Annotated in this window: 50 protein-coding genes, 1 tRNA gene and 1 pseudogene (2 of these 52 running past the window's edge); 21 read left to right on the forward strand and 31 right to left on the reverse strand. The window is 58.9% G+C overall.

The features are described from left to right. Window positions 1-545 carry the 5' portion of a tripartite tricarboxylate transporter substrate binding protein gene (locus ACNA0I_RS18015; protein WP_415807389.1) on the reverse strand. 430 nt of this gene lie to the left of the window's left edge, so the window shows 545 of its 975 coding nt (coding positions 1-545); it begins with the start codon at window positions 543-545; its stop codon lies beyond the left edge, outside the window. Window positions 546-728: 183 nt separating this feature from the next. Between ACNA0I_RS18015 and ACNA0I_RS18020 the strand changes: the two genes are divergently transcribed. Further along, complete coding sequence (locus tag ACNA0I_RS18020; protein ID WP_415807390.1) at window positions 729-1,475, forward strand: class II aldolase/adducin family protein; 747 nt, start codon at window positions 729-731, stop codon at window positions 1,473-1,475. A 204-nt stretch (window positions 1,476-1,679) separates the two neighbouring features. Here the strand turns inward: ACNA0I_RS18020 and ACNA0I_RS18025 are convergent, their stop codons facing one another. The 8 genes and pseudogenes from ACNA0I_RS18025 to urtA form a co-directional block, all read right to left on the reverse strand. Beyond that, window positions 1,680-2,012, reverse strand: coding sequence for a zinc ribbon domain-containing protein (locus tag ACNA0I_RS18025; protein ID WP_415807391.1), 333 nt, complete (start codon window positions 2,010-2,012; stop codon window positions 1,680-1,682). 14 nt (window positions 2,013-2,026) lie between these two features. Next, window positions 2,027-3,256 (reverse strand): formamidase, encoded by a 1,230-nt coding sequence (gene fmdA / locus ACNA0I_RS18030; protein WP_415807392.1) that lies wholly within the window; start codon window positions 3,254-3,256, stop codon window positions 2,027-2,029. A 65-nt stretch (window positions 3,257-3,321) separates the two neighbouring features. Continuing rightward, window positions 3,322-3,639 (reverse strand): ATP-binding cassette domain-containing protein (locus ACNA0I_RS18035; RefSeq protein ID WP_415807393.1); only part of this gene is annotated, 318 nt, incomplete at its 5' end. Between the two features lies 1 nt (window position 3,640). Then, a pseudogene (locus ACNA0I_RS18040) lies at window positions 3,641-4,014 on the reverse strand (ATP-binding cassette domain-containing protein); the annotation flags it as partial. 26 nt (window positions 4,015-4,040) lie between these two features. Continuing rightward, entirely contained in the window at window positions 4,041-4,808 is a 768-nt protein-coding gene (gene urtD / locus ACNA0I_RS18045) for an urea ABC transporter ATP-binding protein UrtD (RefSeq protein ID WP_415807472.1), read from the reverse strand. A gap of 2 nt (window positions 4,809-4,810) precedes the next feature. Then, window positions 4,811-5,920 carry an urea ABC transporter permease subunit UrtC gene (urtC, locus tag ACNA0I_RS18050; protein WP_415807394.1) on the reverse strand — a complete coding sequence of 370 codons (1,110 nt, stop codon included), beginning with the start codon at window positions 5,918-5,920 and terminating at the stop codon, window positions 4,811-4,813. Window positions 5,921-5,931: 11 nt separating this feature from the next. Beyond that, window positions 5,932-6,849, reverse strand: a complete 918-nt coding sequence (gene urtB / locus ACNA0I_RS18055) for an urea ABC transporter permease subunit UrtB (RefSeq protein ID WP_415807396.1) — start codon at window positions 6,847-6,849, stop codon at window positions 5,932-5,934. A gap of 81 nt (window positions 6,850-6,930) precedes the next feature. Further along, window positions 6,931-8,127 carry an urea ABC transporter substrate-binding protein gene (urtA, locus tag ACNA0I_RS18060; protein WP_415807474.1) on the reverse strand — a complete coding sequence of 399 codons (1,197 nt, stop codon included), beginning with the start codon at window positions 8,125-8,127 and terminating at the stop codon, window positions 6,931-6,933. Between the two features lie 315 nt (window positions 8,128-8,442). On the opposite strand from urtA, the gene ACNA0I_RS18065 reads away from it, so the two are divergent. Both ACNA0I_RS18065 and ACNA0I_RS18070 read left to right on the forward strand, forming a co-directional pair. After that, on the forward strand, window positions 8,443-11,841 hold the full coding sequence (locus ACNA0I_RS18065; protein ID WP_415807397.1) for an ATP-binding protein: 3,399 nt from the start codon (window positions 8,443-8,445) through the stop codon (window positions 11,839-11,841). Then, entirely contained in the window at window positions 11,835-12,779 is a 945-nt protein-coding gene (locus tag ACNA0I_RS18070) for a response regulator (RefSeq protein ID WP_415807398.1), read from the forward strand. Before ACNA0I_RS18065 ends, ACNA0I_RS18070 begins: the two co-directional genes overlap by 7 nt. A gap of 7 nt (window positions 12,780-12,786) precedes the next feature. On the opposite strand, the gene ACNA0I_RS18075 is transcribed toward ACNA0I_RS18070, so the two are convergent. The 6 genes from ACNA0I_RS18075 to ACNA0I_RS18100 form a co-directional block, all read right to left on the reverse strand. Next, window positions 12,787-13,437, reverse strand: coding sequence for a hypothetical protein (locus tag ACNA0I_RS18075; RefSeq protein ID WP_415807399.1), 651 nt, complete (start codon window positions 13,435-13,437; stop codon window positions 12,787-12,789). A 17-nt stretch (window positions 13,438-13,454) separates the two neighbouring features. Then, a complete protein-coding gene (locus tag ACNA0I_RS18080) occupies window positions 13,455-13,697 on the reverse strand; it encodes a hypothetical protein (protein WP_415807400.1) in 243 nt (80 codons plus the stop codon). Window positions 13,698-13,777: 80 nt separating this feature from the next. Beyond that, window positions 13,778-13,948: a hypothetical protein gene (locus ACNA0I_RS18085; protein ID WP_415807401.1), complete on the reverse strand. Its 171-nt coding sequence runs from the start codon at window positions 13,946-13,948 to the stop codon at window positions 13,778-13,780. 111 nt (window positions 13,949-14,059) lie between these two features. Then, window positions 14,060-15,496: a sulfatase-like hydrolase/transferase gene (locus ACNA0I_RS18090; protein WP_415807402.1), complete on the reverse strand. Its 1,437-nt coding sequence runs from the start codon at window positions 15,494-15,496 to the stop codon at window positions 14,060-14,062. A gap of 33 nt (window positions 15,497-15,529) precedes the next feature. Next, entirely contained in the window at window positions 15,530-16,501 is a 972-nt protein-coding gene (locus ACNA0I_RS18095) for a tripartite tricarboxylate transporter substrate-binding protein (protein ID WP_415807403.1), read from the reverse strand. Window positions 16,502-16,680: 179 nt separating this feature from the next. Then, entirely contained in the window at window positions 16,681-17,628 is a 948-nt protein-coding gene (locus tag ACNA0I_RS18100) for a LysR family transcriptional regulator (protein WP_415807404.1), read from the reverse strand. 216 nt (window positions 17,629-17,844) lie between these two features. Here ACNA0I_RS18100 and ACNA0I_RS18105 point away from each other — a divergent pair, with 216 nt between their 5' ends. The 4 genes from ACNA0I_RS18105 to ACNA0I_RS18120 all read left to right on the forward strand — a co-directional run bounded on the left by ACNA0I_RS18105 (window position 17,845) and on the right by ACNA0I_RS18120 (window position 23,649). Beyond that, a complete protein-coding gene (locus ACNA0I_RS18105) occupies window positions 17,845-19,485 on the forward strand; it encodes a BCCT family transporter (protein ID WP_415807405.1) in 1,641 nt (546 codons plus the stop codon). Window positions 19,486-19,567: 82 nt separating this feature from the next. After that, a complete protein-coding gene (locus ACNA0I_RS18110) occupies window positions 19,568-21,445 on the forward strand; it encodes a DUF294 nucleotidyltransferase-like domain-containing protein (RefSeq protein WP_415807406.1) in 1,878 nt (625 codons plus the stop codon). Window positions 21,446-21,447: 2 nt separating this feature from the next. Next, window positions 21,448-22,197 carry a 3'-5' exonuclease gene (locus ACNA0I_RS18115; RefSeq protein WP_415807407.1) on the forward strand — a complete coding sequence of 250 codons (750 nt, stop codon included), beginning with the start codon at window positions 21,448-21,450 and terminating at the stop codon, window positions 22,195-22,197. 180 nt (window positions 22,198-22,377) lie between these two features. After that, window positions 22,378-23,649, forward strand: a complete 1,272-nt coding sequence (locus ACNA0I_RS18120; protein ID WP_415807408.1) for a putative Na+/H+ antiporter — start codon at window positions 22,378-22,380, stop codon at window positions 23,647-23,649. A 53-nt stretch (window positions 23,650-23,702) separates the two neighbouring features. On the opposite strand, the gene ACNA0I_RS18125 is transcribed toward ACNA0I_RS18120, so the two are convergent. Beyond that, window positions 23,703-23,793 (reverse strand) — tRNA-Ser (locus tag ACNA0I_RS18125). 306 nt (window positions 23,794-24,099) lie between these two features. Between ACNA0I_RS18125 and ACNA0I_RS18130 the strand changes: the two genes are divergently transcribed. The 9 genes from ACNA0I_RS18130 (at window position 24,100) to ACNA0I_RS18170 (ending at window position 34,656) form a co-directional block, all read left to right on the forward strand. Then, window positions 24,100-25,437: an NAD(P)/FAD-dependent oxidoreductase gene (locus tag ACNA0I_RS18130; RefSeq protein WP_415807409.1), complete on the forward strand. Its 1,338-nt coding sequence runs from the start codon at window positions 24,100-24,102 to the stop codon at window positions 25,435-25,437. Window positions 25,438-25,495: 58 nt separating this feature from the next. Next, window positions 25,496-27,511, forward strand: a complete 2,016-nt coding sequence (locus ACNA0I_RS18135; protein WP_415807410.1) for a hydantoinase/oxoprolinase family protein — start codon at window positions 25,496-25,498, stop codon at window positions 27,509-27,511. After that, window positions 27,511-29,172 carry a hydantoinase B/oxoprolinase family protein gene (locus ACNA0I_RS18140; RefSeq protein ID WP_415807412.1) on the forward strand — a complete coding sequence of 554 codons (1,662 nt, stop codon included), beginning with the start codon at window positions 27,511-27,513 and terminating at the stop codon, window positions 29,170-29,172. Before ACNA0I_RS18135 ends, ACNA0I_RS18140 begins: the two co-directional genes overlap by 1 nt. 61 nt (window positions 29,173-29,233) lie before the next feature. Next, the gene (locus tag ACNA0I_RS18145; protein ID WP_415807413.1) at window positions 29,234-30,439 is read left to right on the forward strand and encodes an ABC transporter substrate-binding protein; all 1,206 of its coding nucleotides are present in this window, start codon (window positions 29,234-29,236) and stop codon (window positions 30,437-30,439) included. Window positions 30,440-30,482: 43 nt separating this feature from the next. Further along, on the forward strand, window positions 30,483-31,343 hold the full coding sequence (locus ACNA0I_RS18150) for a branched-chain amino acid ABC transporter permease (protein WP_415807414.1): 861 nt from the start codon (window positions 30,483-30,485) through the stop codon (window positions 31,341-31,343). After that, window positions 31,343-32,317 (forward strand): branched-chain amino acid ABC transporter permease, encoded by a 975-nt coding sequence (locus tag ACNA0I_RS18155; RefSeq protein WP_415807415.1) that lies wholly within the window; start codon window positions 31,343-31,345, stop codon window positions 32,315-32,317. Before ACNA0I_RS18150 ends, ACNA0I_RS18155 begins: the two co-directional genes overlap by 1 nt. After that, entirely contained in the window at window positions 32,307-33,086 is a 780-nt protein-coding gene (locus ACNA0I_RS18160; RefSeq protein ID WP_415807416.1) for an ABC transporter ATP-binding protein, read from the forward strand. The genes ACNA0I_RS18155 and ACNA0I_RS18160 overlap by 11 nt, the downstream gene beginning before the upstream one ends. Beyond that, window positions 33,083-33,781, forward strand: coding sequence for an ABC transporter ATP-binding protein (locus ACNA0I_RS18165; protein WP_415807417.1), 699 nt, complete (start codon window positions 33,083-33,085; stop codon window positions 33,779-33,781). The genes ACNA0I_RS18160 and ACNA0I_RS18165 overlap by 4 nt, the downstream gene beginning before the upstream one ends. Window positions 33,782-33,861: 80 nt before the next feature. Further along, entirely contained in the window at window positions 33,862-34,656 is a 795-nt protein-coding gene (locus ACNA0I_RS18170) for an IclR family transcriptional regulator (RefSeq protein WP_415807418.1), read from the forward strand. 14 nt (window positions 34,657-34,670) lie between these two features. Here the strand turns inward: ACNA0I_RS18170 and ACNA0I_RS18175 are convergent, their stop codons facing one another. Beyond that, window positions 34,671-35,585, reverse strand: coding sequence for a LysR substrate-binding domain-containing protein (locus tag ACNA0I_RS18175; RefSeq protein ID WP_415807419.1), 915 nt, complete (start codon window positions 35,583-35,585; stop codon window positions 34,671-34,673). Window positions 35,586-35,783: 198 nt separating this feature from the next. Here ACNA0I_RS18175 and ACNA0I_RS18180 point away from each other — a divergent pair, with 198 nt between their 5' ends. From ACNA0I_RS18180 to ACNA0I_RS18190, 3 genes are read left to right on the forward strand one after another with little or no spacing between them, the layout of a single operon-like run. Continuing rightward, the gene (locus tag ACNA0I_RS18180; protein ID WP_415807420.1) at window positions 35,784-36,455 is read left to right on the forward strand and encodes an orotate phosphoribosyltransferase; all 672 of its coding nucleotides are present in this window, start codon (window positions 35,784-35,786) and stop codon (window positions 36,453-36,455) included. Further along, window positions 36,452-37,747, forward strand: a complete 1,296-nt coding sequence (locus ACNA0I_RS18185; RefSeq protein ID WP_415807421.1) for a hydantoinase/carbamoylase family amidase — start codon at window positions 36,452-36,454, stop codon at window positions 37,745-37,747. Before ACNA0I_RS18180 ends, ACNA0I_RS18185 begins: the two co-directional genes overlap by 4 nt. Before the next feature lie 45 nt (window positions 37,748-37,792). Next, window positions 37,793-38,767 (forward strand): Bug family tripartite tricarboxylate transporter substrate binding protein, encoded by a 975-nt coding sequence (locus ACNA0I_RS18190; RefSeq protein WP_415807422.1) that lies wholly within the window; start codon window positions 37,793-37,795, stop codon window positions 38,765-38,767. Between the two features lie 26 nt (window positions 38,768-38,793). On the opposite strand, the gene ACNA0I_RS18195 is transcribed toward ACNA0I_RS18190, so the two are convergent. From ACNA0I_RS18195 to tyrS, 12 genes are all read right to left on the reverse strand, one after another. Continuing rightward, entirely contained in the window at window positions 38,794-39,738 is a 945-nt protein-coding gene (locus tag ACNA0I_RS18195; protein WP_415807475.1) for a tripartite tricarboxylate transporter substrate binding protein, read from the reverse strand. A gap of 101 nt (window positions 39,739-39,839) precedes the next feature. Beyond that, window positions 39,840-40,703, reverse strand: a complete 864-nt coding sequence (nadC, locus tag ACNA0I_RS18200) for a carboxylating nicotinate-nucleotide diphosphorylase (RefSeq protein ID WP_415807423.1) — start codon at window positions 40,701-40,703, stop codon at window positions 39,840-39,842. A 126-nt stretch (window positions 40,704-40,829) separates the two neighbouring features. Continuing rightward, window positions 40,830-41,792 (reverse strand): NUDIX hydrolase, encoded by a 963-nt coding sequence (locus ACNA0I_RS18205; protein ID WP_415807424.1) that lies wholly within the window; start codon window positions 41,790-41,792, stop codon window positions 40,830-40,832. 252 nt (window positions 41,793-42,044) lie between these two features. Further along, entirely contained in the window at window positions 42,045-43,610 is a 1,566-nt protein-coding gene (locus ACNA0I_RS18210) for a SpoVR family protein (protein ID WP_415807425.1), read from the reverse strand. Continuing rightward, window positions 43,607-44,872, reverse strand: a complete 1,266-nt coding sequence (locus ACNA0I_RS18215) for a YeaH/YhbH family protein (protein ID WP_415807427.1) — start codon at window positions 44,870-44,872, stop codon at window positions 43,607-43,609. Before ACNA0I_RS18215 ends, ACNA0I_RS18210 begins: the two co-directional genes overlap by 4 nt. Before the next feature lie 12 nt (window positions 44,873-44,884). Further along, entirely contained in the window at window positions 44,885-46,801 is a 1,917-nt protein-coding gene (locus ACNA0I_RS18220; protein ID WP_415807476.1) for a PrkA family serine protein kinase, read from the reverse strand. 385 nt (window positions 46,802-47,186) lie between these two features. Continuing rightward, window positions 47,187-47,807, reverse strand: coding sequence for a riboflavin synthase (locus ACNA0I_RS18225; protein WP_415807428.1), 621 nt, complete (start codon window positions 47,805-47,807; stop codon window positions 47,187-47,189). Window positions 47,808-47,873: 66 nt separating this feature from the next. Then, window positions 47,874-49,046 carry a bifunctional diaminohydroxyphosphoribosylaminopyrimidine deaminase/5-amino-6-(5-phosphoribosylamino)uracil reductase RibD gene (ribD, locus tag ACNA0I_RS18230; protein WP_415807429.1) on the reverse strand — a complete coding sequence of 391 codons (1,173 nt, stop codon included), beginning with the start codon at window positions 49,044-49,046 and terminating at the stop codon, window positions 47,874-47,876. A 196-nt stretch (window positions 49,047-49,242) separates the two neighbouring features. Beyond that, entirely contained in the window at window positions 49,243-49,722 is a 480-nt protein-coding gene (gene nrdR, locus ACNA0I_RS18235; protein ID WP_094819793.1) for a transcriptional regulator NrdR, read from the reverse strand. A 196-nt stretch (window positions 49,723-49,918) separates the two neighbouring features. Further along, on the reverse strand, window positions 49,919-51,166 hold the full coding sequence (gene glyA, locus ACNA0I_RS18240; protein WP_415807430.1) for a serine hydroxymethyltransferase: 1,248 nt from the start codon (window positions 51,164-51,166) through the stop codon (window positions 49,919-49,921). A 353-nt stretch (window positions 51,167-51,519) separates the two neighbouring features. Then, window positions 51,520-52,176, reverse strand: a complete 657-nt coding sequence (locus tag ACNA0I_RS18245; RefSeq protein ID WP_415807431.1) for a YbhB/YbcL family Raf kinase inhibitor-like protein — start codon at window positions 52,174-52,176, stop codon at window positions 51,520-51,522. A 30-nt stretch (window positions 52,177-52,206) separates the two neighbouring features. Then, a complete protein-coding gene (gene tyrS, locus ACNA0I_RS18250) occupies window positions 52,207-53,436 on the reverse strand; it encodes a tyrosine--tRNA ligase (protein ID WP_415807432.1) in 1,230 nt (409 codons plus the stop codon). A gap of 309 nt (window positions 53,437-53,745) precedes the next feature. On the opposite strand from tyrS, the gene ACNA0I_RS18255 reads away from it, so the two are divergent. Together ACNA0I_RS18255 and ACNA0I_RS18260 are read left to right on the forward strand one after the other, a co-directional pair. Continuing rightward, the gene (locus tag ACNA0I_RS18255; RefSeq protein WP_415807477.1) at window positions 53,746-55,152 is read left to right on the forward strand and encodes a M23 family metallopeptidase; all 1,407 of its coding nucleotides are present in this window, start codon (window positions 53,746-53,748) and stop codon (window positions 55,150-55,152) included. A 24-nt stretch (window positions 55,153-55,176) separates the two neighbouring features. Next, window positions 55,177-56,385: an anhydro-N-acetylmuramic acid kinase gene (locus ACNA0I_RS18260; RefSeq protein ID WP_415807433.1), complete on the forward strand. Its 1,209-nt coding sequence runs from the start codon at window positions 55,177-55,179 to the stop codon at window positions 56,383-56,385. Between the two features lie 72 nt (window positions 56,386-56,457). Here ACNA0I_RS18260 and erpA read toward each other — a convergent pair whose 3' ends face one another. Next, a complete protein-coding gene (gene erpA, locus ACNA0I_RS18265; protein ID WP_094819788.1) occupies window positions 56,458-56,826 on the reverse strand; it encodes an iron-sulfur cluster insertion protein ErpA in 369 nt (122 codons plus the stop codon). A 97-nt stretch (window positions 56,827-56,923) separates the two neighbouring features. Continuing rightward, window positions 56,924-57,671, reverse strand: the 3' portion of a protein-coding gene (locus tag ACNA0I_RS18270) for a DUF6776 family protein (RefSeq protein ID WP_415807434.1). The gene runs 53 nt beyond the window's last position; 748 of the gene's 801 nt are visible here — the last part of the coding sequence; the start codon falls outside the window, past its right edge; its stop codon occupies window positions 56,924-56,926.

A 57,671-nucleotide genomic window follows, 5' to 3' on the forward strand; every position in this document is an offset into this window, starting at 1 on the left:
AACTTCACGCCGGTCTTGTCCTCGAGCGCCGCCGCAGCCAAATGCCAGATGGAGCCCACTCCCGCATTGCCCAGTTGCATCGTCTCAGGCTTGGCGCGGGCGGCCTCCAGAAACTCTTCGATCGTGTTGTACGGTGAATCGGCCGCTACCGTGATCGCCGACGGATCTGCATTGAGCTGAATGATCGGCGTAAAGCTTTCGTGCGTCGTCTTGGTCAACCCCAAATGCGGAATGATCACCATATCCGCCGTCACCAGGGCCAGCTTGTAGCCGTCCGGGGCGCTCCTGGCGACATCCGTCAGGCCGATTCCGCCTGCCGCGCCCGGCTTGTTCAGTATCACGATAGGCTGGGGAAAATGCTTGCGCGACGCATCGCTCATGGCGCGCGCCAACGCGTCCGTGCCACCGCCTGCGGCAAACGGCACCACCAGTTCCACCGGCCGGCTCGGAAAACTCTGCGCCTGTGCTGCAGGAATGGCGGCAATTGCCGCCATGGCGCCCAACAGCGCAGACACCATGCAGCGATTGAATGCACGACGCTTCATCTATCTCTCTCCATATTAAATTTGACCACATTATGGTCATAGTGTTTATTTTATGGACAGATTATAGGCAGCTTCACCACACTGACGAGATCCGGGCTTACCCTAGCGGGAGTATGTGCAGCAAAAGACACATCGCGCCTATCATGAAAAACGCCGATCCATTTAGCCTGGAGTCACACAGAAATGACGCAAGCCTATAGCGACGCAGAACGCCAGACCCGCATCGATCTCGCCGCCTGTTATCGATTGATGCCGCTGTTCGGGATGAGCGACCTGATCTACAACCACATCACCGTGCGCATCCCGGGCACGGACGACGAAATCCTGATCAACCCCTATGGCTACATGTACGAGGAGATCACCGCGTCGAGCCTGATCAAAATCAATGTTCAAGGTGAGGTCCTAGACAATCCGCACACAGACCTCGGGCTGAATCAGGCAGGCTACGTCATCCACAGCGCAGTCCATGGCGCACGCCACGATGTAGGCTGCGTGATTCACACGCATTCGCGTGCCGGCATGGCCGTCTCATGTATGAAAGAGGGATTACTGCCCCTGACGCAAACGGCGATGCGATTCAAGGACATCGCCTATCACGACTACGAAAGCGTCGCCATCGATCTGGATGAGCGCGCCCGATTGGTCGCCGATCTGGGTAAACAGGACGCCATGATCCTGCGCAATCATGGGCTCTTGGTCGCATCCCCCAGCATCGCCGAGGCATTCAATGCCATGTACTGGCTGGAGATGGCTTGCCGCGCGCAAGTCGACGCCATGTGCTCTGGTGCCGCCCTGACGATGCCGCCACAGGCCGTCATTGATAGAACCCATCATCTTTATCAGCCGACCGTCCGCCGGCCATTCGGCTTGATGGAATGGCCAGCCATGCTGCGCTATCTGGACAGGCGTAATCCGGGTTATCAGGACTGAAGCCGCGTGCGCGGCATGCCATACGCGCTGCGACGCAACGGCAAGACCACGCATATGACAAGCCCCGAACAGCATGCGGCCATGCTCAGAAAACAAGCGCGGCAGTGTGGCATCTCCTTACCCACCCTCGTAACAACCGATCTAGACATGGCCCGCATCAACTACGGCTTGCACCTTCCGTGGCCGATGCGGGGCAATGAACAATCAGTGGCTGATCATCCAGGGTCTCGCCCCCTGGAACGTCTTGCCGCCATCGGCCGTACGCCGGGTTTTGCCGGGACGAGACCGCGTTGCGCAGCATCCGCAGTTCATTCCGTGCCCCGAACGCGTACTGCGCGGCGCATCGGCGCTCTTCTCGTTTATCGCATGCGCGCGGCGTACGGCCTCAGATAGCGTGGACAACGCTGGCGCGTTGCCCACCACTCGTGGCGCGGAACATCCGCATTCCGGGCAGGCAGCGGGCGCCCTGAATTCCGACAGAGGCTTGAGCGCGTCAAACGGCCCGCAGGCCTCGCAACAATACTCATACATAGGCATGGAACGACCTCGACTCAAAGATCGTACGACACAGGCATATCGACATCCCCCTTGATATGCTTGATCGGGCCGTCGGCGCCAGGCTGGATATCAAAATCGAAAATCTCAGTGGGCAGCCACAGGGTCGCGCAGGCATTAGGAATATCGACCACCCCACTGATATGGCCCTGCACCGGCGCTGTCCCTAATATGGAATACGCTTGCGCCCCGGAATAACCAAATTTCTTCAGATATTCAATCGCGTTCAAGCATGCCTGCCGATAAGCGATATGCACATCCAGATAGTGCTGCTTGCCTTGCTCGTCGACCGAGATCCCCTCAAAAATCAGATAATCCTTGTAGTTGGGCACGATCGGGCTGGGTTTGAAGATCGGATTCTTGATGCCGTACTTGGTCATTCCCTGTTTGATCACCGACACCCGCATATGCACCCAGCCGGCCATTTCAATGGCACCGCAGAACGTGATCTCGCCATCTCCTTGTGAAAAATGCAGATCGCCGACCGACAGGCCGCCGCCTTTCACATACACAGGAAAAAAGACCCGCGAACCGCGCGACAGATCCTTGATATCGCAATTGCCGCCGTGCTCGCGCGGCGGCACCGTGCGCGCACCCTCGGCGGCCGCTTTATCCCGCGCCGCGCCCGACAACTTGCCCATATGAGCCGTCTGGGCAAACGGCGGATTGGCCAACGGCGGGACACGCGCCGGCTCGGTATCAATCAAGCTTTGCTCGCGCCGATTCCATTCGTCCAACATCGCCTGATCAGGCAGGCAACCGATCAATCCGGGGTGAATCAGGCCGGCGTAGCGCACACCAGGAATGTGGCGCGACTTCGTGAACATCCCCTCGAAATCCCAGATCGATTTCTGCGCATGGGGAAAATGATCCGTCAGGAATCCGCCGCCATTCTGCTTGCTGAAGAATCCGTTAAAACCCCACAAGCTTTCTTGTTTGGCGCCGATATCGAGCAAATCGACCACCAGCAGATCGCCGGGTTCCGCGCCCTCGACACCGACTGGCCCAGACAGAAAGTGCACGGTGCTCAGATCCACATCACGTACGTCGTCGGCGCTGTCATCGTTCTTGATGGCGCCGCCCGTCCAATCATAGGTCTCCAGCACAAAATCGTCCCCCGGCTTGACCCACACTGCGATCGGAATATCCGGATGCCAGCGATTGTGTACTTGTTCGTTCTCGTAGGGCGATTGGCTCAAATCGACTTTGATCAAAGTTTCTGCCATGGAAGTCTCCTTGGAAAGGCGGGAACAGACGCTGCAGCGACAGCGAAACGGGATCGGGTGAGAAATCAGACGGACAAATATTTGCTGATGCTTTGTTCATCGACCTCGGCGCGCGTGCTTTCCAACACAAAGCGGCCACGATCGATCACGATCAAACGATCGGCAATCTGCAAGGTGAAACTGAGGACTTGCTCGGAAACAATGATCGCCAGATTTTTCATCGATCTGATTTCCAGCAAACTTCGGGCAATGTCCTTGATGATCGACGGCTGGATTCCTTCGGTGGGCTCGTCCAACATCAGGACTTTGGGCTGCGTGACCAAGGCGCGTGCAATCGCCAACTGTTGTTGTTGCCCGCCGGACAGATCGCCGCCGCGGCGGCGNCGCATCTCGTGCAACACCGGAAACAAGGCATAGATCTCGTCGGGGATAGGGTCTGCCAATGCACGGCCGCGCAGCCCGGTGCGAATGTTTTCTTCCACAGTCAGCGTCGGGAAAATCATGCGTCCCTGGGGCACATAGGCGATGCCACGTCGCACGCGTTTGAAACTCTCCAATCCCGAAACACGCTGACCGTCAATGGAAATATCCCCGCCCTGAGCGGGCAACATGCCGACCAGCGTCTTGAACAAAGTCGTCTTGCCCATGCCGTTGCGCCCCATGATGGCCAGGATCTCCCCTTGAGCCACATTCAGATCCACACCATGCACGACACGACTCTGGCCATAACCCGCTTGCAGTCCTTTCACTTCGAACATTGCGAACCCCTCTCGCCGCGCCACACTCAGTGACCCAGATAGACTTCGATGACGCGAGGATCATTCTGCACATGATCCATCGACCCTTCCGCCAGTACCTTTCCCTGATGCAGTACCGTGACCTTGTCGGCGATATGCCGCGCAAACTCCATATCGTGTTCAATGACGATCATCGACCGGTCTTTGCCGATGCGATTCAATAGTTCAGCGGTCTTTTCCCGCTCCGACACACTCATCCCGGCAACAGGTTCATCCAGCATCATGAGTTCGGGTGCCTGCATCAGCAACATGCCGATCTCCAGCCACTGCTTTTGCCCATGCGACAGCAATTCCGCGGGGCGATGCAGATGCGTCGACAGGAATATCTGTTCGGCGACTTCTTCTACGCACGCTACGACATCGGCAGTCAATCTGAATGCCAGGGCGCCCAGCACCGTACGGCCACGAGGAAAGGAAACCTCCAGATTCTCGCGGACCGTGAGCGTTTCATAGATCGAGGGAGTTTGAAACTTCCGGCCGACGCCTGCCCGCACGATCTTGTGCTCGCTCATCGTAGTCAGCTCGATATCCTTGAATCGAATCGATCCCGAGGTCGCCTTCGTTCGCCCGCAGATCAGGTCCAACACGGTCGTCTTGCCGGCACCGTTCGGGCCTATCACCACGCGCGTCTCGCCCTTTTCCACATATAAATTCAAGTCATTGACCGCGACGAAACCATTGAACGCCACGGTCAGCCCCTCTACGTACAGGGCAAACTCATTCTTGCCTTCGGGCAGCGCACCAATCATCGGCATAGTCATAGCGCCTCCCGGACAACACGACCGCGACGCAACGCGAGCCTGGGCCGTACATAGTCTTTGTAAATACCAGCCAGGCCGTTCGGAAATGCCATCACCACCGCGATGAACAATCCGCCCATCAAGAACAACCAGACCTCGGGAAAGGTTTCCGAAAAATAGCTTTTGCCAAAATTCACGATCAAAGTGCCATACACCGCACCCAACAACGACAGGCGTCCTCCCACCGCGGCAAAGATCACCATCTCGATCGAAGGCACAATACCCACAAAAGACGGCGACATGAACCCGACCTGCAAGGTGAACATGGCCCCGCCAATTGCCGAGAAAATCGCCGCCACGACAAAGATGAACACTTTGAAATTCGCCACGTCATAGCCGGAAAACCGTACGCGCTCTTCCTTGTCGCGCATGGCCATCAACAATTTTCCGAGCTTGGAGGACAGCAGGAATTTTCCGAACAGGATGCAGCCGAACAACAGCGCGCCATTGATGAAGTACAGCAACACACGTGCACTGTCGCTACGGATATCCCAACCTAACAAGGTCTTGAGATCGGTAATGCCATTGACTCCGCCGGTGTACCCCTGCTGTCCGATGATCAGCACTGAGAGGATCAACGCCACTGCTTGCGTCACAATGGCAAAGTACACCTCTCCCACACGACGCTTGAACATCGCCGCGCCCAGAACCAGGGCCAGCAAAGCCGGAATCAATGGAATTGCCACCAAGGTAAAGGTAAAGCTTTTGAATGGTTCCCAGAACAGCGGCAAGGCCGTCAACTGGTTCCAATCCATGAAATCCGGAATTCCGGGCGTAGACTGGATCGCCGTAGCCTGTGGCGTAGACGCCTCCAGCTTCAGGAACATGGCCATGCAATAGCCCCCGAGCCCAAAGAACACGCCCTGCCCGAGGCTAAGAATGCCGCCATATCCCCAGCACATGACCAGGCCGATGGCCACAAAGGCATAAGACAGATACTTGCCCACCAGATTCAAGCGAAAGACATCCAGCGCCAACGGAAACACGACAAAGACAAGAGCGGCCAGTATCCCCAAGCCGATCATGCCTTCGCGCGCGCCCAGCACATTCTTGTAGAAACTCGACATCGCCAGGCTCCTTATTTACGCGTTTTGATGGAGAACAGCCCTTGTGGACGCAGCATCAGGATGATGACAATGCCCGTGAGGGTCAGAACCTTGGCCATGGAGCCCGTCATAAAGAACTCTGACACCGACTGCGTCTGAGCAATCAGAAACGCCGAAGCGACCGTTCCCAGCAAACTGGCTGCGCCACCAAAGACCACAGTCAAAAACGTATCGACGATGTACAGCGATCCGCTCGTAGGGCCCGTCGCGCCGATGGTGGTAAACGCAGCGCCCGCGACTCCGGCAATCCCGCATCCCAATGCAAAAGTCACGCGATCGACACGGCGAGTGTCTATGCCCACCGCCCCGCTCATCGCGCGATTCTGCACGGTGGCGCGCACGTGCAGTCCCCACGTGGAACGAAACAAGGCCAAAATCAGACTGGCCGTCATCAGGAACGTCAGCACCATGACAAACAGTCCGTTGATGGGGATGTCCACTCCCTCCATGGGCTGCCAAGAACCCATCAGCCATTCCGGCATCTCCGGGCTGACCTCGCGCGGTCCGAAAATCGAGCGCAGCGACTGCTGCATGATCAAGGACAGCCCCCAGGTCGCCAGCAACGTATCCAACGGCCGTCGATACAAGTGGCGAATCATGGCCCATTCGACCAGCCACCCCAATGCAAACGCCACCACAAAAGCCGCCACCACCGCGAACAGAAAATAATAGGGCGTGAAGGCGGGCGCATAGGTCTGCACCAGCGTGGCCGACAAATAGGTGGTGTACGCCCCCACGGCGAGGAATTCGCCGTGGGCCATATTGATCACGCCCATTTGCCCGAAAATCAGGGCCAGTCCCAACGCCATCAGCAACAACACGCTGAATACAGACAGGCCATTGAATCCCTGCATCAACAGGATGGCGCCAAACTCGGATAAGGATTCCATACCGCAGCCTTCAAAGCGATTTGGGGCAAACCCCGGGGGCTGGCCCGGGGCACTCGGCGTGACAACGTGTCAGGCAACTGCTTATTGATAACCCTTGGGAAAGGGATCGGGCTTGATCAACTCGGGGGTTTCATAGACCACGTCGAACTGCCCATCGCGCCTGATCTTGCCCACACGGGTCTTGCTCCACAGGTGGTGGTTCGGATCGATCTTGACGTAGCCTTCCGGCGCTTCTTTGTATTCCAGGTCAGGCGAGGCAGCCACGACCTTGTCCACATCGAAACTGCCAGCTTTCTCGACCGCCATTTTCCACAGCCAAGGTCCGAGATACGCCGCCTGCGTCACATCCCCGATCACGGCATTCGCGCCGTATTTGGCCTTGAAGGCTTCGACGAATTTCTTGTTGTTCGGATTGTCCAGGCTTTGGAAATACTTCATGCACGAGTAAAAGCCCTCGGCATTCTCGCCACCGATACCCAGCAATTCGTCCTCAGTCACCGAGATGGTCAACAAGGTCTGCTTGGCCGCAGTCACCCCTGCCGCCTTGAGTTGCTTATAGAACGACACGTTGCTGCCGCCGACCACAATGGCATAGATCACATCCGGCTTCTTGAGCTTGATCTTGTTGATCAGCGAGCCGAACTGCGTATGGCCCAACGGATAGTAGTCTTCGCCTACGACCTCGCCCTTGAGCACGTTCTCGATGTGCTTGCGCGCGATCTTGTTGGACGTCCTCGGCCAGATGTAGTCCGAGCCGATCAGGTAGAACGTCTTGGCTTTGGTTTCGCGATTGATCCAATCCAGCCCCGACAAGATCTGTTGCGTTGCCTCTTGTCCTGTGTAGAAGACGTTTTTGGATTGCTCCAACCCTTCGTAGAACGTGGGGTAATAGAGCAGGCCGTTTTCTTTCTCGAACACCGGCAGCACCGCTTTACGCGAGGCCGAGGTCCAGCAGCCAAACACGGTGGCGACCTTGTCGCTGACCAGCAGCTTGCGTGCTTTTTCGGCGAATGTCGGCCAATCGGAGGCGCCGTCTTCCTGAATGACCTTGATCGTGCGTCCGAGCACGCCACCCATTGCATTGATCTGCTCGATGGCCAGACGCTCGGCCTGGATCGACCCCGTCTCGCTGATGGCCATCGTCCCTGTGGCAGAGTGCAGTTGCCCGACGATGACCTCTGTGTCGGTCACGGCCAGGCCCGTCGTGTTGACCGCGGCCGTCGCCGGCCCGGCGGCCCTGGACAGCACCGGCACGCCCATCAACGGCAGGGCAGCCATCGCCAACGCCATGCGTCGGCGGGCCGGGGAGATCAGATCATCGTTTAACTCAGGTTTGCGAGCCATCAATTGCTCCTAGCGGATGAATGCCACCATTGACCGGATACGCCCCAGCAAATGCTGGCGTTTGACCGGGATACGGTGCAATACTAGGCACCAATGCTGCGGCGCAATATACGTTGATTGACGTAGTGGCGATGCGACCGCCTGCAGGTAAAACCGTATCTACGTCATTCGACGCATATCACGTGGCTCACGCGCCCGAGATCCCTGCGTCGCCCACTACATCGGTCGTCCAATCTGGAACAAATTGCCGTGGATCCCAGCGCCTCTCAACGCATCGTCAAGGTTCGACGCGACTACAACACCTGGGTCGCCAACGAAACGCTGGAGGATTACGCCCTGCGGTTCACACCGCATTCGTTTCGCAAGTGGTCCTTGTTCCGGGTGGCAAACACCGCCGGCGGTGCAGCGTCCTTCCTGGCGCTGGAGGCCATTGGCGGCGCGCTGGCGCTGAACTACGGCTTCGTCAATGCCTTCTGGGCGATTGTTGCCGTCTCGCTCATCGTATTTCTGACAGGGTTGCCGATTTCGTACTACGCCGCGCGCCACGGTCTGGACATGGACCTGCTGACACGAGGCGCAGGCTTCGGCTACCTGGGGTCTACCCTGACTTCGCTGGTCTACGCGTCTTTTACCTTCATCTTCTTTGCGCTGGAGGCGGCCATCATGGCGCTGGCCATCGAGTTGGCGACAGGCCTGCCGCTGACGCTGGGTTATCTGCTGTGCGCCCTGGCCATCATTCCCATGGTCACATATGGGATAACCCTGATCAACCGCCTGCAAAACTGGACACAGCCGATCTGGTTGATCCTGTTGATCGTCCCCTACGCCTTTATCCTGTTCAAAGAGCCCCAGGCGCTGGATGGATTGCTGAGCTTCGCAGGCCATCACCGCGACAACGGTCATTTCGATATCCTGCTATTTGGCGCGGGGTCCGCCGTTGCCGCATCGCTGGTCACGCAGATTGGCGAACAAGTCGACTTTCTGCGCTTTCTGCCACAGCAGACACCCGCGAACCGATGGCGTTGGTGGACTGCCCTGCTCTGCGCCGGTCCGGGCTGGATCATTCCCGGCGCGCTCAAGATGCTGGGCGGCGCCTTTTTGGCCTATCTGGCGTTGGGTCACGGCGTCAGCATGGAAAAAGCCGCCGATCCCACGCACATGTATTGGGTCGCCTATCAGTATGTGTTCTCCACCCCGGGTCTGGCGTTGATCGCCATGGCGGTCTTTGTCGTCATCTCACAGGTAAAGATCAACGTGACCAACGCTTATGCGGGGTCGCTGGCATGGTCCAACTTCTTTGCCCGCCTTACCCACAGTCATCCAGGCCGCGTCGTCTGGCTGGTCTTTAATGTCATGATTGCCATTGGCCTCATGGAACTGGGTGTCTTCGACGCCCTGGAACATGTGCTGGCGATCTTTGCCCACGTGGCGCTGGCCTGGATCGGATCGCTGGTGGCCGATCTCGTCATCAACAAGCCCCTGGGCCTGAGCCCAGCCAGCATCGAGTTCCGGCGCGCGCACCTGTATGACATCAATCCTGTCGGCGTGGGCAGCATGATGATCTCGCTCACGATATCGCTGCTGGCCTTCGGCGGGGCCTTTGGTGCGATGGCTCAGGCACTATCGCCATTCATTGCACTGGCGACCACGTTCGTAGCGGCGCCGCTGATTGCATGGAGAACTCGCGGACGCTACAACCTGGCCCGCCAGCCCAACGCAACACACGCGCTCGAGTCGAAATGCGTCATCTGCGCCAATACCTTTGAGCCACCCGACATGGCGCATTGCCCCGCCTACAACGGAGCGATCTGCTCGCTATGCTGCACGCTGGACGCGCGCTGCCATGATCGCTGTAAATCCGAATCGCGCGCTCAAGATCAATTGGGTACTGCGCTACGGCGCATTTTTCCCGGGCCCATGACGCCGCTATTTCACTCGCGCCTGACTCACTACTTGATCATCCTTGGCGTCATGGCGGGGCTGCTGGCCTCAATCATGGCGCTGCTGTATTTTCAAGAGGCCGTGACCTATACCCGCAATGGCGCTGACATCAGTACGCTGAAGGCGGCTTTCATCAAGCTCTTTGCCGCCCTCATTCTGATCGGCGGGGTCGCAGCCTGGTGGCTGGTACTGACCAACGAAAGCCGCCAAGTCGCCCAAGAAGAGTCGGATCGGCAAACGCATCTATTGCTGCGGGAGATCGCAGCGCATGAGCAAACCGATGCACAACTGCAGCGCGCCAAAGAAGCGGCGGAAAGCGCCAACCTGGCCAAGAGCCGTTTTATGAGCGGCATGAGTCATGAGTTGCGTGCGCCGTTGAACAGCATTCTGGGTTACGCGCAAATCATGGCGCGAGATCCCGCTTTACCGGAACAAAGGCGTGAAGCGATCGACGTGATTCACCGCAGCGGCAAGCATCTGATCGGGCTGATCGACGGCCTGCTGGATGTGGCGCGCATTGAAGCCGGCAAACTCAAACTCGAAAACCATGAACTCCGATTGCCTGAGTTCCTGGATCAAGTCGTCATGATGTTCCGGCCCCAGGTCACGCTCAAAGGACTGCAATTCACCTATGAACCCTCGGACAACCTGCCGCGCATCGTCCAGGTCGACGAGAAGCGGCTGCGCCAGATCCTGATCAATCTGCTGAGCAACGCCGTCAAGTTCACTCAACAAGGACATGTCAGTTTTCGCGTGCGCCATGTCTCGGATATCGCTCAGTTCGAAATCGAAGACAGCGGCGCGGGTATTCCCGCGGCGGACTTGGAACGCATCTTTTTGCCATTCGAACGCAGTTGGGCAGGTGAAGAGCAAGCCGACACTGGCAGCGGCCTGGGCCTGACAATCTGCCGCATGCTGACCGGCATCATGGGCGGCGAGCTGACTGTCAAGAGCACGCTCGGGCAAGGCAGTGTCTTTATCCTGAAATTGTTCCTTCCTGCCGTGCGTGCGCCGCGCACCGGCGTCCTGCCACAGGGCCAGATCGTAGGCTACGAGGGCGTGCCTAAACGGGTGCTCACCGTCGATGACCAGGCCTCACAGCGACTCGTCGTCCGCGAAATGCTGGAACCGCTGGGATTTATCGTGCACGAGGCCGCCAACGGCTCCAGCGCACTGGAACTCGTCGAAGCACTGACGCCCGACCTGATATTGATGGACATCTCGATGCCAGATATGCAAGGCTGGGACGTTTGCCGTACGTTGCGTGCACGCGGCGTCCATGTGCCTATCATCATCCTCTCGGCCAAGGCATACGCACGCCCCGGCCCCCACGACACGCAAGACGCGCACGACGACTTTCTGACCAAACCCGTCATCATGGATGAACTGCTCGACAAGATCGGCCGGCACCTGGGACTGTGTTGGCGGGAGCTCGAAAGCTCACCGGCGCCGACGCCGGGCATGGATGAGTTGCATCGCATCGCGCTCGACTCCCAGCACACCGACGCTCTGCTCGAGCTTGGCGCCATGGGTTATGTCAAAGGCATCCTCGCACGGTTGGAGGCAATACGCAGCACCCAACCTGAAGCCGCCGTTCTCATCGACCACCTGATGGACCTCGCACGCAACTTCCAACTCGGCGAATACCAAAGCACGCTCAAGCATCATGTGCAGCATCACGCCACGCTCACGCAGAAACCATGCTGAATATCATGTCCGCCGAACTCAAAGACAAACATCTGGTGCTACTGGTAGATGACGCCCCGGATAACCTGAAAATGCTGTCGAATGCGCTCGACGACGCTGGCTATGATGTGCTGATCGCCACCGATGGCCATGCGGCACTGGAGCGCCTCGATTACGTCACGCCGGACATTGTGCTGCTTGACGCCATGATGCCTGGCATTGATGGCTTCGAAACCTGCCGCCGAATGAAAGCCGATCATCGCGCCGCACACATACCCATTGTCTTCATGACAGGGCTGACGGAAACCCACCATGTGGTGCACGGTTTTCAAGCGGGCGGCATCGACTATGTCACCAAACCGCTGGACACCGATGTGGTGTTGGCTCGCCTGAATGCTCACTTGCGCAGTCATCGGCTGATGAGCGTCGCGCTCGACGCCATCGACGCCGTCCACACCGCGGTGATCGCACTGGACGAAGCCGGTCACCCGATCTGGAAAACGGCGCGCGCACGCCAATGGCTACATACTTATTTTGGCTTGGATACCCAGGCAGCAGGTCTGCCGCAAGCTCTGCAACATTGGATCAGCGAAGCCTTGAGGCACACCGAGATCGATCGGATCGCCCCTTATACCCAGCCCGGGGGCGATCGTCAGTTGGTCATGCATCTGGCCAGACGCCCACAAGGTACGCAGGGTGAGCTCACCCTGCTGATCGAAGAACAACCGCTGCCTATCGACCCACGCCATCGTCTCGCCGAACAGTATCGCCTGACGGCGCGCGAAACCGATGTCCTGCTGTGGCTGGCCAAAGGCAAGACCAATCGGGACATCGGAGAAATACTCGGCATGGCGCCGCGCACGGTAAACAAACACCTGGAACACATCTTCGTGAAACTCGGCGTCGAAACGCGTGCGGCAGCCACGGCATTGACGCTGAAGCACGTGCATCACACGTAGTGCTGATTCAGAGCCGCGTGGACGCCACTGCCGAGGTCCACACCCAGCGTTTGCCGCGCAACTCGAAATCGTAGGTCATCGCATCCGAAGGGGCTTGTCTGAACTGACCGAACCATACGCGCACATGGTTGGGCGATAGCACTTCCCAACGCGATACGGCAGACAACGGACCGTTTGTCGACAAGCCCAGCATGGAGACAGAGGCCTCGCTACGTGGGCTTTTTCCGATGCCGCTATCCGACCAGTCGATGGGCCATTCACCGAGCTCCAGCATCCCGGAATACATCGCCAGCCCCGTCTGGAATGGATCGGCAACATCGTCGCCAAACCGCGACACGGCCAATTTGCCCATCCCGTCGTCAGAACGCGCGCACAGCACTCGCTGAAACAGCGCAAGCAATGCCTCCTCTTGGTCCACCCGCAGTTGCCCGCGCATCGTCTCCACCAAAGACTGTTTGCCATCGAGGCAGTGGCGCGCTTCCAGAAACACGCCCCGGTCCGTACGGTCAATGGAGGTCTGATTTTTCTGGCCCGTCATCATCGCAGCGATGTCCTGCCGCACGGCGTCCTCGGCAGACGTCGCTGCGAGCGCCGCAGACATGATCAAACCACTCGCGGCCAGGCATCCTGATAGCCGCACAAACGAAGCAATACTCATGATCGATACTAAAAAATTTAATCAAACACCTTCAGCCGCGCATCAAGCCCGAGCCGATTTCTTTTGGACAGTGTGCCCCAGAACAGACTCATGACCGCAAAGCCGGCGAGGTACAGACTCAAGGTCTGCTGCACCATGGACTGGCTGGCGCCGGACTCATTGCCTATGTTTAAAAACGGCGGCAGATAAGCGTCAGTCGCAAACGGGTCCAACATGGCCAAACAGGCCAGGTTCACCGTCAGGGTACGGATAGAGGTCATTAATCAACAATCTTAGGCGGGTAATGAATCCGCCAAGGATAGCCGACAAAATTGGAATAATGATAGAGATTGCCCATTAATTACTGCGGACGGCCAGCCTCGATCCATTGCCGCGTCTGCGTCATCGTCAATCGATAGCGCGCGCAGTTATAGAGGTCCAATGCCTGTAATTCCCGCAACAGTATGGGTCGAAACAACAGCATGTCTGGCGCAGGCAAACCGAGCGAAGCCATCGCGGCGTCGACGCTCATGCTGTCGCGCACCACTGCGCCAACGGATTCGAGCCGTATTCTGCGTAAGAGGACCCGTCTACGCCTCATGCAACGAATGCTGTTACCCAACTGGCGCAAGCATATGCCGCCTCAGACCTGGGGAGCAGGCGTCGCTCCGCTCAGGCCCATTGCCCCCGCCACCTCGAGCCCACCTAACCGTTCGATCATCGCGGCTTGGTCGGCTTTGGCCTGCCGATCGACTTGCTCGGGATCGCATATCGCATAGAGTGCAGCCCTCATCTCCGCCAACACCGCCGCGTACTCCGGATCCGCGCACAGATCGTGCAACTCCTCCGGGTCCGTATCCAGATTGAATAGCTCTGGTTCAAAACGAACATAGTGATGATATTTCCATGGCCCTCTGCGCAGCATGAATCCCGCGGTATTGCTGCCGGCGGCGTGATACTCACTCAACACAGCGCGAGTGGCGTCATAGGGCGCTCTGGACACTTCAAATAGCGAGCGTCCTGGACGTGATTCCATCTGCGGGCCCGGATCAACGCCCACTGCCTGCAATATCGTTGGGTATAAATCCAGCAGGTCCACCGGTGTGTTGCACACCGAGGGCTCCACGTCCGGTCCGGCCAGGATCATCGGGATCCCCACACTTTCCTGATAAAGCGTAGATTTCCCCCACAATCCACGGGCGCCCACGTTATCACCATGGTCCGAGGTGTAAACCACATGCGTCGAATCGGCCAGGCCCAACGCATCCAGGCCGTCCACGATCTGCCCCACATTGCTGTCCAGAAAACTACACAAGCCGTAGTACGCCAAGAACGCCCGCACACGTTCGTCTTCGCTCTGAAACGTCTCTTCGCTGCGCTCGAAATCGGCATAGGCCTGCACCCATGGATGACGCGTATAGCCGTCCTTGGGATGGAGCTTCGCCTCGGGAATCTGACGCGCCTCGTACAGACCAAAAAACGCTTGCGGCGCAATCAACGGGAAATGCGGCGCAACCAAGCCTACGTACAAGACAAAAGGCTCTCGGCGGCCTGCGGCATCACTCAACCAATCCAAGGCGCGGCCGGTCACCGATCGATCGTAAGACGTGTACGTAGACTCGCCACTGCCGATGCGATCGCCCAGCATACGTTTGCGCCCCTCGACCGGCAGATAAGGATCGCGAATAGAGGCCCACACCATGCCGTGTCCACCCACGACGTGCATCGGAATATGCTCGGCGTCGAATCCGACTGGGTCCTTCTCATTACGATAATGCAGCTTGCCTATACTTTCGACACGAATGCCCTGCTGTTGCAGGACATGCCCCCAACCGCTGGGGTCACCGACGTAGGGCATCGCGTTATCCCAGTGGCGGGTTTGATGGACCCGATGTCCAGTCGCGAACGCCGCCCGTGCCGGGACACAAATGGGACTCGGCGTATAGGCATTTGCAAAACGCACGCCTCGCGCCGCCAACGCGTCCAAATGAGGCGTCTGGATAAAGGGATGTCCGGAGCAACCCATGAATGCGGGGTTATGCTCATCAGACATGATGACAATGAGGTTCTTACCTTCCATGGTGCATCCTGAAGTCTCGGGCCACTCGGCCCGTCAAATCTCGGGGGTATAGCCGCTGTCCTGAACGATCTGGCGCCAGAACGTGTAGCCCTTGTCGAGCTGCTGTTTCAGGGCTTCGGACGTCGTGGCCTTGGGCAGGAAATACAGTTGCCGCATCGCTTGTTCGAAAACCGGCGAACCCACTGCGTCAATCACCGTTTGGCTCAACGCCTGTGCGGCTTCTCTGGACATGTGCTTATGTCCAAGCAGGGCGAAGTACTCGGTCATGGTCAGATCCGGATATCCAGCAGCCGCAAATGTCGGCACATCGGGCACGCTCGGAGACGAGGCCCTGCCCGTCGTCGCCAGAATGCGAATCTTGCCTGCCTTGTGCATAGGAATCAGGTTGGGCAGCGTCGTGATCAAAGACGGCAACGTTCCACCGACGGTATCACTCAGCGCCAACGATCCCCCTTTATAGGGAACGGCCGTCAGCGGCACATGCGATGCCTTGGCCAGCATCGCCCCAAGGAAACTCATGACCGTGCCCGCCCCTGGCGTGCCATACACCGCCACGCGAGCATCCCGTTGTGCCAACGCCAGAAAATCCTGCAGTGTCTGGGCAGGGCTATCCGCACCCACCGCAAAACCAAAAACAAATTCGCTGGCAGTGCCTAACGGCGTGAAATCATGAGGCGTATAGCCGAGGTTCTTATAGAGATGCGGATACAGCGTCAGATTCGTCGAGGGCGTCAACAGCACCGAATTTCCTTCGCCACCCGCCGCCAACAAGGCGTCCACCGCGATCCGGCCACCAGCCCCCGATTTGTTTTCGACGATGGTGGTGTAACCCTGTGTGCGCATCCCTTCGGCCAGTCCACGCGCCACGAGATCCACGGCTCCCCCGGGAGCGAATCCCACCAACATACGCAACGGAGCACGCGCGTAAAGCTGCCGTATTGGCAGCATGCTACAGCCCAGGGCAGCGCCCAACGCGCCCAGGAACCGCCTGCGTCGTCCTTGCATACTTGTCTCCGTGACTCACGTACTGTCTATTTCTTTAGGCAAGCGTAAGGCGACGCGGACATAAAAGACAAATATTATTTATCTTCATGCAATATAAGATTTTCTGTATAGCATTTCGCTTGTTATGGCTGGAGCTCATCACAGGCGCTTCGGTTACCGGACCAACCGCACAACGCGATTCAAGCAGCAGCGCTCAATACCTGCGCCAGTCTGCCACGCAAGGTTTTTTCTTTGATCAGGCGGCGCAGCACGATACCTATGCTCTCTTCAACCGCCAGCACCGCGCGGCCGGGCTCAGCCTGCGCCATACGGACAATGGACTGGGTGCGGGACAACACCGGGCGCACGATACGCCTCACCCCCATAGCCGGATTGCCACGCATCAACTCCCATCCTGCACTGTCCGGCAAAATGGCGAACGCCATGCCGTCCCTCACCAGCGCAAAGCTCAATACAGGATCGTTGATCTCGTACTTCACATTCAGCGTGCAGCCCAGATCCAATGCTGTGCGTTCGATCAATCTGCGCAAATCATGATCCCGATCGGGCGCCACCAGCGGACGCTGCCCGACGGCAGAAAATGAGATTGTCTTAGCCGGACGATCGAACATTTTCTCGACACCGAATAGCGAAAAGCCCTCTTCATACACCGGTTTACAGTACAAGCCCGGCAATTCGAACGCGTTAGGCATCAGCGCCACATCCAACTGCCGCGACTCCACGGCGGACCGCATCTCGCTAGACAACGCCGACGACATCACCAGGCGAATCTCGGGATAGGTCTGCTCCACATATCGCACGAGCGGTGCCGCAAGCACCTGCGCCAGCGATCTCGCCATACATATACGCACAGGGCCTCTGGGCGTCCCGGTCAGCCCGAGCACGTCTTCTTTTAGCGACTCCAATTGATCGAGAATCGACGCTGCGCGTGATTGCAGCCGCTTGCCCTCAGACGTCAAGGCGACGCCTTTGGCATGACGCTCGAATAAAGCAACACCCAACTCCGATTCGAGCGCCGCCACATGCTGACTCAAGGCGGGCTGCGCAATACGCAACGCCGCAGACGCCAGCGACAGGCTGCCGCTATGGGCGATTTCCAGGAAATAGCGTAATTGGCGTGGGGTCATCGCAATCTACCGGAAACCTTTGTCCTGATCTTGCAGCAGGCCAGTATCATGGAACGCATTCGCGTAATGCTCGGTCAGCAAGGCGATAAATGTAGCAGCTTATCTTGAGCCAGAATGGCCCGCAGGTTGCCGTCAAGCAACAAGTCCTTTATTGTGCGCGTTACATGCCTCGCGGAATGAGTCCGCCCTATTCCAGGTAATTTAAAGGAAATGTGGATGACGGAAGAACGCCCAGAAAAGAAAGATCCCATGATCCCCGATGGAGAAGTCAACCCCATCGACACCGATTATCAGGTCGGCCAGGACAACATCATCGTTAACGTCGGGCCATTCGGCCTCGACATCCACAACCCGGTATTCGGCGTTGCGGGCGGGCTGGTGATTTTGTTCGTTGCGTTGACATTGGGTTTTCACGATCAAGTCGAGTCGATATTCAGCGGCATGAAGGACTGGCTGACATCCAACCTCGACGGATTCTTCCTTGTTGCGGGCAACTTTTTTGTGCTGGTGTGCCTGATTGTCGCCTTCTCTCCGTTAGGCCGGGTGCGGCTGGGCGGGACGGAAGCAAAGCCCGACTATACCTATCTAGGCTGGTTTTCGATGCTGTTTGCCGCCGGCATGGGCATCGGGCTGATGTTCTTCGGCGTCTCAGAGCCCTTGACCCATTTCGGCACTGCGTTCGGCGGCATAGAGATGACCGACGGCATACGGACCGACTGGGCCCCTCTGGGCGCCGCAGCCGGCGACGCGCAAGCCGCCACCCGCCTGGGCATGGCGGCCACGATCTACCATTGGGCGCTACACCCCTGGGCCATCTACGCCGTACTGGCGCTCGGGCTGGCACTGTTCTCGTTCAACAAAGGACTGCCGCTGACAATCCGGTCTGTGTTCTACCCGCTGCTGGGCGAGCGCGTGTGGGGCTGGCCGGGACATGTTATCGACATCCTCGCCGTGCTGGCCACACTGTTCGGCTTGGCCACCTCGCTGGGCTTTGGGGCGTCGCAGGCCAGTTCGGGCCTGCACTTCCTGTTTGGTACTCCCCAGGGCATCAGCGTCCAGATCATACTGGTCATCGTCATCACAGCCATCGCGCTGTTCTCGGTCGTCGCAGGCTTGGATGCGGGGGTCAAGCGCCTGTCCGAGATCAATATGGCGCTGGCATTACTGCTGTTGCTGTTTGTCATCGCCGTGGGGCCAACGCTGGACATCCTCAGCGGATTTTTCTCGAACCTCGGCGCCTATCTTCAGTATCTGCCGGCGCTGTCCAACCCGGTAGGGCGAGAGGACACTAATTTCCTGCAAGGCTGGACCGCCTTTTACTGGGCATGGTGGATCTCTTGGTCACCCTTTGTCGGTATGTTCATCGCACGTGTATCGCGCGGCCGCACGGTTCGTGAGTTCATCATCTCAGTGCTGATTGTGCCTTCGCTGGCGTGCACCCTGTGGATGACTGTGTTCGGCGAAACCGCGATCTCACAAGTCGTGCGCAGCGGCTACGAAGCGGCTCGCGATGCGGAATTGCCGCTGCAGCTGTTCATGATGCTCGATGCACTGCCATTGAAGGAAATCACCTCCTTCATCGCCATCGTACTGGTGGTAGTGTTCTTTGTTACGTCCTCTGACTCCGGCTCTCTCGTCATCGATGTCATCTCGGCTGGCGGCAAGGTCGATGCCCCGGTTCCACAGCGCGTGTTCTGGGCTGTGTTTGAAGGGCTCGTAGCTATCGCGCTGATTCTCAGCGGCGGACTGGTGGCCCTGCAGGCCATGGCCGTATCGACTGGCCTGCCATTTGCCATCGTGTTGCTGGCAGCCACGCTGGCGATCATCAAGGGGCTCATGTCGGAACCACGGCGCTAAGAAAACCCAAGGGCTCGGGTCGCGAAGGCGCCCTTGCCCTCAAGCTACCGGCACTGTTACGCATCACTCCCGCACTGAAAACATGCAGATCGAGCAGCTTGAAATCTTCGATTTTCTCCATTCCCATCCGCCTTTCGATGCCTTGCCTCGCGAGGCGCTGGAACATGCCACGGCGGCCGTCGACGTGCGTTACTACAAGGCGGGCGAACAGATCGTAGAGTTCGGCCAGGCCTCCGAGTACTGGTACGTGGTACGCAGCGGTGCAGTGGAAGTCTTTCGACGCACCGGAACTTTGTATAACCGCCTGACGTCCGGCGGACACTTCGGAGAATTCGGCTTGCTGCGTCACGGCCGGGTTCGTTTTCCTGCGCGTGCGCTGGAAGACTCGCTGATCTACCTGATTCCGCAGTCAATATTTCTCGATTTGTTCGATAACTATGAGGCGTTCGCGGATTACGTCGAGATCGAAGACCGCACCCGGTTACGGCAAGTCATGTCGCGCCGCGAGGATGCCAATGATCTGTTGTCAGCGACCATCGACACCCTCGTCACGCGCGAGGCAGTGACCCTGAGCCGCCAGGCGAGCGCGCGCGAAGCGGCGGAACGCATGACACAAGAAGGCGTGTCCTCGCTATTGATCGTGGATGACAATCCCGACATTCCTGGTCTGCCGTTGCTGTCCGGGATACTTACCGACCGCGACCTGCGTACGCGGCTGCTTGCGCCAGGCTTGGTTCACGACACGCCAGTGGCCGACATCATGACACCCGATGTAGTAACAGTGTCACACAATCAAGTCATATTCGAAGCGATGCTGGCGATGCTGCGTCATAACGTGCATCACCTGCCCGTGATGAAGGACCAGCGCCCGCTCGGTATCATCGCACTGTCAGACATCATCCGTTATGAATCACGCAACAGTCTTTTCGTAGTCGGAAGCATCTTCCGCGCACAGAATACAGATGAACTGGCGGCCCTGGTGCCCGACATGCAGGCCTGTTTCACCCGCATGGTTGCTGAAGAAGCCTGCGCGCACATGGTAGGCAGCGCGATGACTGCGATTGGACGCGCCGTGAAGCAACGCCTGCTGGAACTCGCAGAAGCCGAGCTTGGCCCGCCCCCTGTGCCCTATTGCTTTCTCGCGCTGGGTTCAATGGCTCGCCAGGAACAGCTCATTGTCACCGATCAGGACAACGCCCTCATCGTGGACGACCGCTTTGATCCCGCTCAGCATGACGCCTGGTTCAAGGCGCTCGCCACCTTCGTCAGCGATGGGTTGGCACGCTGCGGCTATTCGTACTGCACAGGCGGCGTCATGGCGACCAACGAAAAATGGCGTCAGCCGTTGAAAACATGGGAACGCCTCTTTACCGATTGGATCGAGCGCCCAACTCCCGAGTCACTGCTTCATGCCGGCATATTTTTTGACCTCGATGGCGTATGGGGCCGCACGGAATGGGCAGCGCATCTGCGCAAGATGATTGCGCGCAAGGCCCAGGGGAACTCTCGATTCCTCGCGTGTATGGCACGCAATGCGTTGCTGCGAACACCGCCATTGGGTTTCTTCAAAGACTTCGTCGTCGAATCCGATGGCCGGCACACGCACGCCATCAACATCAAGCGCCGCGGCACCGGCCCTTTGACGGACCTGATCCGCGTGCATGCATTGGCAATCGGCTCACCGGCACTCAACTCGTTTGATCGCCTGCGCGAAATCATCGACGCCGCCATCTTGCCGCTAGGGCGAGGACAAGATATGTACGACGCCCTGGAGTTCATCACCATGGTGAGGGCGCGAGTCCAGGCTGATGAACTGACTGCAGGCAACGATCCCGATAACAGCGTAGAGCCCGAAAAACTTTCGGACTTCGAACGCAAGAGTCTACGCGATGCGTTCCTGATACTGAGCAACGCGCAGAAGTACCTTAAGTACCGTTATCAGCCGGGACGGTCCAATTAAAAATGCTGCACCTCGGAAACCTGCGAACAGAGCAAGATGCCAGTCGCACCGCGCCTGCACACGACTGGCCGACGCGCTTTTCGATGCTGGCCGAGGCGGCAAACGACCCACGGCTCAAAGCCTTTTACGCGCAGGGCACGCCATCCGGCGACAGCCCCTTGGATGGCACCCCGCTTGTTGCTCTCGACGTGGAGACCACCGGTCTCGACACATCGCAGGACGAGATCGTCAGCATCGGCGTCGTCCCCATGACATTGGCGCGCATTCAGGCAAGCGCCTCCCGGTACTGGGTGGTGCGCCCCAAGGCAGAATTGACGCCAGAATCGATAACCATCCACGCCATCACTCACTCGCAGATCGAAGAGGCGCCCGATTTGGAGGTAATTCTCGATGAGTTGTTGCAAATGCTGGCGGGCCGCATCATTGTCGTCCATTGCCGCGACATCGAGCGCAGTTTTCTGAATACCGCGCTCATGTCTCGTATCGGCGAGGGCATCGAATTTCCAGTCATCGACACCATGGAGCTCGAAGCGAGACTACACCGCAAACCGCCCACCCTGTTTGCCAGGTTGCTAGGCCGGCGAGCACGACCTGTCTCGATCCGGCTTGCGCCCAGCCGCGCACGCTACCGGCTGCCGCGATACCGCGCCCACCATGCGTTGACTGACGCATTGGCCAGCGCCGAACTGTTGCAGGCACAAGTGGCGCACAGATTTTCACCACAAACCCCGCTGCGTGAACTGTGGCGGTGAGAGCATTCATTGCTCCGATGCATAAGCTCGCTCGCTCACCGCGGTCCGATGTGAACGGCGTGCCCTGGCTTTGGTAAAACGCCGTCACTTTGATACACTCCCTTGTTGGGTGTCAGGCAAACTTCCATTGCTGGGCAGGTTAACGCGCAGGTCGGGCCGCCGCGCGGAGTAACTTCGACTATGCACGACACCACTTCCTCTTTTTTTGAAGTCGCAACCGCGATCATTTTTGCGCTGGCGCTGCTCCATACGTTCGCTGCCAAGCAATTTGAACGGCTCTCTCATCGTTTCCCGCGCCACGCCGGCTTATTTCATCTGCTAGGCGAAGTAGAAATCGTCTTTGGATTCTGGGCTGCCATTCTCATCGCATTTATGGCGTTGACAGTGGGAGGCAGCGAAGCATTAGCGTACGCCGAATCGCGTAACTACACCGAACCGTTATTTGTATTCGTCGTCATGGTGGTAGCGGCCTCACGGCCCATACTGCAAACCGTTATAGCCATGATCGATGCCATCGCGCGAATGTTGCCTATCCGTACCTCTGTGGCGACAGCGTGGTTGGGACTGGCCGTCGTGCCGCTAATGGGCTCGCTCATTACCGAACCTGCAGCGATGACGATTGCAGCGCTGCTGCTCGCACCGCAGATTTTCAGGCCAGCAATGCCCAATGGGGCCAAGTACCTCGCGCTTGGCGTTCTCTTTGTCAACGTGTCGATCGGTGGAACGCTGACGTCATATGCCGCGCCGCCTGTCCTCATGGTGGCCAGCACGTGGCAATGGGACTCTGCCTTCATGCTCGCCAACTTCGGATGGAAGTCGGCATTGGCCGTTATTGTGAATGCGACCATCGCGACGCTCGCTGTCCGTACGCACATCGACAACGTAGCCTTGAGCTCCGGCACCACGTCGAATGCCAAGCCCGTGCCGGTGTCTGTGGTCGCGGTACACCTCGCCACGTTGGCGGCTGTTGTCTTGCTTGCTCATCACCCGGTGGCCTTCCTGGGGATTTTTCTCCTTTTCCTTGGGTTTACTCACGCCTATGAGCGCCATCAGAGCGCCCTCATCATCAAAGAAGCCTTATTGGTCGGCTTTTTCCTCGCCGGTCTGGTGGTGCTCGGGGGGATGCAGCAATGGTGGCTGCAACCCATCGTATCGAGCCTCGAACCCATTGCTCTGTTCTTCGGCTCACTAGGCTTGACGGCTATTACGGACAACGCCGCGCTGACTTACCTCGGATCATTGATTGAGGGAATGTCCGACGACGCGAAATACATGCTCATGGCAGGGGCTGTTGCGGGCGGTGGGCTGACCGTTATTGCGAACGCACCGAACCCCGCCGGCGTCGCGCTGCTCAAGCGCGGTTTTTCTGACGAAACCGTCAGTGCAGGCGGCTTGCTGTTGGGGGCACTGGTACCGACAGCGGTAGCGGCGGCGGCCTTGCTGCTGTTGTGAATTTGGAGTGATGTGAAAAAAGCCCTTGAGATGCTCAAGGGCTTTTGTATTTTTGGCGGACAGAGGGGGATTCGAACCCCCGATACGCTTATCACGTATACACGCTTTCCAGGCGTGCGCCTTCAACCACTCGGCCACCTGTCCTGATCCGGGCACGCTTGCAGCCGAGTCGCCTCAAAGAAGCTGGCCACAACGCGAATCCGCGATTCTAGCAGAAATGGAGACAGTGCGTTAAAGCGACGCCCCGCTGGACTCAAGCGGGTGTTAGCTCCGGGACAAGGCCGTTAACCGCTCTACCACATAAATCTAATAACGCCACATTAATATCGATATGCGATATTAAAAATATGTATTGCAATACTATTGGAATGAAATTTAAAGTAGCGTCAATTGCAGTGTTCAGCTTCAGTCGTCCCCCGCCCCATGGGCCAACCAGGACCTACTCGTTGTATGCAGAACCTCACGCTAAATCCCGCCATCACATCAAGCACTACTTCGCAGTTGGTGGAGCACGACACGCGGCATTCACTATGGTTGGCCACCGCAAATGCAACACCTGCTCTTCCGGTGTTAGATGCCAGCCGTCGCGCTGACGTCATCGTGGTTGGCGGCGGTTATTTAGGGTTAGCCTGCGCACTGCAACTGGCCAGCCACGGCGTCGATGTCACAGTGCTCGAAGCCGCCACGCCGGGTTTCGGCGCCTCCGGCCGCAATGGCGGCCAAGTCATCCCCGGACTCAAATACGATCCCGCTGAGCTGACCTCGCTATTCGGCCCGGCACAGGCCGAAAACATCATCGCATTCGCATCCGCAACGGCAGACGCGGTATTTGACACCGTTGCGCGGTACAACATTCAATGTGATGCCATACGTCAGGGCTGGATTCAAGGCGCACACAACGACTCGATGTTGCGCACAACGGAGCAGCGGGCCAGACAATGGATCGCGCGCGGCGCCAATGCGCAATTGCTCGATGGCCCGGCCATTACGCAGATGATCGGCTGCGCGCCGGGTCTCTATCGCGGCGGCTGGATAGACCGGCGGGCCGGTTCAGTGCACCCGTTAAATTATGCATTGGGCCTGGCCAGCGCAGCGATTGAACAGGGCGCGCACGTATTCCAGCAATCCGCGGCAACGCGCATCGAACGCGACGGCCGCGACTGGCGCGTCATCACCCAGCAAGGCGCATCGGTGAGCGCGCCCCAGATCGTCCTGGCCACTAATGCCTATACCGACGAATTATGGCCACGGCTGCGCACCTCGATCGTTCCCGCGGTCAGCTCACAGGTCGCGACAGACCCGCTGCCCACGCAACTGCGCTCGCTCATTTTGCAAGAACAACAGGTCGTGTCCGATGCTCGCCGGCTGCTGCATTATTACCGCGTGGATGCCGCGGGCCGATTGATCATCGGAGGACGCGGCAACCAGCCCTCTCGACAAGGGGTGCAGGATTATCAGCACATCCGCCGCGCGCTGGAAGCCACCTTTCCTCAATTGACAGGCGTCTCCCTGCCCTACCGGTGGTCGGGCAGACTCGCCATGACGCGCGACAGCATGCCGCATCTGCACCAGCCTGCCCCCGGCATCACGATCGCGCTGGGCTGCAATGGGCGTGGTGTGGGTTTGACCACCGCAATAGGGCAGGCCATTGCCGATCACCTGCGCCTTGATAACGGTGCCGCGCTGCCGTTTTCGGTAACGCCAATTCGCCCTATTCCGCTGCACAAGCTGCACCGCCTGTACATCGCGGTTGCCGTGCAGTATTTCAAGATCCGTGATTTGTTCTAAAGCTGGCGCCTAGGCGCCCACCTTGCATCCTTGCCGTTGAATACATGAGGAAAGTGTTATGAGAGTCGGTGTAGAAGTGGGTGGTACGTTCACAGATCTGGTTGCCTTTCATGGCGACTCGGTCACGATCACCAAAGTCCCCAGTACCCCTCACGCGCCAGAACAAGGCGCCTTCAACGCAATCATCGAATCGGGGCTGCCCATTTCGCAGATCGAGGATTTTGCGCACGGCTCCACCGTGGCAACCAACGCGATCCTGGAGCGCAAGGGCGAACGTGTGGCATTCGTCACGACGGCGGGTTTTCGCGATATGTTGCTGCTGCAGCGTCAGGATCGGCGCAACATTTACAACCTGCGTTATGCAAACCCGGCCAGTGTGGTGGGTCGCGAGTCGTGTTTCGAGGTCATCGAGCGCATGTTGGCCGACGGGTCTATCGACACCGGCCTGGATGAAACCGATCTGACCCAGCGCTTGATTCCCGAGCTAAAGCGGGGCGAGTACCGCGCCATTGCGGTCTGCCTATTGAACGCCTTCTCCAATCCTGCACACGAAAAACGCGTCGCAGCGATATTGACCGAATATCTGCCTGAAGCCACGGTGACGATCTCGACCGATGTCGTCAATGAATTCCGCGAGTATGAGCGGTCCAGCACGACCGCACTTTCAGCCTACGTACAACCCGTGATTGCCGGTTATCTGAAACGATTCTCGAGCTGGCTCACAGAGCAGCAATTCAAAGGGAATTTCTCCGTCATGCAGTCCAACGGCGGCCGCCTGCCGGCAGACGCGATGGGTCGCAATGCGGTATCGGCGCTGTTTTCAGGCCCTGCAGCCGGCGTAGTAGGCGCCACGCGCCAGACGGGACGCTCAGGCTTCACGAACCTGATTACCTTTGATATGGGCGGTACCAGCACCGATGTGTCACTGATCGAGAACGGTGAATTTCGCATGAGCACAGAAACCGTGATCGACGGTCTGCCCGTGCGTACCCCTGTGCTGGATATCGCTACCGTCGGTGCAGGCGGCGGCAGCATCGTCTGGATGGATGATGGCGGCATGTTGCGCGTCGGGCCGCGCAGCGCTGGCGCCAACCCTGGTCCGGTCTGCTATGGGAAAGGGGGCACCCAACCGACGGTGACAGATGCGCACGTGGTCTGCGGCACGATCAGAGCCGACATCAAGCTCGGCAACCACATCAGAATCGACCGCGAGGCCGCGCGACAGGCCTTCAAGCCGTTGGCCGACAAACTCTCATTGAGCATCGAAGCCACCGCCGAGGCAGCCATCCACCTGGCCAATGCCAATATCGTACGCGCCATTCAGCTCGTATCGACGGAGCGTGGACGCGATCCTCGTGACTATGCCATCGTCCCGTTCGGCGGCGCAGGCCCCCTGCATGCGTGCCGGGTAGCGGACGACCTCGGCGTGGACAAGGTCGTCATTCCGCCCAATGCCGGTGTGATTTCCGCATACGGCCTGCTTGCCTCGGATTTCGTGAAGTTCGAAAGCCGCACCCACAAAGTGCGATTGACGCCCGAGGCGATCGAGCCGCTGGCATCGAGCATTCAACAGCTCAGCGATACGCTGTCGGCGCAATTTGCCGAGATCGGTCTCGCTGCGCCATATGAATGGAAAGTGAGCGTGGATATGCGTTTCGTCGGCCAGGCCTTTGAGGTCGCCGTAGATCTGAGCCCCGAGGATCTGCAGGCGCTATCCGATGACATGCTGCGTGCACGTTTTCTGGAAGCGCATGAACGTATCTATTTCCATGGCGCCACATCCAATCGGGCGATCGAAGTCATCAGTTTGCGCGTATCGGCCAGAAAGCCATTGGCCAAGATCCCCCACCTCGTGCGGGAGCAGCAAGCATCACATCCGATCCCTGACACCGAGTTGTTTGGCGATGGTGCATGGCACGTTTGCCGCCGGGTCGCCGAGGGCGCCTTGCGTGTGGACGAGCCGCTGAACGGCCCCGCTGTCATAGAAGGGGTGACCACCACGGTCCTGATTCCTGCCGGCTGGTCCAGCACGCTGGATACCAGTGACAACCTGATTCTGACGAGGAAAGCGTGATGAATGTTTCTGCAATCGACTACGCGGTAATCAGCCAGGCGCTTCACGCCGCCGCCAACGAAATGGGCGCAAAACTGATCCGTTCGGCCTATTCAACGGTACTGCGCGAGGCGCGCGACGGTGCGTCGGCGCTGCTGGATGCAGCGGGCAATGTCGTCGCCCAGGCAGATCTGATTCCCATGCAATTGGGCCCCATGAGCATGACGATCAAACCATGCCTGGAACGTCATCCAATCGACACCCTGGAGGAAGGCGATTTCTTTATCAATAACGACCCGTTCGAAGGCGGTCAGCATCTACCCGATGTCTTTATTTTTACGCCCATCTTTGTCGATGGGAAAGTGATCGGTTTTGGCGCCAGCGTGGCGCATCACCTGGATCTAGGTGGCGGCAGCCCAGGCTTGAACAGCAGCGCTACCGACGTATTTCAGGAAGGGCTGCGCATTCCTCCATCAAAGTACAACATGCATCGGGACTGGAACGGCGGGGCGTTCGAACGGCTGGTCGCAGCCAATGTCCGCGTACCGGACTTGACGATTGGCGACTTCAACGCCCAGCACTCGGCCAATGCCATCGGTGCAGACCGCGTACGGGCCCTCTGCCAAAAGTACGGCGTAGATGCCGTGTGCGAGGTGATGACTGAGTTCGTGGCCTATTCCGAACGCCGCATGCGGCACGCAATCTCTCAGATCCCTGATGGCGTCTACTACGGCGAAGACGCCGTCGACGATGACGGTACGAACGACGCCCCATTGACCGTCAAGGTCAAGGTCGAGGTTCGTGGGGATGAGATCTACATCGATTTCACTGGCACCTGCGATCAGGTGATGCGCAATGTGAATTGCCCACTGTCCTCGACGCATTCTGCCGCGCTGAACGTCGTGAAGTCCGTGGCATCCGAGAGCGAGATCCCTTACAACGAGGGCATCAAGCGTCCTATACACATCCATGTCCCACCCGGCACGCTGCTGAATCCCACCCACCCTGCCCCCGTCAGGGCGCGTATGGAGGCCGCATATCGTGCATTCAACGCCATTATGAAAGCGCTGGCCAAGGCCTTGCCAGAGCGCGTGATTGCGTCCGGATTCGACACCACGGCCGTGATTTGCTTCTCTCGCCATGACTCGGCGGGCTATCACATCAGCCTGGAAATCTTCGGTGGCGGATACGGCGCATCCGCACAAGCCGACGGCTGCGACGCCGTGGACTCGCCCCTGTCAAACTGCAGCAACACCCCCATCGAGGCGCTCGATGCGCAGCACGACTTCATCCGGGTCATCGCACACAGACTCGAAGCAGACTCATTCGGCCACGGAGCACAACGCGGCGGTTCTGGATTCTCTCGGCACTACCGGGTACTTCGTGACGATGTGAAGCTGGAGCTGTACGCGGATCGTTTCCGCATCCAGCCGTCCGGCCTCTTTGGCGGTACGCCTGCGCAATTGGGCAGGTGCACAGTACACCGAGGATCGGAGCAATTCGAGGTTTCGTCGAAATCGTCGACATGGCTGAAAAAAGGCGACGTCATCGAGCTGTTCTGCGGTGGTGGCGCCGGCTACGGCGAGCCCTCGCAACGGTCGCGTGACGCGATACATAAAGATCTGGTCACGGGCCTGCTGACGCCAGAGACTGCCCGTGTCGCGTACGGATATACATCCTGATTCTGGTCTCGTTCCTGCTGTTCTTTCATGAAGCAAGCATTATTAGACAAGGGGTATAAACATGGATCGCCGCAACTTCATCAAGATTTCCGGTGGCTTGGCGCTGACGGGACTGCCACTGCAACGCGTACTCGCTGCTGACAGCGGCACTTTCCCAATGGGGTGCGCCACCCCCATGTCGGGGGTATTCGCAGAAATCGGCAAGTACAGTCTCATCGGTGCGCGAGCCGCGGCGCTGGACGTACCGGAAGTTCTCGGCAAGAAAACCCGTGTCGTCTCCATCGACTCGGAGGGCAACCCCGGCGTGGCCGTGCGCAAAGTCCGTGAAGCCGCGCAGCGTGAAGGACTGCGTTATGTGAGTGGCGCATTGCTATCCTCAGAAGCCATCGCCGTCGGCAAGGAGATGAATCGCGAAGGCGGCGTAGCCTTTATCGGGGCCGGCGCGGATGAAGTCACTGGCGCGGACTGCAACATCTCGACGTTTCGCTGGTCCAGTACGACCTATGGCGCGATCGAACAGACAGTGCGCCCGCTGGCCAAGATGATGCCTCAGGCCAAGCGCTGGTACACGATCACACCGCAGTACGTGTTCGGAGACGCCTTGTTGAACAATGCAAAGCGCATTTTCAAGGAAATGGATATCGAGCACGTCGGCAACAGCTATCACTCGTTGACCGAACAGGAATTCAGCGGTTATCTGACCAACGCCATGGCCACAAAACCCGATGTCCTGCTGATCCTGAACTATGGCGCACAATCTTCGGCCACGCTGCGCCAGGCGATTTCGTTCGGCATGAAGAACAGAATGACGATCCTGATGGCGTACTCGGATGGCGTCACCCAGTTTCATGCGCTGGGAAAAGATATCGTCGAAGACGTGTACTTCGGCTGCCAGTATTGGCATGGCGTGGATGCGCCTGTGAACAAGCACTTTGTAGAACTGTGCCGCAAGAATTTCAACGTCACACCGCCCTATAACAGTGCATTGACATATATATCGACCCGACTGACATTGGAGGCCATCAATCGCATCGGTTCCGACGATGCAGCGAAAGTCATCAAAGCGCTCGAAGGCTGGAAATATGACGGACTGACCGGACCGGAGGAGATCCGCGCGTTTGACCATCAGGGCATCAAAAAATACTACCTGATGAAGGGCAAAAAAGCGTCAGAGATTACTGACCCCAATGAAATGGCGGTGATCGTCAGTGAGGGAGAGTCGACGATCCCCATCGCGCAAAGTGTCTGCAAGATGGTCCGCACCTGACCGAGGTGCGGCGTTCATTACTCCTTCTCGGGAAAGGGACCTCATGACGCTTTACCTACTGCAGATCTTCAATGGCATAGGCGTAGGCATGCTTTATTTCCTGATGGCGGTCGGCTTGTCGATCATCTTCGGGTTATTGCGGTTCGTGAATTTCGCACATGGCGCGTTCTTCATGATCGGTGCTTATCTAGCCTATGCCATCGTGGTATCACTGGGGCTGGACTTCTGGGTCAGCCTGATCTTGGTACCCATCGTGGTGTTCGTATTCGCGATCGCGCTGGAACGCGTGCTGTTGCGGCACGCCTACCGGCTGTCGCATATGGCACAGATACTGCTGACGTTCGGCTTGTCGATGATCCTGCAGGAACTGGCCATTGTCCTCTGGGGAACCGATGCGCTGCACATGCCCACGCCCCAGGCATTGAGTGGAATCGTCGAATTCGGATCATTCATCTATCCCACCTATCGCTTGTTCGTCATCGCATTCACCGCAGTACTCGCGCTGATTCTCTGGTGGTTGCTCGAAGGCACCCGTCTAGGAGCTATCGTGCGCGCCGGCAGCGAACACGGCGATATGACTTCGCTGCTGGGACACGACATTCCCAAGATTTTCATGCTCGTCTTCGGCCTGGGCGTGGCATTGGCCGCCTTGGCGGGAGTATTGGCCGCCCCCATTAGAGGGGTGGAGCCGTTCATGGGGCTTGACGGGCTCAGCATCGCGTTCGTTGTGGTCGTGATCGGAGGCATGGGCAGCTTTTCCGGGGCCTTGGTCGGAGGACTGTTGGTGGGTGTGCTGCAAAGCCTGCTCAGCAGCATCTGGCCCGAGATGGCACGTCCCGTCATCTATGTATGTATGGCCATGGTGCTGCTGATGCGCCCATACGGACTATTTGGGAGAGGCTGATGGAAAGCAGACTCATGCGTATTGCCAACCGGACCGCAGCGCCACTGCTGTTGTTGCTGCTGCCCTTCATACTACCCAGCTACTCACAGGCCAATGAGGTGCTGATTTTTGCCATAGCAGTGCTGGGCTGCAATCTGCTATTGGGTTATACAGGGCTGTTGTCGTTTGGCCAGGGTATCTTCTTTGGCATGGGCGCTTATGCAGCGGGTTATGCAGGCACTCATTGGGGCGCGGGCCTGTTTTCCATGCTACTGATTGGGGCCCTCGTCGGCACGGCAGCGGCGGTGCTGGTGGGATTTTTCTCGATCCGGCAACGGGGTGTCTATTTCGTCATGCTCACGTTGGCCTTCGCTCAACTATTCTATTTTCTCGCCTATTCATTTCGAGACATCACCGGTGGTGACAACGGCATGACGGATATTCCTCGCCCGCCTTTGTCGTTATTCGGCGTGGTGGATATATCGCTCAGTCAATCCTCGTCGTTTTACGTATTTAGCGCCGTATTGTTTTTATTGGCGTTTTTTGCGCTGCAACGCATCATCGGATCGCCCTTCGGCTCCACCCTGGTCGCCATCCGGGAAAACGAGATCCGTGCCGCGGCAGTGGGCTATAACGTGCGGGGATTCAAACTCGCAGCATTTGCATTCTCTGGCCTGCTGACCGGGCTCGCGGGTGCGCTGTATGCGCCGTTTCTAGGCATTGCCACCCTGACGACCATCGATGTCACGATGAGTCAAACCATTCTGATCATGACCTTGATAGGCGGCGGAGGATCCCTGGCGGGGTCATTGGTCGGCGCCCTCTTTTATGTCGTCCTGTCATCATGGCTGTCTACCATCTGGCCACGCTGGCCCATGCTGATAGGCTTTCTGCTCGTATTCATCAGCATGTCCACACCGGGAGGGCTCTGGGGTGGCGTACAACAGGCATTGAAATCGTGGCGGGTATCAAGGAGGACTGAACATGCGCAATGACGATGCGGTCCTCGAATCCGCCATGATCGAGACCCAGGGACTGGGCAAGCAATTCGGCGATTTTCATGCCGTTTCCGGCGTGGACCTGCGTATCCAGCGGGGCCATATTCATTCTGTGATCGGCCCAAATGGCGCAGGAAAATCCACGCTGTTCAATTTGCTGGGTGGCGCATTGCTGCCCAGCAGAGGCAGTATCCGCTTTTCAGGGCACGACGTCACTGGACTCTCGGACACCCAACGGGTGCATCTCGGCATGGCCCGCTCGTTTCAGATCACCTCCTTGTTCGGACAGCTGTCAGTGCGCGAAAACCTGCGGCTCGCGGCGCAAGCCGTCATGCGGCGCGATGCTGCCTGCTTCTGGAAGCGCGTCGAACGCGTAGAGCAGGCCTCGCAGAGGGCGCAGACTCTCATTGAGCGCTTGAACATGCAGCGCTATGCCGACGTCTGCGCAGGCACCCTGGCACATGGTCAGCAGCGCATGCTGGAGGTCGGCATGTGTCTGGCTGCACGGCCAAAACTGCTGTTGCTCGACGAACCGACATCGGGAATGGGCGTCAATGATTTGCCGGTGATGCGTGACTTGATCCAAGAGGTGGCGCGCGATCACACGGTATTGTTGATCGAGCACAACATGAGCATTGTGTTGACGATCAGCGATCGGATCACCGTCATGGCGCAAGGCAAGGTGCTGACGGAGGGCACTCCGGATCATATTCAAGGCCATGCCGACGTCCGCCGCGCGTATCTGGGGTCGGGAGCCTTATCATGAGCACCTTGTTACGGCTACACAACGTGAATGGCTACTATGGATCCAGCCATGCAATTCGAGACATCAACCTGCACGTCAACGAGGGCGAGATTGTCACGTTGCTAGGACGTAATGGCGCAGGCAAATCGACGACCCTGAAAACCGTAATGGGCATGGTGAAATGCCAAGGCGGAAAAGTATCTTTACGCGACCGGGACATCAGTGATGAAACGACCCACCGGATCGCCCGTGAAGGAGTTGCGCTGGTCGTCGAAGACCGGAAAATTTTTTCGCTATTGACCGTCGAAGAAAACCTGCGTGTCGCGCTGCGTAAAGGATCTGCCTGGGGTCTGGACGATGTCTACAGACTGTTTCCTCGACTGCAAGAGCGCCGGAAAAATGGCGGAGGAAAGCTCTCGGGCGGGGAACAGCAAATGCTGGCGATCGCTCGCGCGCTATTGGGCGGCCCGCACTTGCTGCTATTGGATGAGCCCACCGAGGGCCTGGCGCCCGTGATTGTGGAGCAGATCACCGAAACGCTGGTGCAGATCGCTGCACGTGGCATGACAATTTTACTGGTCGAGCAAAATCTGGCAGTCTGCGAAAAACTGGCATCGCGCCACTACATTCTGGAAGAAGGTCATATCGTTTATCATGGCAGCGCGGATGAATTCCGGACTGCCGACGATATAAAACAACGTTATTTAGCGGTTTAGGATTGAACAAAACGCCTACTGGCATGCGGACACACCATGCAAGCACAACAAGAGCGGGTCGCGCCGGCCCTGGAGCATCGATGAAGCGTGATCAGAGCCCCCCTCGCGATAATCCGCTATTTGTACAGGTCCTGGAAAAGGGTATCGAAGTACTGCGCAGCTTCACTGCCCAACGCCGCACCATGACGCTGGGGGAAATTGCTGAGATAACCGAGCTCAGTAAAAGCTCGGTACAACGCATCGTCTACACGCTGGAGAGCCTGGGATATGTGATGAAACATCCGCAAACGCGGCGGTTTCAGCTGACGACCAGAGTCATGGACATCGGCTACAACTATCTCGCAGCCGATACGCTGGTCGATGTCGCCAATCCGTTTTTGGCAGAGCTCTCGAATTCGACGGGCGAGACCGTCAATCTGATGGAACCCAGCGGGCATGACATGGTGTATGTGGCGCGTTTTGCCAGTCATCGATTCATTCCTATGCACATGCCCATTGGCTGCCGCATCCCCATGTTCTGCACGGCGTCGGGACGGGCCTATTTATGGGCATTGCCCGAGCCTGAATGCGATGCGCTGCTGGACACTATCCCCATGCAGGCCTATACGCCGAACACCGTGACGGACAAGCCAACGTTAAAAGCTTTGTTGCATGAGGGCCGGCGATTAGGCTATTCATTAAATACCGAAGAGCTGTATGCAGGTGATATGGCTATTGCCGTACCGATCATGGGAGGACAAGGGCAGCCCATCGCTGCGCTCAATGTAATCACGCCGCCCAGCCGTTGGACGCTGGAGACCGTACGGCAGCAGATCGCCTCCAAGATCATGGAGTGTGCCCGTTCGGTCAGCAATGCGGTGCGTGCCTTCGGTTAAGCGATCGGTCGCTCTCACTGACTGATGCTCGCCACGAAACGCCTGGCGGCCACCGACACCTCCGCGAAACTGACCGCATACAGATTCAGCGTACGTTCCGCCCATGTATCCGTCAACGGCACGGCGTGCAGTTGCCGCGGCCTGCCGACAGACTGATATGCACCCTCAGGCATGACGCCCACGCCTAGATCGCATTCGATCATGCGGCACATGGCGCTCAGGCTGTCGACCTCGATACGCTGCCGCAGCATGCGCCGCCCGCTTTGCGCGGCACGGCTCAACGTCTCCTGAATGATGCTGCTGTCGCGCAAGCCTATCTGCGCGTGATCCAGAGCCTGTTCATAAGCCAGTTGCTGGTGCTCGGCCAATGGATGGCTGCGCGGCATGACCAATACCATGCGTTCCCGCCGATACGACAGCGATTCCAATCCCCCCGCCTCATCGCTGGGACTGCAGATACCCAGATCGGCTTCTCCGTCCCTCACGGCCTGAGCGACCCGGCGACTGGTCGCCTGGCGCAAGTCGATGCGTATGTCGGGATGCTCTTTCATGAAAGCGGCAATGTCTTCGGGCAGGAACTGCTCGACAGCCGAAGCATTCGCGCTCAAACGCACCACGCCTCGCACGCCGCGGGCATACTCGCTCAGATCGGCGCGCAGGTCTTCGACCTCCTGCAAGATCGCGTGCGCATGCCGCAATAGCAACTCGCCTGCTGCGGTGGGACGTACGCCTCGAGCATGGCGTTGCAACAGCGGCGTCTGAGCCAGGGACTCCAGTTCCGCAATGCGCTTGCTCACCGCAGAGGCGACCAACTGCCCCTGTGCCGCAGCCCTGGCAATACTGCCGGACTGACACGTCAAGATGAACAGATCCAGCGTCGACAGATCGACGTGACGTAAAAAGCTGCGGGAAGAGGCGAACGTGGACATAAGGGAATCGGCACGCGATAGCGTGGTGGCCGGATAACACGAAACGGAACGGGTAAGGAAATTTCATCCTGAACCAAGAGCATCGTAACGCAATACCAGGGGCGAGCCATCTCTTTTAGGAACGGCTCAATGAAATTTCACGGCTTCTCAGGGATGGGGGGATTTTCATAGCATCGAGCTTTTGCCAACGGACATCCTATGCTTCTTTCCGTTTCCGACGCCCCGCGTGTCGCTCAGGCGCTCGTTGCGCTGGGCGCCGTGCGCATCGCATCAGACCAACCATTTTTCTACACCTCGGGCTGGGCCAGCCCGGTCTACGTGGATGCCCATGTCTTGATGTCGGATGTGCAATGGCGCACCGAGATCATGGACATCGCCGCACGTGCGGTCGCCCCGGTCATTGCAGCGGGCCAGATCAATGCCATCGTGGGCACAGAGAGCTCGGGCATTGCCATCGCGGCCTGGCTGGCCGAACGGCTGCAACTGCCCATGCTGTATTTGCGTAAACGGCCGGTAGGCTGGGGCATCACCGCTCAACTCGAAGGCCGGCTGCCACTCGATGCCCGCGTACTGCTGGTCGATGACATCACAACCGATGGCCGCTCCAAGGCCGGTGCGGTCGCTGCGCTGCGCCAGTCGGGTCCCACCGTGGAACACGTCATGGTCTTGCTGGACTATGCGCTCTACGCGCAAGAAAACCAGACACTTGCAGACCATTCGCTGCAGTTGCATGCCCTGGCATCGTGGCCGCATCTGCATCAGGCACTGCTGGCCAGCGGACAACTCAATGACGCACAGACGGCCATGCTCGCCGATTTCGCCGCAGACCCGGTGGCATGGTCCATCGGCCACGGAGGAACCGGCGCATGACGATCAGTCGGACATCCTCGCTCTTGCGCGATCTGGCGCAAACGATTCTCGCCGAAATCCGCGAGGCCACGCGTGACGGCCTGGGCGTTACGCGTGAAAGCTATGGCGCAGGCGAAGAAGCCGCCTTGCGGATTCTGGAGAGCCATGCAGAACGCCTGGGCCTGGCGTATGAACGTGATGGTGCTCAGAATTTGTGGATGTGGCTGCCGCAGGACCAGCGCCCCGATCCTTTTGTCACGATCGGATCGCACGTGGATTCCGTCCCGCAAGGCGGCAACTTTGACGGTTTGGCAGGTGTGGTCTGCGGCATGCTGGTGCTGTCCAGCCTGCGCGGACATCACGAGGATGCGCCGCCGGTACGCGTTCTGGCGCTGCGTGGCGAGGAAAGCGCCTGGTATGGCAAGGCCTATATGGGATCCCTCGCACTGCTGGGACGCTTGCCCGCATCGGCGTTGAACATGCCTCACCGCGGCGGGCAAGGCACACTGGGCGACGCGATGGCCCGCTGTGGCGTCGATATCGAAGCAGTCCGCCGTGCAGAACCGATGATCGATCCTGCCCGGATGGGTGCCTATCTGGAACTGCACATTGAGCAGGGCCCGGTCATGGTGGCTCGTCAGTGGCCGGTTGCTGCGGTCACTGGCATTCGAGGCAACATCCGACACAATCACGTGCGCTGCATCGGTGAAACCGGCCATTCGGGCGCGGTGCCTCGCTGGCTGCGCAAAGACGCGCTGCTGGCGGTAGCGGAACTGCTGTCACGTATGGATGAACATTGGCGGGTCCTGCTGCAGATGGGTATGGATCTGGTCATGACAAGCGGCATTTGTTCGACGCCCCAGCAGTCGCATGCTGTGTCCGTCATTCCAGGCGAAGTCCAACTGAGCTTTGAGGTGCGCAGCCAGGACACGCAGACACTGGAACGCTTCTATACCCTGATGCGCGACGAATGCCGCGCCATCGAGGCCAGTCGAGGCGTGCGTTTTGAGTTCGACGAGCGACTGTTCACAGAACCGGCAACGATGGATCCGGCCTGGATAGCAAAACTGGAATCAGCGGCAGCACAAACGGGCATGGCGCTGGAACGTATTCCCAGCGGAGCCGGCCACGATGCATCGGTATTTGCCAATGCCGGCATTCCGTCGGCCATGGTGTTCATACGCAACGCAAACGGATCGCACAATCCGCACGAAGCCATGGACATCGAAGACTTTCTGTTGGGAACCGATTTGCTTCATCGCGCCCTGAACGGCACAATTCCACCTCGCCAACCGACATCAGTCACAAATTGAAACAAATGGGTCAACCTATCGGCCCATATCAACCGGGGAAATATCATGTCAACACTAAAAAAATGTCTGGCCGGGGTTTTTGCGGCCTGCACTGCCGTGCTGTCGGCGCCATCGCTAGCCAGCACATTTCCAGATAAACCTGTGACCATTGTGGTGCCATATGCCTCTGGCGGCAGCAATGATCTGATCGCCCGCGTCGTCGGCGCCGGCATGGGCGATCAGTTGGGCCAAAGCGTCGTCATCGTGAATGCGCCGGGCGCCAGCGGCGTCATCGGTGCAAACCGCGTGGTCAACGCCGAGCCTGACGGCTACACGATTCTGCTCGGCTCGCCGAGCGAGATCTCGATTGCCAGCCAGATCAATCCGCATGTGAAATACGATGGCCAGCGCGACTTGGCGCCTATCGGACAGATCGGCGCGCAGCCCCTGGCCTTGGTCGCTGCCCCCAACCTCGACGTCAAGACGGTGGCAGAATTTCTCGCGCGCACCAAAACCGAAGAATTCCGTTACGGCACCTCCGGCATCGGCACCCCTTTGCACCTGGCAGGCGAACTGATCGCCAAAGAAAGCGGGGGCAATATGCTCCACGTGCCCTACAAGGGCGGCGCCCCGGCCCTGGCGGACATCGTAGGTGGCCAGATCGAAGGCGGCGTGCTCGTGTTTTCGACCGCCCTGCCCCATATCCGCTCAGGCGCACTGAAAGGCATCGGAGTGACTTCGGCCACCCGCACGAAAGCCGCCCCGGACGTACCCGCTCTGGCCGAAACGCCCGAACTGGCAGGCGTGGATGTCGTCTTGTGGTTTGGCCTGTGGGCACCTGCCAAAACTGATCCTGCCGTCGTCGCCACATTGAGCAACGCGCTCAACAAGGCGCTAAGCACGCCTGAAGTCTCTGACAAGCTGGAGGCTGCCGGCATCACCGTGTCGTACAAAGACGCTGCGGCCTTTAAAGCCTACATCGCTGACGAGACCGTCAAATTCGGCAAGATCGCCACTGACGCCAAAGTCGTGCTGGAGTAACACCCGCATAGCGGGCGGATCAGCAGTTAATCCGCCCGCAGGCCAATGCGCTGCGTCAGCGACGCAAACCGGTCAATATCCTGGCCAATCAGCGACTGAAACTCGACCGAGGTGCTGGTCGTCGGGTTGAATCCCAACTGCAGCAAATCGCGCCGGACGTCAGGCTGCTTCATGATCTGCGCGACGGTGCGATTCAATTTCGCGAGAATGTCTTTAGGCGTTTGCGCCGGGGCCAACAGCCCATGCCATTGATCCAACTCGTAACCGGGCATGCCCTGCTCTGCCACTGTTGGCACGTCCGCCATCAGCGTCGAGCGCTGCGGCGAGGTCACTGCCAGCGCCCGTAATTTGCCGGCATGCAGAAATGGCGATGCGCTGGACGCTGTCACGATGCCCATGGGGACCTGGCCTGTCAACACGTCCGTCAGTGCAGGACCGCAGCCACGATACGGCACATGCTGCACGGGCAAATGCGCGCTGGCCGTCAACATTTCTCCGGCGAGATGTTGTGGGGTGCCATTGCCGCAGGAGGCAAATGGCAGTATCGCACCGGGCTTGCGGCCGGCATCCATCCAATCGGTGAGCGTGCGATAGGGGGAATCCTGCGGCACGATCAATACCGAGGGCACAAACGCCACATTGATCACGGCCTGGAAATCGCGTTTGGGATCAAAGCCCAGATTCCCGTATACACCTGGGTTGATGGCAAACGAACTATTGACCATCAACAGGGTGTAGCCATCTGGCGCAGCCTCAGCCACGGCGCGCGCGCCGATATTGCCGCTCGCCCCCGGCCGGTTCTCGACCACCACGGCCTGTCCCAGGCGTTGCTGCATCAAGGCGCCGAGCTTACGGGCCAACAAGTCGGTTCCCCCTCCAGGAGGAAACGTCACAATGATCGTGATGGGCCGATTGGGAAAACTCTGTGCAGCGGTGCGAGTCTCGGATCCTGCTGCGGACAACAGGCCCATTCCCCCCAACGCCGCCCCCAATCCAACCAGCGCCGACATCATCAACATCGCGGCGCGCCGGGAAAGGTTGAAACGCGTTTTCATCGAATGCTCCGGTGCCTCTAGCTATCCAGTCCGATATCCAATACCCGCGCGCTGTGGGTCAACCAACCGATGGCCATCAGATCCACACCCGTCGCAGCCAGTGCAGGAGCCGTCTCGGGCGTAATGCGCCCGGAGGCCTCGGTGATCGCACGGCCATCCACCATACGCACGGCTTCGCGCAACATGTCCGGCCCCATGTTGTCGAGCAACACGACTTCCACGCCCAGATCGAGCGCAGTGCGCAGTTGCTCCAGCGTATCGACCTCCAATTCGATCTTGACCAGATGCCCGATCGCCGCACGCGCGCGCTCGACGGCCTGGCGTACGCCACCGGCAATGGCGATGTGGTTGTCCTTGATCAATACGGCATCGTCCAGACCGAACCGGTGATTGCTGCCGCCGCCGACACGGACAGCGTATTTCTGTACGGCGCGCAGCCCCGGCATGGTCTTGCGCGTGCACGTCACGCGCGCGCGATATTCGCGGATGGAATGCACGATCGACGCAGTGGCCGATGCCACGCCGCTCAGATGGCACAGGAAATTCAACGCCACCCGTTCACCAGTCAGCATGCCGCGCGCCGGTCCGCGGATGAGCGCGATTTCTGCTCCGGGCGTCAGCGTCGCACCATCGGCCAGGCGAGGCTGAAATTCAATACGAGGATCGACCAGCCCAAACGCGATGCGCGCCAAATCCAGTCCAGCGAGCACGCCGTCTTGCCGAGCGACCAGACGGGTTTCGGCGACAGCATCCGCGGGCACGATCGCATCGGTAGTAATGTCGCCGGCACGCCCGAGATCTTCGACGAGCGCGTTACGCACCAAAGGCTCCAGCAATACGGCTGGCAACGGCGGGACAGCAAGAGTATTGGATATGCTCATTTTGAGTATTTAAGAAGCAAAAAAAGCGCCCTATGGGCATCACGCATTTATGCTAGTTTTGAGCATAAATGACTGTCAAGCACTTTTTGTTGTGCAGCGCGGGAAAGCGTGGCGCAGATGACGCGATCAGGCTTGGCGGGATAACGGCAATTTACTACCCGCGATGGCGCGTTCGGCCAATAAATCGCGGCGGAATCGGAACAGCTTGGCCGGCCGGCCCGCACCTGCGACCGACATGCCGCCGGTTTCCTCGACCAGATTCTGCTGCTCGATCAGGCGGCGGAAATTCTGTTTGTGCAAATCGCGTCCGGCCAGGGCCTCGACGGTCTGCTGCAATTGCAGCAGGGTGAACTCAGTTGGCAGCAGTTCGAAAACCACCGGTCGATATTTGATCTTGGCACGCAAGCGCGCGATCCCCGTGGCCAGAATGCGGCGATGATCGGTGCGCATCGGGTCTCCCGGTACAGCATCCCGCTCGGCCGAGGGGTTATGCCGCGTCGCTTCAGGGACGAGGCCAGCTTCGTACATGAGCTCGTAACGCTGCAGCACCATGTCTTCGTTCCACGGCGCATCGTCCAGACCAAAAACCACGGCTAAGCGTTGCGCACGCAAAGCCCGCAAGCCGGCATCGCGCGTATCGGCGACCCACTGACGTAGTCGCGGCACGATCGACTCGGTCAACACGGCGGGCTCAGCACCGCGGCGGTCTTCCCAAGGGAAATAGCGGTACCAATCCTGCCACACCGCCTCTGTGCCGCCGGTTGCATCGCTTTCCCGGGTCAGACAGAGATAGCTGATCGAAATCGCGCGAGGGCCCGATTCGTCAAACCGATCGTGATCGGCAAAGGTGTACAACTGCTCGACATAGCCTAGCGGATGATGGGTTTGGGTTTCTACCCACGCCCGCATCCCTGCCTGCAAGGATCGATGCCCGGGCTGAAACGCCCCCGAAGGCAAGCCGTCGTATTTCGTGCGTGCCCCGTTGGCAGCGTCCTGGGTGCGAACCAGCACACGCGGTTCTCCCTTGGTCACTGCCACCAGGACGGCGACCAGTTCGGCAGACACGAAATTTTCGGCGGAATCGGGCAATAGCGGCTCCAGAATGCAAAGCAAACCATGACGGGCAAAAAAAGTAATCCTGCAGCCTGGCTTACGCTTCAGCCTGCAGGTTGCTGTGAATTATAGGGGGTCACTATGTGCGGCAGATGACGATTGAGACCATGGCGCCTCAGACGCCAGCAAACCGCCATTTGCCTATGGGAGTAGCGTGTATGAAATGCGCCGCCGCTACCACCGCAAACTCGCCGTAGTGCGAGAAACAGCGACGCAGGGCGCGCTCAGCTAGATGCCTTCGCGATACGGTGCGGTCGGGTTGACCTCGCGGTATGAGCTCACCGTCCCGTCGGCCTCGGTTTCTTCCAGCCGGACTTTGAAGCCCCATAAGCGCCCCAGGTGTTTCATGACCTGATCGGCGTCTTCCGCCGCCAACGGCCTGCCGCGCGTACGCAAGTGCCGCAGCACCAGTGACCGATCCGATTCGCGGCGATAGCGCACGATCTGGATATCCGGCACTTGATTGTCCCGGTTGTGCTGCTCGGCCAGCAGTTTACGAATGTGGCGATAGCCCTCGTCGTCGTGAATCGCGGCGACCTCGAGCACCGGCTTGGCCTCGTGGTCGGCGATCGCGAAAAAGCGAAACTCGCGTATCAGACGCGGCGACAGATATTGCGAGATGAACGACTCGTCCTTGAAGTTGCGCATCGCAAAATCCAGCGTCTTGATCCAATCGCTGCCTGCGATATCAGGGAACCATTTACGGTCTTCTTCCGTAGGCGATTCGCAAATGCGGCGGATGTCCTGCATCATGGCAAAACCCAGCGCATAGGGATTGATCCCGCCGTAGCCGCGCTCGTCGAAACCGCGTTGGCTGACGACGTTGGTATGGCTCTGCAGGAACTCCATCATGAAGCCATCAGTCACCAAGCCTTTTTCGTGCAGGCGGTTCAGGATGGTGTAATGCCAGAACGTGGCCCAGCCCTCGTTCATGACTTTGGTCTGCCCTTGCGGATAGAAATACTGCGCGATCTTGCGCACGATGCGCACCAGCTCTTTCTGCCAAGGCTCCAGTTTCGGCGAGTGCTTTTCGATGAAATACAGCAGGTTTTCCTCGGGCTCCGGAGGAAAGACGACGCGCTGCTTTTCTGCAGCCGCGTCGGCTTCGACACGCGGCAAGGTGCGCCACAGATCGTTGTACTGCAGCCGGGCGTGTTCCGCACGCTCGGCCTGGCGTTGGGCTTCTTCTTTGTACGATACAGGGGTGGGACGCTTGTAGCGGTCTACACCATGAGGCGTCAGGGCATGGCAAGAGTCCAGCAAGGACTCCACGGCATCGATCCCGTAGCGGCTTTCGCAGTCCATGACGTATTTACGCGCAAAGACCAGGTAATCCAGAATGCTGTCGGCGTCCGTCCACTGACGGAACAGATAGTTGCCCTTGAAAAACGAGTTGTGGCCGTAGCAGGCATGAGCGATCACCAGAGCCTGCATGGCCATGGTGTTTTCTTCCATCAGGTAGGCAATGCAGGGATTGGAGTTAATGACGATCTCGTACGCCAGCCCTTGCATCCCGCGCCGGTAGAACTGCTCGTTGCGGATGAATTCCTTGCCATAGGACCAGTGCGGATAGCCGATAGGCAGGCCCGCTGACGCATAGGCGTCCAGCATCTGCTCGGAAGTAATCACCTCGATCTGGTTCGGATAGGTGTCCAAGCCGAATTCCTGAGCTACCTCCGCGATGGCTTGGTCATAACGCTGGATGAGTTCGAAGGTCCACTCGGAGTCTTCGGAGATGGGCCGAGCCCCTTGCAGGGCCTCCAGCTCGGCACGAGAGCCAGTCAGTGCGTTCATGATGATACGGGCTCCTTCTTGAACAGATCGTGGAACACGGGATAAATCTCTCCGCGTTCGCAGATCCGGCGCATCACAAAATGCGGCGCCGTTTTTTGTTCGTATTCGGCCCACAGGCTGCTTTTGCGGGCCTCTGGTGAATCCGGGACCTCGATGTACGCGAAATAACGCGTGGCGGGCAACAGATTTTCGGCCAAATAGCGCGCGCTTTTACCGGCGTCGGCGCCGAATGAATCGCCATCGCTGGCCTGCGCCGCATAGACGTTCCAGGCGCTGGGCGGGTAGCGTTTCTGCACGATCTCGTTCATCAACTCCAAGGCCGACAAAACGATGGTGCCGCCGCTCTTGGGATCGTAGAAAAAGGTCTGCTCGTCGACCTCCTCGGCATTGTCGGTGTGACGGATGAACACCACATCCACATGTTCGTATTTACGCGACAGAAACAAGTACAACAGCGTAAAGAAGCGTTTGGCGAGATCTTTCTTGCCTTCGTCCATCGAGCCGGAGACGTCCATCAGGCAGAACATCACCGCGCGCGCCATCGGCATGGAGACCGAAATACGGTTGCGGTAGCGCAGGTCCAGATCGTCGAGAAAAGGGACATTGTCCAGGCGTTGCTGGCAGTCTTCGACCTCTTGGCGCAAGACGTCTATTTCGGCTTGCGGAGCCCCTCTCGCAATTGCAGCGTCCAGTTTGGCCTGAGCCGCCTCCAGCGCGGCACGCGCAGCGACCGTCAACGCGACGCGGCGCGATAACGAGGCCTTGAGCGTGCGGCTGACGCTCAAGAGGCTCGGAGAACCGGTTGTCGTATACCCCGCGCGCTGCCATTTCTTTTGTTCTACGTCACCCAGTTGGGTACGTATCAGATGTGGCAGCTCCAGGTCTTCGAAGAACAGGTTCAGGAATTCGGCGCGAGACAGGCTGAAGGTGAATTGGTCTACGGATTCGCCTTCACCAGGCTCGGACCCGCCCTGCCCCTGCCCCCCTTGAGGACGCTGGAACGTGTCGCCTTTGACGAACTCGCGGTTGCCGGGATGCACCAGCTCGCGGTCGCCGCCTTGGCCGTGCCTGAAATGCGGCTCGGAGATATCGCGAGCGGGCAGGTTGATTTCCCCGCCCTGGTCCATGTCTTCGATGGACCGCTCGCGCACCATATCCTGCACGGCCTTGCGGATCTGGTCTTTGTATCGCCTGAGAAAGCGTTCCCGATTGACCGCGCTTTTATTGCGGCCATTCAGACGCCGGTCGATCAGTGAATTCATGATTCACCTCGCTCAGGATGACTTCCTCACTCTCAAATACCACTCGCACAGCAAGCGGACCTGCTTCTCGGTATAACCCTTGTCCACCATACGATCGACAAAGCTCTGATGCTTGGATTTGTCTTCCGCGGAAGCCTTCGCATTGAAAGAGATCACCGGCAACAGGTCCTCGGTATTCGAGAACATCTTCTTCTCGATCACTTCACGCAATTTTTCGTAGCTGGTCCAGGTCGGATTGCGGCCAGCGTTATTGGCACGGGCGCGCAATACAAAGTTCACGATTTCGTTGCGGAAGTCCTTGGGGTTGGCAATACCCGCGGGCTTTTCGATTTTCTCCAGCTCGTCGTTCAAAGCACTGCGGTCAAAGCTCTCGCCCGTCTCGGGGTCGCGGAATTCCTCGTCCTGGATCCAGCAATCAGCAAAAGTCACATAGCGGTCGAAAATGTTTTGCCCGTACTCGGAATAGGACTCCAGATAAGCGGTCTGGATTTCCTTGCCGATGAATTCCGCGTAGCGCGGGGCGAGGTAGCCTTTGATGAAATCCAGATAACGGCGACGGATCTCCTCGGGATAGTCCTCGCGGCCGATGCGCTGCTCCAGCACGTACATCAGGTGCACAGGGTTCGCGGCGACCTCGGTCTGATCGTGGTTGAAGACGCTGGACAGTATTTTGTAGGCAAAACGGGTCGATACCCCGGTCATGCCTTCGTCGGTACCGGCGTACTCTTTGTATTCCTGCAACGCCTTGGCTTTGGGATCGACGTCTTTCAGCGACTCGCCGTCGTAGACCCGCAGCTTGGAATAGATGCTGGAATTTTCCGGTTCTTTCAGACGCGTCAACACCGAGAACTGCGCCATCATGTCCAGCGTGCCCGGCGCGCACGGCGCCTTGGACAGCGAACTATTGCGCAAGAGCTTGTTGTAGATCTCAATTTCTTCGGTGACTTGCAAGCAGTACGGCACCTTGACGATATAGATACGGTCAAGGAAGGCCTCGTTGTGCTTGTTGTTGCGGAAGGTCTGCCATTCGGACTCGTTCGAGTGCGCCAGGATCAGGCCATTGAACGGAATCGCGGAGAACCCTTCGGTGCCCTTGAAATTGCCTTCTTGCGTCGCCGTCAGCAAGGGATGCAGCATCTTGATGGGCGCTTTGAACATCTCGACGAATTCCAGCAGCCCCTGGTTGGCCAGGCACAGCCCGCCCGAGTAGCTGTAGGCGTCGGGATCGTCCTGAGAGTGGCGATCGAGCTTCCGGATATCGACCTTGCCGACCAGCGAGGAAATATCCTGGTTGTTTTCGTCGCCGGGCTCGGTCTTGGCAATCGCCACTTGGCGCAATACTGACGGGTTCAGGCGCACCACGCGAAACTGCGAGATATCGCCGTCGAATTCTTTCAATCGCTTGACGGCCCAGGGCGACATGATGCCGCTGAGATAGCGGCGGGGAATGCCGTATTCCTTTTCAAGCGTATCGCCGAATCGATCGGGATGAAACAGGCCCAATGGCGACTCGTTGATGGGCGAGCCTTTCAGCGCATAGATGGGATAAGCCTCCATCAGCACTTTCAAGCGTTCTGCAATAGAGGATTTACCGCCGCCGACTGGCCCTAGCAAGTACAGGATCTGCTTGCGTTCCTCGAGCCCTTGAGCCGCGTGCTTGAAGAAAGCCACGATTTGATCGATGACGTCTTCCAGCCCGAAAAACTCTTTAAAGGCAGGATAGCGCCGCACCACTCGGTTGGAAAACAACCGGGACAAGCGCGGGTCATTGCGCGTATCGATGAGTTCCGGCTCCCCTATCGCCGCCAACATGCGTTCTGCGGGACTGGCATATGCCATGGGATCACTTCTGACCAGATCGAGATATTCCTCTAGGGAAAGCTCGGTTTCTTGGTCTTGCGCATACAGCGACTTGAAGCCTTCGACGATGTTTTGCACGGAGAACCTCCTACAGCTCATGGTCGGTTAACGAGTCCGTCGTCCCATTGTGTTCCTCATTTTCGAATGTCGCTAGACTTTCTCGTAATGGGATTATGCACATCATCTTGATATGTTGCTTTCGGCACACACCATAGATTGGGTTAACGAGCCTGTGTTACGTTAGGCTATAGCATCCAGGAACAAGTTCCGCGAATCAAGCAAAGAATCATCAAAATCGTGTGAAAGCTGGTAATGCACGTTTCAGTGCATATCAGAGGCGCAAATTCAGGCCGCGACTGCACAAGCAGCGCGCATCACGCGCACGAATGGTGCGCACCAGAACGCAAAAAGGGCGTGCCCAGGCACGCCCCGTGCTGATCTGCTCTCACGAAAATCAGACCGAAGGACTGACACTGAGCATGCGCTCGACGTAGCGCGCAATCGTATCGACTTCGAGATTGACACGATCACCGGCGGCAACGTTGCGCAAGGTAGTGACGGATTGGGTGTGTGGAATGATGTTGATGCTGATGTCACATCCGCCTACAACATCCGTGACACGGTTTACCGTCAGGCTGATGCCATTGACGGTGATGGAGCCTTTGTACGCCAGAAACCGCGCCAGATGTTCCGGCACGCGAATCACGAGTTCGCGGGATTCCCCTACGGCCTCGAAACGCAGGACCTCGCCCATGCCGTCGACATGGCCAGACACCAGATGCCCGCCAATCTGATCGCCGACTCGCAGTGATTTTTCGAGGTTGACCTCGCCCACGCGATCCAGCCCCGTCGTCAGATTCAAGCTTTCGCGCGACACATCGACCTGAAATCCATTCGCCTGCAGTGCGATCACCGTCATGCAGGCGCCCTGCACCGCGATGGAATCGCCAAGGCGCACGTCGTTCAAATCGAGCTCGCCCGCGTCTATCGTCAGGCGTACGCCGCCCTGCTGAGTCTCTGCCAGTGGCTCCAGATGCGTGATACGGCCAACTGCCGCGACCAGACCGGTAAACATAATGGATTTCCTTTAGCCGTTAAGTGTGTGGGGCATTGCCCTTTTTATCTTTGCCACGCGAGCGCCCTAATCCTGACGGCACATGATCGCATGATGTAGAGCCTGCCAGCGGGCAGTATCTCGCGCACGCAGCCGCAGATCTGCGCCGAGACGAAGCGTATCCGTGAACTCGAACCGGCGGGCATGTTCCAGGTGCTCGATCAACGGCAAACGCAGCATGGCGGCAGCGTCTCCGAGCAAGACGGGCGCTAAATACACCAGCAACTCGTCCACGCAACCGGCCGACAATAACGCGCCCCCCAAGCCCGCGCCGGCTTCGACATGGACCTCGTTGATATCGTGGCTGCCCAGCCAGCGCATCATCGCGGGCAGATCGACGCGATGGGTATCGCCCTCGGGCAAGGCAATGACACGGACATTCCGGTCAGCCAGACGGGCTGCTTTGTCGGAATTCGCTGCCCGCGGATCTGCCGTAAAAATCAGGGTTTCTACGCCATCGGCGCTTGCGCTGTCGAACAGCAGAGCGTCCTCAGGGACCTCAAAACGCCCGTCCACGACCGCCCGGCGCGGCGCTCGCGTCGTCGGCACCGCGCGTACATTCAGACGCGGATTATCTTTGAGTACGGTGCCCATACCGGTCAGCACCACGCAACTGCGCGCACGCCAGGCGTGGCCATCAGCACGCGCGGCTTCGCCGGTGATCCATTGCGACGCGCCGTTATGCAGCGCGCTGCGGCCATCGAGCGACGCCGCCATTTTCACCCAGGCCCACGGCGTGCCCCGACTCATGCGGGCGACGAATCCGGCGTTGATTTCCAGCGCCTCGTCGGCACAGATCCCGGTCGTCACAGCAATCCCCGCAGCCCGCAACCGCGCAAGGCCTCGGCCATTGACTTGAGGATTGGGGTCTCCCATGGCGATCACGACACGGGCGGGCTGTGCGGCCGCAACGGCGTCGGCGCACGGCGGTGTACGCCCGAAATGGCTGCAAGGCTCGAGCGTCACGTACATCGTGGCACCTTGCACCGATTCGCCGCGAGCGGCGGCGTCGCGCAACGCGCAGATCTCGGCATGAGGGCCGCCAGGCGGCTGCGTCGCGCCTTGGCCCACGATGCGGCCATCTCGCACGATGACGCACCCCACCCTGGGGTTGGGAGTGGTGGAAGTCATCACGCTGCGCGCCAACGCCAAGGCCTGGCGCATCCAGGTGATATCGTCGGAAGGGATCGTATCAGTCACGTGTGCGATTGTATGCGCCGTGTTTGCGATTCACACGAAAGCCCACGACGATGTCATGTGCGCGAACAGATCGACAGCCCTTCCCCCTGCCGTCATTCAGACTCCCGTCCCCCCGACACGACCGCAATTCGAACGGCATCGAGCGGGGTCGAGCCTGGAAATCCGCCTTGACGCGGTCACGCAGCGCGAACGAGCGCTATTTCCGGCGCAGTTTGCCCGGCAGCATGGGGCCCTGCATCTCGCGAATCGCCTCGACAAACTCGCCGATGTCCTCAAAGTTCTTGTACACCGAGGCGAAACGGACGTAGGCGACTTTATCGAGCTTTTTGAGCTCGACCATGACCAGTTCGCCAATGCGCTCAGTCGACACCTCGCGTTGTCCGCTGGCCAGGAGAGTTTCTTCGATGCGAGCGACAACGCTGTCCACCTCGTCCGTGCTGACGGGACGCTTGCGCAGGGACAGGGACAGGCTGCCGCGCAGCTTGGCGGGATCGTATTCGCTGCGGCTGCCATTGCGCTTGACCACGGACGGCATGGCCAACTCAATGCGCTCGTAGGTGGTGAAACGCTTGTCACAGGACAGGCAGCGGCGACGGCGGCGAATCGTATCGCCTTCTTCGGATACCCGGCTATCCACTACCTGGGTATCGACATTGCCGCAAAACGGGCATTTCATGATGCGCCCCCCAGTCCATTTCAGTCGCCGTATTGTAAATGTTGCGGGCGCATGACGCGCCAGCGTGGCAAATATACGGCAGACGAGGGCTTGAGCCGGGGGAATTTACCGCCGTCCGCCTGGGCGGACTGGCGAGTAGACAGGTCCGATCAGGCCATCATGCGCAGGCGCCTGAGCAGGCGCCTGCATCGAAGGCTTAACGACCGTAGACCGGCAGGCGAGCCGTCAACTCGTTCACACGAGCGCGCACGGCAGCGATGTTGGCCTCGTCGCGCGGGTTATCCAGCACGTCAGCGATCAGGTTGGCCGTGAGTTCGGCGTCGGCTTCGGTAAAACCACGCGTGGTCATGGCCGGGGTGCCCAGACGGATACCGCTGGTCACGAAAGGTTTTTCCGGATCGTTGGGGATGGCGTTTTTGTTGACGGTGATGTGGGCCTGGCCCAACACGGCCTCGGCTTCTTTGCCGGTAATGCCCTTGGGACGCAGGTCGACCAGCATGACGTGGCTTTCGGTGCGGCCGGACACGATGCGCAACCCACGCTTGACAAGGGTCTCAGCCAGCACTTTGGCGTTCTTGGCGACTTGCTCGGCGTACTGTTTGAACTCAGGCGAGAGAGCTTCTTTGAAAGCCACGGCCTTGGCAGCGATGACGTGCATCAGCGGGCCGCCTTGAATGCCGGGGAAAATCGCCGAGTTGATGATCTTTTCGTACTCGGCCTTCATCATGATGACGCCGCCACGCGGGCCACGCAGGGATTTGTGCGTGGTGGAAGTCACGAAATCAGCATGCGGGAACGGATTCGGGTATACGCCACCAGCGACCAGGCCAGCATAGTGGGCGATGTCGACCATCAGGAGCGCGCCGTTCTCGTGCGCGATGCGTGCCATACGTTCGAAATCGATGCGCAAAGCATAGGCCGACGCACCAGCGACGATCAACTTGGGCTTGTGTTCTTTGGCGAGCTTTTCGACTTGTTCGTAGTCCAGCACTTCGTTGGCATCCAGGCCATACGAAATGAAGTTATACAGCTTGCCAGAGGCGTTGACAGAGGCACCGTGCGTCAGGTGACCGCCTTCGGCCAGACTCATACCCAGCACGGTGTCGCCCGGCTTGAGCACGGCCATGTAGACGCCCTGATTGGCCTGGGAACCCGAGTTGGGCTGCACGTTAGCCGCCTCGGCGCCGAAGATCTGCTTCAAGCGGTCAATGGCCAGTTGTTCGACGATGTCGACGTATTCGCAACCACCGTAGTAGCGCTTGCCCGGATAGCCTTCCGCGTACTTATTGGTCAACTGAGTGCCTTGGGCCTCCATGACGGCGGGGCTGGCATAGTTTTCCGAGGCGATCAGCTCGATGTGCTGTTCCTGGCGGACGTCTTCTTTCTGGATGGCGGCCCAGACGTCGGGATCTACCTGGGACAAGGTGAGTTTGCGGTCGAACATTGGGGGTTCCTGAGGCGTAAATAGGGGAACGGAGGTAATGGATGACCGTTAGTTTACCGCGATGGGTCCGCGGCGTTTGGGGCTAGGACCTTGAAATTGCGGAAATTTCGCTGAGAAGGCAGTCAAAAGCAAGGAACGCGCGGACAACATGCAGATCGCCTCAAGTTGAGCATGAGGCGATTTCATTTAGTTTGGTACGCCTGCTCGTCAGCGCCATAAGGCCCGAGCACGAGCCCCATTCCCAGCGCCGTGAGGAACTTGAGACACGGCCCCCGCATCCCTGTCTCACTGACAAAAATTCGCCCCTCAGCGACAAACGATGAGGGGCGAATCTGCCGACATCCCAAACAGCATCAGGTCGCAGCAGTGCTACCGATTTGCTTAGGCGCCAGATCCGGGTTCAGAGAATAGACGCCAGTCAGGCTATCCTGGGCCAGAATATGACCTTGCATCGCCTTCAGCACATCATTGCCGTTGAAGTTCCCATGCACGTCCAGTTTAGGAACGTCCAAGGCGTACAGCGTAAAGACATAGCGATGCAAAAGCTCGTCGTTCCACGGCGGGCATGGACCGTCGTAGCCGAAGTAATCCCCACTCATATCGCGATCAGCAGCGAACCATGACGTGTAATCGTTGATCCCTTGGCGAGCCTCGTTAGGAGCCAGGGGGCCTCCCTTGCCACGCGGGGTGATGCCGTTGGAAAAGGAGCCTTCTTCGATTTCACGCAGCTCGGGATCCAGATCGATCAAGACCCAGTGAAAGAAATCCACGCGGGGCAGGCTCGCCGGCACGGTACGCCCTTCCTGGTTGACGTCGTCGGGCTTTGAGGGGACATCCGGATCGTGACAGATCAGGGCAAACGAACGAGTGCCGTCGGGGACTTCACCCCAGGAAAACTGGGGATTGAAGTTGTCCGCGAGGATGACGTGCGACTGGGTGTCGATCTTGCCGAAAGCGTAGCGGTCGGGCATCGATTCGTTATCGGAAAAAGATAGACTCGAAAGTTTCATGTCGTACTCCTGCGAGGCAGTAGGCGCTTCCTACCCAGCCAAATTAACACGAGCGAACTTGCGCTTGCCTACTTGGATGACGTAAGACCCGGCCTGTAATTGCAACGATTTGTCTTCGACGCGGTCGCCGTTGACACGGACACCGCCTTGCTCGACATTGCGCTGGGCTTCGGCGCCCGAGGCAACCAGGCCAGCTTCGCGTAAGACTTTGAGAATCCCCAGCGGAGCGCCAGCCACATTGACCTCGGGCATCTCGTCGGGCACCGCGCCGTCGCGGAAACGGGCCTGGAAATTTGCCAAGGCGTCTTCGGCGGCTTGGGCCGAATGAAAACGGGTAATGATCTCTTGCGCAAGGGCGACTTTGGCATCGCGCGGGTTGGCGCCAGCGTCGGTAGCGGCCTTGAGCGCGGCAATATCGTCCAGCGAGCGGAACGACAGCAACTCGAAGTAACGCCACATCAGCGTGTCGGAGATCGACATCAGCTTGCCGAACATGGAATCCGGGGTTTCGGAAATGCCGATGTAATTACCCTTGGATTTTGACATTTTTTCGACACCGTCGGTGCCTTCGAGCAGCGGCATGGTCAGCACGCACTGAGGCGCCTGCCCGTACTCTTTCTGCAACTCGCGGCCGACCAGCAAGTTGAATTTCTGGTCAGTGCCGCCCAGCTCGAGGTCGGACTTCAGCGCGACGGAGTCGTAGCCTTGCATCAAGGGGTACAAGAACTCGTGCACGGCAATGGGAATGCCGCCTTTGAAACGCTTGGTGAAGTCTTCGCGCTCCATCATGCGTGCGACCGTGTAGCGGGACGCCAATTGGATCAGGCCGCGCGCGCCCAATGGATCGCTCCACTCGGAGTTGTAGCGGATTTCAGTACGCGTGGGGTCCAGCACCATGCTGGCCTGCGCATAGTAGGTCTGGGCGTTGGTTTCGATCTGCTCGCGCGTCAACGGTGGGCGTGTGGAGTTGCGGCCGCTGGGATCACCAATGGTGGACGTGAAATCACCGATGAGAAAAATGACGTTGTGCCCCAGGTCCTGCAATTGCCGCATCTTGTTCAGCACCACGGTGTGACCGAGATGGATGTCGGGCGCGGTGGGATCCAACCCCAATTTGATACGCAGCGGTACGCCGGTCGCGCGGCTCTTGGCCAGCTTGCGGGCGAACTCCGATTCGACGAGCAACTCGTCGCAACCGCGCTTGGCGACGCGCAGGTCGGCTTCGACTTCAGGGGTAATGGGGGCTTCGGGTTGAGACATATCTGGGGCCGGATGCGGCGATAAAAGGCTAAGAAAGAGCCGAAAATTGCAAAAAACGTGTAAAAACTGTCAACGTGATTGGGAAATCAGTCGAAAATTCTAGCCGAATCAGCTAGGATACGACGCTAATCATACGCAACTGCAGCCATTATGGCGTCATTGCCGTTGCGACCCGGCTAATCCCTGTTGTTCACAAGATGCCTGCCAGAGGCGGCTCCCGTTGCGTATCGCAGATGCGCTGGGTGATGCTGTGCTGGCGTACCGGCATCCTGGGGACTTACACCCCCCTGAAAGAAAGGCTTTACTTTGATAGATCGTGGCCCTCACAGCCCGGCTGATCGCTCCGTTGGCAGCACGGCCGCCCTGTCTCGCCCCGAGTCGCCCCGTCGTGCTGGCTGGCTACGCCGCACGTTACTGGTCAGCACTATAGGTTTATTTGCTGGCGCCGCCGCGTTGGGCATGGTCCAACAACCCGACCGCACTCAATTACCCCTGTCGCGTCAGATTCAAAGCGTTTTGCCCCTGACCGCGAATCAACTCAGCGTCAGCAGCGATGACAGCAATGCACCGTTTGTCAGCGAAACGCGTATCCGTGCCGGCGATACGCTGGCGTCGGTCCTGCAGCGTCTCGAGATTGACGCACCGGGCTTGCAACGTTTTCTGACGCAGGCGCCCAGTGCCCGCAGCATTTACAAACTGTACCCCGGACGCTCGGTGCAGGCTGCGACGGACAATGAGGGCAATCTGGTGTGGTTGCGGTACATCCACACCCCCGGCGAAGCAGACGACGGCCAGGTCACCACCAAAATGCTGCTGGTGACGCCGTCCGCAGACTCCTATACCGCCCGCGAGATCACCGATCGTACGGACTTGCAGACGCGCGTGGCTGTCGGCACGATTCGTAATTCTCTGTTCGGTGCGACCGATACGGCTGGCATTCCGGATTCGATCACGCAGCAGATGGCTGACGTGCTTGGGTCCAAAATCGATTTTCTGCGCGATATCCGCCCCGGCGACCAATTCCGTGTCGTCTATGAGGTCCGTTCGCATCAGGGCCGCTATGCCGGTGCCGGACGCTTGCTGGCCGTAGAGTTCATCAACAACGGCAAGGCCTACAACGCGGTGTGGTTCAGCCCGGATGGAAAATCGGGCAATTACTACGGCTTTGATGGCGTGAGCCTGCGTGGGGCGTTTTTACGCACCGCTTTGAAATTTTCCCGCATCAGTTCGACCTTTGGCATGCGCATGCATCCCATCCACAAAACATGGACGGGGCACAAAGGCGTGGATTACGCAGCCCCCTCGGGCACGCCGATCCATACCACGGCCGATGGCACCGTGGAGTTTGCCGGATGGCAAAACGGGTACGGTAACGTAGTCGTCGTGAAACACTACGGCGAGTATTCGACCCTGTACGCGCACCAGAGCCGTATCGCCCCTGACATCAAAGTCGGCACCAAGGTGTCGCAAGGCCAGTTGATCGGCTACGTGGGCTCGACGGGCTGGGCGACCGGACCGCATCTGCATTACGAGTTCCGTATTAACGACCGGCCTGTGGATCCTCTAGCCGCGGACCTGCCGATTTCTCGCCCGCTCGATCCGGACGAGGCTCGCAAATTCCAGGCGGCAACGGAGCCCTACAAGCAGCAGCTCGCGTTGTTGACTCATCTGCAGCAAACGCTGCCTGAGTCCAGCACGAATGTCGCCAGCCGCTGACCCGGCGCTTGCCTCGCTGACGCCATGTCTCGATTTCGCGGCCAACCTGCTTTGACGACTGGCCGCCTCTTCATTGGCCTGATGTCTGGCACGAGCCTGGATGGCGCCGATGGCGTGCTGGTGCGTTTACATACGCCCGGCGCGTTTCCATCGGCATCCGGCAACGCTCCAACGGCCGCGTACGCCACCGAAGACGTCGAGCAAGCGCCTGCCGTGGAAGTCCTGGCAACCACGGCATTGCCCATGCCGACCGAACTGCGGCGCGAGTTGCTGGCGCTGAACCAGAGCGGCGCCGACGAGCTGCATCGCGCAGCGCTGGCCAGCCAAGGATTGGTGCGCTTATACGCCGAGACTGTCCAGACCTTGCTGGACCAGGCGCATCAACCCGCTACCGCCATCGCTGCCATTGGTGCGCACGGGCAAACCGTGCGCCACCGTCCGGAATTGGGCTTTACGCTGCAACTCAATGCCCCCGCCTTGCTCGCTGAGTTGACAGGCATCGACGTGGTGGCTGATTTCCGCAGCCGGGATGTGGCGGCAGGAGGCCAAGGTGCCCCCTTGGTGCCGCCCTTTCACGCAGCCGTGTTTGCCTCGCCCGCCCCGCGGGCCGTATTGAATCTGGGCGGCATTGCCAATCTCACCCTATTGACGCCTGGCGAGCCGCCACGCGGCTTTGATACAGGCCCCGCCAATGTTTTGCTGGATCTTTGGTGCCAGCGGCATACCGGCCGGCCGTACGACAAAGACGGGCAATGGGCGGCTGGCGGCCAGGTGCAGCCAGCCCTGCTCGAACACCTATTGGCCGAAGAACCCTGGCTCGCGCTGCCGCCCCCAAAATCGACGGGACGCGACTTGTTCAACGCAGCGTGGCTGGACGAACGTCTGCAAAATTACGAGGGCGCAACAAAACTCGCCCCGCAGGACGTTCAAGCGACATTGCAACGATTTACGGCTCGTACTGTAGCGGATGCGCTAGAGGCGACAGCCCCCGCTACCCACGATGTACTGGTATGCGGCGGCGGGGCACGCAACGCAGGATTGATGCGCGAATTGGCGATCTGCCTGCAGCGCCCTGTCAATCCCACCGACAACGCAGGCGTGCCGACCCAATGGGTCGAAGCCATGGCGTTTGCCTGGCTGGCACAAGCCTTTTTAGATCGGATTCCGGCTGGCGTGCCTGAGGTCACAGGCGCACGCGGGCCGCGTGTGCTGGGCGCGCTGTACCCGGCCTGAGCGGCGGGCAGTTTACGGGTAATTCTGCTACGGACTAGCAGGCAGGCTGGGCGACGCCCAGCCTTGCAGGTGTTATACCGAGAACGACGAACCGCAGCCGCAGGTGGTCGTGGCGTTCGGGTTGCGAATGACGAATTGCGCGCCTTCGAGGTCTTCTTTGTAGTCGATTTCGGCACCGACCAGATACTGGAAGCTCATGGGATCGACCAGCAATTGCACGCCATCCTTGTCCAGCACGGTATCGTCATCGCTGACGGCCTCGTCAAAGGTAAAACCATACTGGAAACCGGAACAGCCGCCGCCCTGCACAAAAACGCGCAGTTTCAATTCGGGGTTGCCTTCTTCGGCCAGCAGGTCTTTGACTTTGGCCGCGGCGGAATCGGTGAAAATCAGCGGCGTCGGCGGCGCCTGGAGATCGACGGTTTCGGTGACTGCATTCATGGTGGAGCTCCTGGCCGAAAAATCGGCCAATATCACGTATAAAGTTGACGGGCGAACCGCCTCAATACTCTCATAGTAGCGCAGAGATGCCCGGGGTTCAAAATGCCAGTTTGATAGTGCGGGACGCCCGCACGGTGGATCCCTCGAGTACGCTGATGATTACGGTTTCGGGGACGAATCCCTCTGGCAGCTCGAGCACGCCTTCGATGCGCTGATATTGATCGAATTGCAGCGACAAAAGGCCACCCGTGGCAGCCACTGCGCCGGCTGAGGGCTTGGGTTCGCTGCCAGGCGAGGCCTTGGCATTATCACCGTTGCCGTCGCCCTCCGGGGTATCGGTCTTTACTTGCATGGGGGCCAAGTCGACAGAAACGACGTCCCCTTTGAGCACACCCGAAGCCTGGAAACGTAAAGTGCCCACGAATGGCGCGTCGCTGCGGCCACTGCGCATGAGCAACACACGATACCTCAGCCCTTGCCCGTCACGCTGGACCTCTGCGCCACGGATATCGACAGCGCCTTCGGGTCCGGGCGGCAATAATTGCTCGAAAAAAGCCAGGCGATCACGCACGCGGCCCAGCTCGTCCTGCCCGGCGCGCAACTGTGCCTCGAGTTCTTGGCGAGCGGCACGCTCGACCGCGATTTCGCCATCGGCCGTATCGAGCTGGGCCCGCAGGAAACGGCTCTCTGCCTGGCTTTGCCGTACCGCAGCATCTTGTGCTGCGACTTGTTCAGCAGTAATGACGACACTGGGAACCGCCATCACCGATTTTTGCGCGTACTGATAGCCAGCCAGCGCCCCCATGGCCAAGCCGACGACCAGCGCACTCAGCACGAACAGCCAT

Source organism: Bordetella muralis (genome assembly GCF_965139205.1).
In the GTDB taxonomy this organism is placed as follows: domain Bacteria; phylum Pseudomonadota; class Gammaproteobacteria; order Burkholderiales; family Burkholderiaceae_B; genus Bordetella_A; species Bordetella_A muralis.

Bases quoted from the DNA above. Each gene is read 5' to 3' on its own strand.
- ACNA0I_RS18020 (WP_415807390.1), top strand. From the start codon at position 729: ATGACGCAAGCCTATAGCGACGCAGAACGCCAGACCCGCATCGATCTC.
- ACNA0I_RS18025 (WP_415807391.1), bottom strand. From the start codon at position 2,012: ATGCCTATGTATGAGTATTGTTGCGAGGCCTGCGGGCCGTTTGACGCG.
- fmdA (WP_415807392.1), bottom strand. From the start codon at position 3,256: ATGGCAGAAACTTTGATCAAAGTCGATTTGAGCCAATCGCCCTACGAG.
- urtD (WP_415807472.1), bottom strand. From the start codon at position 4,808: ATGCCGATGATTGGTGCGCTGCCCGAAGGCAAGAATGAGTTTGCCCTG.
- urtC (WP_415807394.1), bottom strand. From the start codon at position 5,920: ATGTCGAGTTTCTACAAGAATGTGCTGGGCGCGCGCGAAGGCATGATC.
- urtB (WP_415807396.1), bottom strand. From the start codon at position 6,849: ATGGAATCCTTATCCGAGTTTGGCGCCATCCTGTTGATGCAGGGATTC.
- urtA (WP_415807474.1), bottom strand. From the start codon at position 8,127: ATGGCTGCCCTGCCGTTGATGGGCGTGCCGGTGCTGTCCAGGGCCGCC.
- ACNA0I_RS18070 (WP_415807398.1), top strand. From the start codon at position 11,835: ATGCTGAATATCATGTCCGCCGAACTCAAAGACAAACATCTGGTGCTA.
- ACNA0I_RS18075 (WP_415807399.1), bottom strand. From the start codon at position 13,437: ATGAGTATTGCTTCGTTTGTGCGGCTATCAGGATGCCTGGCCGCGAGT.
- ACNA0I_RS18080 (WP_415807400.1), bottom strand. From the start codon at position 13,697: ATGACCTCTATCCGTACCCTGACGGTGAACCTGGCCTGTTTGGCCATG.
- ACNA0I_RS18085 (WP_415807401.1), bottom strand. From the start codon at position 13,948: ATGAGCGTCGACGCCGCGATGGCTTCGCTCGGTTTGCCTGCGCCAGAC.
- ACNA0I_RS18090 (WP_415807402.1), bottom strand. From the start codon at position 15,496: ATGGAAGGTAAGAACCTCATTGTCATCATGTCTGATGAGCATAACCCC.
- ACNA0I_RS18095 (WP_415807403.1), bottom strand. From the start codon at position 16,501: ATGCAAGGACGACGCAGGCGGTTCCTGGGCGCGTTGGGCGCTGCCCTG.
- ACNA0I_RS18100 (WP_415807404.1), bottom strand. From the start codon at position 17,628: ATGACCCCACGCCAATTACGCTATTTCCTGGAAATCGCCCATAGCGGC.
- ACNA0I_RS18105 (WP_415807405.1), top strand. From the start codon at position 17,845: ATGACGGAAGAACGCCCAGAAAAGAAAGATCCCATGATCCCCGATGGA.
- ACNA0I_RS18110 (WP_415807406.1), top strand. From the start codon at position 19,568: ATGCAGATCGAGCAGCTTGAAATCTTCGATTTTCTCCATTCCCATCCG.
- ACNA0I_RS18115 (WP_415807407.1), top strand. From the start codon at position 21,448: ATGCTGCACCTCGGAAACCTGCGAACAGAGCAAGATGCCAGTCGCACC.
- ACNA0I_RS18120 (WP_415807408.1), top strand. From the start codon at position 22,378: ATGCACGACACCACTTCCTCTTTTTTTGAAGTCGCAACCGCGATCATT.
- ACNA0I_RS18130 (WP_415807409.1), top strand. From the start codon at position 24,100: ATGCAGAACCTCACGCTAAATCCCGCCATCACATCAAGCACTACTTCG.
- ACNA0I_RS18135 (WP_415807410.1), top strand. From the start codon at position 25,496: ATGAGAGTCGGTGTAGAAGTGGGTGGTACGTTCACAGATCTGGTTGCC.
- ACNA0I_RS18140 (WP_415807412.1), top strand. From the start codon at position 27,511: ATGAATGTTTCTGCAATCGACTACGCGGTAATCAGCCAGGCGCTTCAC.
- ACNA0I_RS18145 (WP_415807413.1), top strand. From the start codon at position 29,234: ATGGATCGCCGCAACTTCATCAAGATTTCCGGTGGCTTGGCGCTGACG.
- ACNA0I_RS18150 (WP_415807414.1), top strand. From the start codon at position 30,483: ATGACGCTTTACCTACTGCAGATCTTCAATGGCATAGGCGTAGGCATG.
- ACNA0I_RS18155 (WP_415807415.1), top strand. From the start codon at position 31,343: ATGGAAAGCAGACTCATGCGTATTGCCAACCGGACCGCAGCGCCACTG.
- ACNA0I_RS18160 (WP_415807416.1), top strand. From the start codon at position 32,307: ATGCGCAATGACGATGCGGTCCTCGAATCCGCCATGATCGAGACCCAG.
- ACNA0I_RS18165 (WP_415807417.1), top strand. From the start codon at position 33,083: ATGAGCACCTTGTTACGGCTACACAACGTGAATGGCTACTATGGATCC.
- ACNA0I_RS18170 (WP_415807418.1), top strand. From the start codon at position 33,862: ATGAAGCGTGATCAGAGCCCCCCTCGCGATAATCCGCTATTTGTACAG.
- ACNA0I_RS18175 (WP_415807419.1), bottom strand. From the start codon at position 35,585: ATGTCCACGTTCGCCTCTTCCCGCAGCTTTTTACGTCACGTCGATCTG.
- ACNA0I_RS18180 (WP_415807420.1), top strand. From the start codon at position 35,784: ATGCTTCTTTCCGTTTCCGACGCCCCGCGTGTCGCTCAGGCGCTCGTT.
- ACNA0I_RS18185 (WP_415807421.1), top strand. From the start codon at position 36,452: ATGACGATCAGTCGGACATCCTCGCTCTTGCGCGATCTGGCGCAAACG.
- ACNA0I_RS18190 (WP_415807422.1), top strand. From the start codon at position 37,793: ATGTCAACACTAAAAAAATGTCTGGCCGGGGTTTTTGCGGCCTGCACT.
- ACNA0I_RS18195 (WP_415807475.1), bottom strand. From the start codon at position 39,738: ATGGGCCTGTTGTCCGCAGCAGGATCCGAGACTCGCACCGCTGCACAG.
- nadC (WP_415807423.1), bottom strand. From the start codon at position 40,703: ATGAGCATATCCAATACTCTTGCTGTCCCGCCGTTGCCAGCCGTATTG.
- ACNA0I_RS18210 (WP_415807425.1), bottom strand. From the start codon at position 43,610: ATGAACGCACTGACTGGCTCTCGTGCCGAGCTGGAGGCCCTGCAAGGG.
- ACNA0I_RS18215 (WP_415807427.1), bottom strand. From the start codon at position 44,872: ATGAATTCACTGATCGACCGGCGTCTGAATGGCCGCAATAAAAGCGCG.
- ACNA0I_RS18225 (WP_415807428.1), bottom strand. From the start codon at position 47,807: ATGTTTACCGGTCTGGTCGCGGCAGTTGGCCGTATCACGCATCTGGAG.
- nrdR (WP_094819793.1), bottom strand. From the start codon at position 49,722: ATGAAATGCCCGTTTTGCGGCAATGTCGATACCCAGGTAGTGGATAGC.
- glyA (WP_415807430.1), bottom strand. From the start codon at position 51,166: ATGTTCGACCGCAAACTCACCTTGTCCCAGGTAGATCCCGACGTCTGG.
- ACNA0I_RS18245 (WP_415807431.1), bottom strand. From the start codon at position 52,176: ATGAAACTTTCGAGTCTATCTTTTTCCGATAACGAATCGATGCCCGAC.
- tyrS (WP_415807432.1), bottom strand. From the start codon at position 53,436: ATGTCTCAACCCGAAGCCCCCATTACCCCTGAAGTCGAAGCCGACCTG.
- ACNA0I_RS18260 (WP_415807433.1), top strand. From the start codon at position 55,177: ATGTCTCGATTTCGCGGCCAACCTGCTTTGACGACTGGCCGCCTCTTC.
- erpA (WP_094819788.1), bottom strand. From the start codon at position 56,826: ATGAATGCAGTCACCGAAACCGTCGATCTCCAGGCGCCGCCGACGCCG.